Origin of the sequence: Psychrobacter sp. MES7-P7E (genome assembly GCF_002863645.1) — a bacterium.
Taxonomy (GTDB): Bacteria; Pseudomonadota; Gammaproteobacteria; order Pseudomonadales; family Moraxellaceae; genus Psychrobacter.
In genome coordinates this window covers 1-55761 of the sequence record NZ_PJBU01000112.1, presented here as the reverse complement: position 1 = coordinate 55761, position 55761 = coordinate 1, and the positions used below count along the sequence as shown (strand labels likewise).

Below are 55761 nucleotides of genomic sequence, written 5' to 3'. Positions count from 1 at the left end.
TAGCGATTGATGGCATCGGTCAAGGTTAGGTTTCTGTAGCTACCGGTTCCGAATATCAAATTCTCCATTGCCTTTATGCCGGTGGCTCGGTCTGGGAATACTGCAAATCGACCATCGGTGCCAACAGCGCCATTTCGTTTGGCAAAATCTCCATACTCGATATTACCTAAATTGTTGTTGCGAAAGTTGCGATTGCCTTTAGCTGTAATAACGCGCCCGTCTGCCAACTCATACTGCGTGTAACCCTTGCCAGCAGAAATCACACGCACAATACCACTTGCCGCATCACCGCCTGATACTATATTGGGGTTCTGACCTTGGCTAATACCTGCTTCAGCATAGCTTCTTGTTATTCCGTTTTCTGTATTTAGGTTCGCCAGCTCAATAGCGTTATCATGCCTAAGCTCGATCTCGTCTACAGTGTAGCCATGATTATATTCAGTTTTGATTTTATCAGCTTCAACATCGACGCCTTTTTTAGCAGTGTATAAAGATAGCTCGCTTTGATCTTCTTCTTGCTTCTTTTTCTTAGCGGCTGCATAAGCAGCATTGGCGGCTGCAATCTCGCTTGCGTTTTCAAGCTTGTTAAAGCTTTCTAGCAGGCCGTCTGCGGTAGTTGTGCTACTCATCATCAGCTCACCAGTATCTTTGTCGTAGACGTTCTGATAATAATAGACATTACCCTTGTCGTCTTTGCGCTCTACTGGCTTTCCAGTTTCATCGCGCTCAACATCAACCTTGAAAGGAATTTTACTATTACTATTGGTACCACTAATGATTGCATTAATCGCGCCATTGGTATCACCAACCGACCTACTATATTGATACTGATTGTAAGTCTGCTTATAGCCGCGCTCATCATCAACGTCAGCTGCGCCTTGCTGCTCGTTTTTTAACTTGATTTGTGCGCTGGCTTTTTCTATATCAAACCGCTCTTGAGCACGAAGGTCTGTAACCTTTTCGCGCCCACGCTGATACTGCTTTTCTTCTTCAGCCGCTTTTTTATTGTCTATCTTTTCTTTGTTAGCCATATAGCTATTAGTCATGCTCAGGCCAAATTGAGCCAATCCATCAAGTGCTGACATTACATCATACCTCCAGTAAATGCGGATAACCCAATACCTGCAATCTTGCCTGCCATATCATAACCGGCTTGGGATTTTTGACTATAAGCGGCAGCTTGCTGGGTTCGTGTATCAGCCATGTTGTTTTGCGCGGATGTTAAGGTGTTTTGCGTGCCGTTCATTTTGTTTGAACCTAACGTCATAGTATTGTATAGGCGCTCCCAACCTGTATTATCAGCGCGGTTGCGCTCTTGTGTTCTAGCACTATTGATGCCGCCAACCAATGCCATTGTTCGCGATAGCGACAACTGCCTGTCCATTGCATCAGCTCTACCACTATTAGGATTCACACCCATGCGCTGCATGTTTCTAATACGAGCACCTTCGGCACCAGCAAACTGTGTGTTAATATCGCCTATCGCATTACTCGTAACTTCATCATATCGCGGTTTATTACTATCCATTGCCATTGAAACAAGTAATTTTTCAACAGGGCTATAGGTGGTATCTGCTTGCTCAAACCTATCTTTTGCAAAGTCCAGCTGTTCTTTTTGGATTTGAAAAGACTGGTCACTAGCTTTCTTTGCATTCTTAGCGTTCTTGTTACCTGACAGCACGCCTGTGATAATTCCACCAATACCAAACATGGCTCTCTCCTTTTATGAAATTAATTTAATATTGATAAATTTTAGACACGACAAAAACCCAACCATCTATTGATGACTAGGTATCTGTTTGTTGTGAGGTGGCAAAGACTGCCTAAAGACTACAAGTAATGCAAATTTTACTATATGAGTATAGCAAACTATGGCGCAGGTGGTGGATGTTGCGCTGCTATTTTTGCATCAATAAGCGCTTCTATCTCAACCATAAGGCTATTGTTGTTGTCTGATATCTTTTGGTCTACTGTTAGTAGTATCGCATCAGTCGAAGTGATGTTGTTGGCTGTAATAGCGTCACTTATTTCTTGGGTAATCTGCGACTTTGCCTCAGTTAGATTGTTAGCGGTCTTGGCTTCTGATATTTGTATGCTATTAACAATACTGTTTTCGAGCTTATTATCCAGTGTCACCAAAACATCGTTAATCTGATCAATGATGTTTTTGCGACTCTTGCTGTTCAGTCGTAATGAATAATCACGCGAGTCTGCATCCACACCATTCCTGCCAGCATTGCCGGACAAATCGGTTATCGCACGCTTCATCGCCTCCAAAAACATAACCATATCTCGATCTATGTTTTTGGGTATGCCCGGTAAACCGGTTACTTGACGGCTCATAATAATCCCTATTCAATCATATCGCGCATGGTTTCGCCTAGCGCCACCTCACGTACTGGCACACTGGATTCAATCTCGATAGACACGTCGCGCTTGGCGCTGTGGTTTGCTACTCTAAATGGTCTGGCGTCTTTAACAACTGCCTCATGAATAAGCACGCCATTACCATACACTCTAAATATAACAGCGTCATTAGTGTAGGTGTCTGCCACAACCTGTCCTGCTAGAAAGCGCTTAGGCGTATCGAGATTAAATTCTTTTGAGCGCCACACAAAGGTTTTATTGTTTCGATTCTGCCCGTAATCCGGGTTAAATTCACGATAGACTGAATGTTCAACACTAGCATCGACCTGTCTAGCAATTAGTTGAACCAAGCCCTCATCTTTAAAGGTATTGATAGCATAGTCATCGAACCACACCACACCCTTGTTTGGTGCATTAAGGTCTATGTAGCCACAGCCTTTCTTAACCCCATCATCCCAAAAGAACAGATAGCCACCTTTGTATGAGCAGGCATGTATGCTTGATGGGTTTATCGCTTGCCAGTCTTCCGCTGTAAACAGCCCATCAGTTAGCAGCTTAGCGCTACTTGATGTCACTAGCACCAGTCCATTATTACTGGCATACATGCAGCCATGCGTTAGATTAACCATGCTTCTAGTAGAGATACAGCCTTCGTATAAGGGCAAGCTGATAACGCCCATCGATTCAGGACTAAGCCCGTTTAAAAGTATAGGATTGCCCGTGGTGACAATCACAATAGTATTGTCATAGTGCCCCATACCCATAATCTTATGTTGTGAGCTGATTTCATAATAGCGGGGCCACGCATATAAAATGTACGGCTCAGACAAGCAGACAGTCTTATCAATGTAAGCATAGCCTACCCCGTAATCGGTCACGCCCAAGCCTTTCAAGTTATCTCTAGGCGGGTCAAAGTTAATCGTAGGTATGGTTTCGCCTACCAGTAACGAATCTTTTGGCAAATCGTCAATGATGACAAGCTTGCCAGCCGTTAAAGCAAAAGGTACTTCTTTAACAAACAACATGGTCGAGCGACCTAATGAGTCGGTCAGCGAGCGATAAACCCGCACTCTATCGACGCCATAACTAGCTATCAGTAGTGATGATTGACTTGGGGTGTAAGATAGCGTTAACACGGGCTTGTCACCCTTTTTAATATACAGTATCTCATCATGCACACTTGGCGCTGATTCATCACCGAACTTGTTGACGTAGGTTAAGGCGTACACTCTCGCCTCTTCATCTTCAGCAACGTTTAATAGCTCGTCAGTGATTGTATCTTTAACGTCCTTGTCGTTCTTGGTTGGCTTGCTGTTGGTAGTTACCACATAACGCTTCTCGAACAAGCCGTAAAACTTCTTCCTTTTTAGCACCGCGGTGACTTCATCATCAGGCGTCGGCTCTACGGGCGGGTCGGGAACTGGATCAGGACTAGGCGCTGGCGCGGGGATAATGCCCGTTACTTCTATGCTGTCGGTATCTGGTGGCGGCATACCAGCGATATAGGCAATGCCATCTGTTGTCAATGTGTTGATACCCGGCACAATATCCCAATCCATAAACATCATTGGCGCGTCAGCATCCTCAGTCGTCCAGTACAAGCGATAAGCATCGTTGACTGGCGAAAATGAAAATCGGGTAATGGCGTTGCTGTAATGTCGATACGTGCCTGTGTTGTGCTTAAAAAATATAGCGCTCTTAAAATCTGCATAGCCATCCGCTTGGTTGGACATGTCAGCCATGCTGCTTGGTGATAATATGTCGCGCTCAATGAAGACGTTTAAGCAGGACTGCGCGGCATACTCCGGCAACTTCGTCGGGTGTAAGCGCGGGAACATGCCAGCAAAATCATTAATCCGTATGTGCATTGCAGTCTGCCTTATTTGTTATGCGTACTTGTTATAAGCCTGTCTTAGTTTTTCGTCATAGTTGTTCTTGGCGTACCCTTTGCCGTTATAGCCTCTAGCAAAACCTGCCCAGTCACCACGCTGCAATTCATCGACTAGGTTGTTCACCTTGATATAACGAATCATTGCTTCAAGCTGGCGTGCTTCGCTGTGATACATATCATTGATGAATGATTGTAGCGAGGGATAACCCAATGCCTCCCAGTGATACCCCATAACCTGACCGATACCCCAGCTTGCTGATTGCAAAGCAATGTCACGGTTATAGCTTGCTGCAATTCGTAGCTTATCGTGCTGCTCGCTATAGCGACCATAGCCACCAGCAAACTTGTTGCAAATGCGTGGGTGTTTTGCCATGATCTTTAGGCGCATGGTGAACCAGTGAATATCGCCCAACTGCTCCCAAAACTTATGGCGCTCAAACAATATGGCTGGCTCGCCTGTACTGAAGAATCCACTACTCCTAGCTTCAACCTCAATGACCGCTTTTAATGCCGCATAAGGTACCTCAATTTCTACTGCTGCATCCTTGATTTGCTGCTCCGTCAATACCTTGCTCATACTTTTCTCCAGTCGTAAAAAAACCCCGTATTAACGAGGCGTTGTTTGTTTGCGTTTACGCTTACCGCATGATCGATATTTCTGTCGGTACTGACCTGCCAGCATACACCAACTGACTAGCATAAATATCCGCGCCACATCGACCTCACTGTCAATCGACATGGTGTAGAAGGTATAGGCCGCGCTTGTCCATGCCAGCACGCCCATAATAATAGGGAAGGCATACTTGATCTCGGTTGCCACGTCGCGTCTAATCACCTTTAAATGCTTAATCAATACATACATGCCATACGCTGCGCCCACGGCACACAAAACCGAACTAATCGTCATTGCTGCCATTGGTAGGCTCCTTGGTATCTACTGTCACGATCTTAAACTTAAATGGATTGACGCTATTTAAAAAGCCCGCTTGGTTTTTAGGGATGGTCACAACGGCTATTGCTGCCTGCAATATAGGTGCGGATAGCAAGGCAGCACCAAGCGCGTAAGCAGTCAAGGCGATCTGTGGCGGCTCGCTGCCATCTGATACGAGTAAGCACAATGCAATACCTCCGAACAAGCCCAAGAACGGCTTAGCAATCATCAGATATCGAAAATGTTTGTCAATCTCAGGTATCTTGATAAAGTTAGCACCGATACCACCTGCCAGCGCAAATATCCATACTGGCAACCAGCTCATTAAGAAAGGGGCGCTCATACCGTACTTGTTGACCACTACCACCGTTTCGGCTGTGATATAAGTAGGAGTCTCTGCCGCCATAGCGGTTGTCATGATTGCGAGTATTAGAGCGAACACCCATAGGACGCGCTGCTTAATATAAATACAATGGTTAAGTCTGAGCATAGCAGCTCCTTTTTTTGTTAAAAAGACAGCCACATATGCGGATGTGTTAGTGTGCTGGCAGGTTAGCGCCAGTAGAATAAAAATCTATTATTTCGTCCCATGCCTATTCGCCACAAGATACGCCGTTTACTATTGGTCGCCAGTACGCGCTCAAGACTAAATCGCTCACGCTGGACGCGATAACAAAGCGTATCACCTTTTTGGTACGCAAAGATAATATCGCTGTTTGCTACGTTGAATCTACGTTTGTCATCGAGTGATACACGCGGATTTCTGATGTCTGGGTATTCATCAATGACCTGCTTAGCTTGCTGCGTATCGTACCAATACAGCTTACTAATGCCGTTCGCCACGTATGCGATACATGGCCGCATGTTTTGGTCAAACGTCAAATCAATCTCAGTGATATTGCTATCCATGAGTACCACATGATAAGTATCTAAATCATCACGCTTGACTGTGATTGTCGTGCCATCTGTCCATGCGTACCAAGTATATTTAAGTAAATCCTCGCTAGGGTCAGACAGTGCTACACCCCCATTATCCCAACTCTCTGTTAACGGATAAGACTTTGAGCGAGGGTATAAAAAAGGCGTGGTGACTGTATCATCTATTAATAACGGCTTAGGGAGAGGTAGGCTCATATCGCCCCCAACTAAACTCAACAGGAATGGTTAATACTTTTTGATTGGTTTTAGCTAATGCTGTACCATCAGATACTTTTGTAAATTCAATCTGATAAGTGCCCATTGTCGTTGATAAAAGCACCTTTCTAATACCACCTGTTATGTTTCCTGCACTTAAACCTACCTTAATATTTACTATCCTCTTAAATGTATTAGCTGCATAAGCGGCTATATCAGTGTTTGCATTTCCGGTAGTGTACGTTATATACCCTGATTCAGAAGCATTGATTTCTGATAACCCTGTATTATACAAGTAAATACTTGTTTCCTTAAAACCCAAAGATAAGCCAACTACGTATTTATAACCAATGGCAGACCCTGCTAAACCAAGACGAACCGTAGCATCGTATAATTCAGCATTGCCATTTTTATCTAGTACGCTGATACGATAAGTAGTGTCAGCCTTGCTAAATACTTGAGTTAGAGTGTAATAAATCTCTAGCACTTCACCTGTTAAAATTGTAATTGTTGTGGGGTTGCCTGCACTATCTTTAATAAGTGCTCTAGTAGCTAAATGTGGCTCACCGGAGTTATTTCTTTTTAAACCTAACTCGGTTATATTTTTGTTACTCAATCCAGTGAAAGCATACTTAGTGGTCTCAGACACTCTGTAATCTAAATCGGATGGTGTGTAATCATAAGAGTACGTAGTGGACGTTTTGTTTTTTTCGCCAATAAAAGCGACTAAGCTAGTTTGGCTCTCACTAGGTGCAGTATTACCACTACCTATCTGACATATATCCATTATAGAGCCGCTACCACTGCCCAAAAGGTTCAATCCTGAATCTAGTATCATGTTATCGAACTCAAAAGTCTCTAGTTCAACGCCATCTTGTGCTTTTTTGACGCACTTAACACGCCCTAATACTCCAATATTCATACTACCTCCAATGTTATATTTTTGACTACAGGTGTTATTGTGTAGGCTTCTAAGTCGTATTTATTATGAGTTATTACTACACTTAATAAGCTGACGTTTAAGGGTTTGGCAAACAGTTGGTAATAATCAGGCTCTAAGTTATCTAAAGTAACAATAGGCTCTTTCAATGTTATGTTTAAGGGTTTGGCAAACAGTTGGTAATAATCAGGCTCTAAGTTATCTAAAGTAACAATAGGCTCTTTCAATGTTATGTTTAAGGGTTTGGCGATAGATTGGTACTGTTCTGAATCATACGCAACGCTCAACACCTCTTTAAGTGTTATAGATAAAGGCGCAGCAGTTGAGCTGTAACTGCTCTCGACATCGAAAGGATAAGGGTGACTCGCATACTTACTCGGCGGCTTTTGATGAGGTACGGCGAGTGGCATTTCTTCTCTAAGAAGCTTCGAGTAGTCCATTACGGTAGCTCGCCGTACAAGTCCCACGTATCAAGCTCAGCATATATCAGCGTAACCGTACTGCCTATGCGCCTTAGTATTGCCCCGTCTGCTGGCGAGACTATCGCACCTAAGCCAGCGACCGTTACGATAACGTCATTCACATTGCGTATGGTTAAGCTACGTCCGGTAAAATCAGGAGGCGCAACACCACCGGGTATTGTGATGGTGCAAGGCGTATCACTTGCTACGCGCACGATAGTTTTACCGTCGCAATCCTCCGGCGTTATCTGATAATTGCCATACACTGTTATCATGCGATACTTTAAGTTAGAGAATACCTCGCGCCAAAACCAAGAGTTTGGCATCTTCGGTGGGTATGCTGAATAAAACTCCAGCTCAGACAGTAGCTTGTCAGATGGCGGCATCATAAAGTAAGCATCAAGCATGACCTCACCGCGACTCATCAGCACCACTTGATAGATACTGCCGGGCGTTGTCGCAATCATATCGACCACTGCCAACTGATCAACCAGTGTGACAAACTTATCAATGGGTGCCGTGATACTCATGCTGTCATTAATATCTACATACTGGTTGACGATACGCGCATGAGTGATCGGCTTTTGCAAATTAAGGCTCGCCGCATCTAGCGTTAGCTTAAAAGTCTGATTACTCATAATCTATCCAAAGTTAGCGGGTATTGAAGTGGGCGCTTGGCGCTTCTTGAAACCTTTGTCAACGGCGCGACGTGCCAGCGCAATGGCTTGCATAAATTTATATTGATGATTTTCTGCAAAGTTTGGCATCGCCCATTCACGATTTGGCATGGCTTGCAAGTAGGCGATAATGCCTGACAAGATACCGTCATAGTATTGATGAAATATATAATCAGGACATTCAAGCGCGTGCTGGGTTATTGATAGTGAGACAATAAGGTTGCTTGATTCAGCATCTTTCCTATACAGATTTACCACATTAGGAAAATCGTATATCACGTCTAATTCATCATCAGGCTGGCACGCACAGTCGGACAACTGCCATACCTTGATGATGTGAGTATTGCGTGGTAGTGACAATCTGCATTGCTGCTCAAGTCGGCTCATATAAATACTGGTCGATGTCGGCTGACGTTCAGTGTTCTTATCATCAGTCGGATCAAAAGCATTAACAATGTATGACAAACTCTCGTCACAAAACTGCTTCACGACCTGCCTTGCTGCAAACACAATCGCTATTCTCGGTACGGACGACGTGCCAGCATTGCCTAAATGGATACTCACGCCATCGACGAACTCATCAAGCTGTATCATTGTCTATCCTTTTATGTTGAAGTGCGTCGTGCTGACGATACGCGCTCATCGGCGATATCTTTAACGCCTAGCAACTCCATCGCGACGCGCAAGTGATCTGTACCGCTACTCCCGTTGGTTGCATCACCTGATAGCAGCTTGTATAGCATCAGCTCTTGTAGTGGCTGAGAGAATATCTCTGATACCGGCATTGCGCTTGCGATATTCAGCTCATTGACCAGTGGCACATGACTGCTGTATTCGATTTCTATTTTTTGACCAGGCGTTACTGACGGGTAGATATAAAAGTATTTTGGTGTACGCGCATCAAACATATATTCTTTGACAAGGTAGCCTTGCGTGGTGTGCCAGCTTGGTGACATGCTGTCCATATCCTCTTGCTGCACCAAGCGCACAGCTTGCCCAATCGTGTCATCAGCATTGATATTGCGCACCACTCGCAATAGACGTATGCCGTCATCAGGAATGAATTGGCGCGAGCCTTCTAATGCAATAATAGTGGCAAACTTTGAACTAACATCAGGACGTACCAACACCAACATACGTAATGCTTCGTTCAGCGCTACGATGAGCGTTGAATCAGGCCATGTCGTCGCATCGGGGTCATTTAGCTGCGTCATGCGCACGCCATTCAATAAATCTTGACTACTAAACATAGCGGTATCATCCTAATGTGAGTGGTATTTAGTAGCCCTGCTACTTATCTTTGCTGGCTTGATCGTTAGCGGCACGCTCTTCCTCTTGCATCGCTTTACCGATTTTGCGTAGCAGCTCATTCATGTTGTCGCCTTTCTTCTCTTCAACATCGAGACTGGCGGCTTTCTCACGAATCTTAGCGCTGTGTGACGGGGTGAGGTCTAACGCTTCTTTCGCCCAGTCCTTCACGGTATCGTTTTCAGCGGTTTCAAAGTCGATAGACAAAATGTCATCAAAGCGATTAGTGAACGCGCTCTCATCAATAGCCGCGCCTTTGGTGACTTCAATCTTATCGACATAACTTGCATCGCCACGATATAGGCGATATGACTCACGGATTGATAGCAGTCGATCTGCGTGCTCTTCATCGCCCACGTTACAGACATGCGGTGAATTTTCGTCGTCGCTGTCTAGTGGCTTGAAGTGATAAGTCTTTTGGTTCACAAGGTTGTGACCGAATGTGACTTTAGTGCCGCCCTTACGACGCAGTAGGCACTGAATAGGTGTTGATTGCTGCTCAACACTCTCTTGAGTGTCGTCGTTCTTTTTATCGTCAGCCATGACATGGCTCCTTTTTTAATAAGTAGATGAAATGGAAAAGCCCACAGCGACTCGCGTTGTGGGCTTTAATGACTTACCAGCAGTTGCTTACTCGTCGTTGTTGGCGTGACGGTAATGCGGTGTGACGTGAATGAACGAGCCTTTTGGAATCGTGCCAGCGCCTTTTAACTTAATGGCGATAGTCGTTGGGCGGTTGTGAATCTTCGCCAGGCGGCCTTCAATTACATTGTCATTGATCTTAATCCACTTCTGTGCGGCAAGGTTGCCATCAGCAATGAACTTAGCATCGATATCAGTTTCATCAGCATCCATAGTGCCAATATCAGCGGTGATGCCAGCGCCCAATGCACTACATACCACTTCAATACCTAGAATCGCTGAGCGTTCAGGTAGTTTGCACATCAGGATAAAGTCACCAACGGCAACCGTGGTGTCTGCTAGAAATTTGTGAGTGATGGTTGGTGAGTTAGTCACACCGCTAATCATTGAGCTTTGAATCTGCGTGTTATGCAAATAGCGCTCAGACTGGAACTTGGCCATAGTCTTGTGTCCTTTATAGAGATACTAAATAGAAAAATAGATAATAAAAGAGCAAGCTGGCATGACCAACTTGCTTTTAAGGTAAATCCGTTAGATTAAGTGCGTGACTTGCTCACTGCGGTATAAGCTGCCATTGAGTTGACAACTTTACCGTCAAACGCTGGTAGCTTCGTGCCGTACACCATGCCAGCGGAGATACCAACTTGGTTGCCATAATCTTTTTCTTTCTCTTCCCAGTTGGCGCGCATGTTCTTATCGCTTGCACTACCAAAGGCGACCACAGCAGCCTGACGGCCCATGAATACGCCTGTATGCGCTTTCACGTTGTTACCAGCACCAAAGTCGTTGTACGTTACAACACTATTCACTTCTTTAATGTGAACCTTGTTGTACTCACCAGCCGAGCCTTTAAAGATATGGTTTTGATAGCCATTCGCAGCAGCAGCAGCTTTTTGGATATCAAGCCAGCCACCAGTGCCAGTATCTTTGCGCAAGTCGTGAATCTGCTCAGGCGATAGCGTCAGCATGTAGTATTCTTCTGCCGACTCTTCTAGTGGCTCCATACGGAACTCACCATCAGCTTTACCACCGCGCTTAGACTTCAGGACTAACTCATCAATCATATCAAGCGACATGGTATCAGCAGTGGTTATGCTTGCCTTAGACGTCGCTGAACCACCATAGACAACACTGTCTGCATCGTACTGTTGGTAGTCCATCGTGCCACGGATAGGCGCAGTTGCACCTAGCGGAATATACAAGTCTTTGGCATGACCACGGCCACCGCCCAAGGTTGTCATCACAACATCATCAAAGTGGTTCGCGTGCCAGCGCTCAAGCTTGACCTTAGCGATTGCACGCAAGTCATTGATAGTGCGCTTCTGGTTCATCTTGCCACCAGGCGTCACACCATGACGAACTTGGTTGATCTTAACTTCGTCCGTGAACGCAGTTAAATCTTCTTCGTTACCTTCTAAAACGTCATCACCATAAGTACCACGGCCTTTAAGCTGAACAAACATATCGAATGATACGTTGTCACCTGCACCGCTTTCTAAATCGTTGATAACACCAATAGGCGCGTTTGCCATTTGACCAGCTTTACCGACAAGCTTGGTTGAGGCCATCAGCTTGCTGCCGTAAAAAGACTTTACGAAAGCGGCACCGAATAACGCACCTGCCCATTTTTTGACAGCTTGGCTGTCGTTGATTTTAGTCTGTGCCATGATATTAGTCTCCTTTAGTCAGACTATTTTTGGTATCACAGCACGTATGCGCTTGTTCACCTGTTAAAAAACTCACGTCGCTACCTTGATCGGTTATCACTTTGAGTCTTGGCGAGCGACCACTCTTGCTTTCAACAACAATGGTACACGGGCCTGTGACTTCGATAACATCGCCTATGCTGCAATCTCGATAGCGTATTTTGTTCATAAAGTAGTTTTAACCTATTGGTTTAGTAGGTATTCGTTTTGCTGCGCTTCGCTCATATCAGCGATTGCACGCTCTAGCGCTGGCCCATCAAGCTTGTCTAGGTGAGCAAACTTGCCGTTATCATTGCTGTTAGCAACGACTGCTGGCATGTTTGAGATACTAGGCATTGTCTCGGGGTCTGGCTTAACCGACTTATCGGTAGGCTTGCTCTCTTTCTTGCCAGCTTCCGGCAAAGTCATATAAGACGATACTGCGGTACGCGCCTTATCTAGTAGTACATCAAACGGTGTGCCGGGCGGCATACTTTGAGCAATGACGCCTAGCTGTTGGTCAAGCGCGGCAAACTCAGGACTGCCCTCAACAAATGATTTGTTTTCAGGACGTGCCATAAACTCAGTAACGGCATTAGTAAAGTCATTCTGAAACTGCTCTTGCTTGCTTGTCTCACGCTCGGCAATCTCATCTTCTTTAGCGACCAGCTCAGACTCGCGTGCTTCAATACGTTTTAAATCACGCTCAATGCGAACCTTGGCGGTATTGTAGGCACCATCTAAGATGTCACCGTTATCGTACTGCTCACCCAATGCGGCAAGCTCAGCGTGTTTAGCGTCGAACTCTGCATCAATAGAAGCGCGCTTATCTGCTACCGTGGCGGCTTCTTGTGTGAAGTCGTCTTGATCAGTAGTATCAGCGTCATCAGTGCTGTCAGTCTCAGCGTTGTCGGCTGCAACATCATCGCCAGCATCGCCAGCATCACCATCGTCATCTTGGTCATTGTCGTCGTCATCACTCTCAGGGCTATTGATAGCGTCAATCTCAGCTTGGGTTAAACCGTCGTAGCTCAGGCCAAAACCTTCATCAAGGTCATCGTCAGCACCTACTTCATCGGCTGGCAAGTTGTCTAGCTCTGTGGTGTCGATTTCAAAATCGTCGTTCATGTCATCTTCGTGCATCGTGGTTATCCTTATGGATTAGGTTTGTTTTGTTTTGCTTGATGGTCAAGCACCCATTGGGGAGGCTTAAATTCACCTGTAACACCTTTAATAACTTCGGCTGTCTCACTGTATTGGTGCCACTTGCCATCAATCTCGATAGCAAATAAACCCCTACTAACATGCTGAACATCAAACGGACCTATTGAATCTCTCATAATTGCTCACTCGGCGGCATACCTTGCCCCATCTTTTGCTCCATCATCGCGGCTTCTTCCGGCGACATTGGCGGTTGCCCGTCCTCGCCAGCGGGTATTCCACCTTCAGGTATGACGGGTTGTTCTTGGGTTGGCATCGGTGGTTGTTCTTGCGGTGCTGGCACGTCTGTCTGCATCGGTACTGGTGCTTGCTCTACTGGCTGGCCCTGTACTGGTTGCTCACTACTTGGTAAGGTGCCGTTCATAATATTGTCCATATTGCCAATAAGATCATCAGCAATAGCAGTAAGCTCAGCGTTTTGTACGACCACGCCAGCCGCTTCAAGGTACTTAACCATTGCTTCAGCTTGAGCACGACGAGCATTGGCTTTCTCGCGCTCGCCTTCGCGGTTGTATTGGTTGGCCCGTGAGTTGTCGAGGTTGATTGCTGACTCTTTCTTTGCAATCTCAAGTTTAAGCGCCTGCTCCTGCATTGCCTTTTGTTCCGCTTGCTCTTGCGCCTGTGCTTCTTCACGCGCTTGTTTCTGCTCATCGTTTTCATCAATGGGTGGCAGTCCTGTAGCTTCGCGGATTTTGCTGAGTAAGCGCTCTTTGTTTGGTAGGTCTTGTAAATCAACCGCCATTTCAATAAAGGCAATCGCCAGCATTGGGTTGCCCGTGGCTTGCGTAATCTGTGCTGAGACGTTGATTAGCTGCTCAGACAGCGCCTGGCGCATTGTCTGACGATAATCACGCTCTGATATAACAAAGTCTGCCTGTGTCGCAGTGATGTCTGTCTCCGGTGACTCGTTGAGCACCACAAAGTCTTTCTTGCCGGGGTTCTTAATATCACTTGTGACGCGGAACTGCATCTCGCGGTTGATGTACTGCTCGCACAATGACAATACAATCTCGCCCTCGATTTGATGGGCCAGTTGGTGATTGTCGATGATAGGTGTGGTGATGACAGTGCCTTGCTCTTGCAATGACTGAATAGCGATACCGGACATAGCATTTTGATTCATGCCACGGTTCTCACTGGTCACACCGCTTATCTGCTTTAAGTAAGCGCTGTCCATTTCAGCAAACTGCACATGAGGACCTGCCAGCGATTGATTGTCGCGTATCTCAAAGCGTCTGCCTTTCTTAACTTCGATATAACCATTAACCTTAGCCACCTCTTTGATAGCTTCGTCTTTATCGTCTACTGCATCTTCCTCAGCAATCACTTGACGTGTGGCCATGAGGTATAGCGCATAGTTGCGTCGCTGGTTTAAATCTGATTGCGGATCGACAATCTGACGTACCACGCCATAAGGCGACTTGGTTGTCTTGTCGATGAATGCCAAGCGACGGACAAACGGATAGCGGTTATGCTTATAAATTGACTTGCCATGAAACAGTACAGTCGTCGCAGTATAGATAGCCATATACATCTGCTCGCGTACTGTCTCGCGTTTTTTGGCACCTGCTTTGAGCGCTGCTTGATGCTCTTGCTTATTGCTGTCGAATATCTGACCTGTTAGGCCGCCTGCGTTAGCCAGTAGCGTGACTCGTTCGGTTTTGCGATACCACATTTCCCACACGCGCACTGCACGACGGGTTGATGAGTAATAGCCGCCCGTGATACTCATTGAGCCTGAGCGCACCACATTGATAGCATTGTCACCGCAGCCACGCGCACGATAGCCATTGTTATACAAGTCGTTGCCATCATCGCCTGTTTGGTCAGACTTCAAGTCATCCTCAAGCTCTTGATACTCGCCAGCGTCCAGCTCAAGCTCGCTTTCTTTATCTGGGAACCACGCCTGCAAGGTTTCTAAATCAACAATCTTAGATACCCACATATAGCGTGAGTCAGACATATCAGCTTTGACCGACTGACCATCGACCAGTACGTTTTGCCAGTTCTCATAGTTAAGCTGAATCATCAGCTCACCATCTTCGTTTGGCTCTACGCTGATACGGGTCCAGCCTTCACCAGTCTTGACGCAATCCTCAAACGCGGTACTACGCTGCCACTTAGCTTTGTTGATGTCGTCAATGTACTTAATAAGCTTGGTCTTTAATTGGGCTGGCTCGACATCATCTTGTGTGCGCGGTAGTACGTTCCAGTCACTACGTGCGCGGCGCTCACTACCGATAATCCAATCAACGGCTGGCTTGATCTCGTTGTACGTGCGCGGTTTTTGATTGCGCTCTGCATAGACCTGCTTTTCTTCGTCGCTGAATTGATGACCATCATAAAAGCGCTCATCGCGTGCGCGCAGTGCTCGGCCTTCTGCTTGTGCTTCGCGCTCGTACTCATACATATCGTGCGCCCACACAAGAAACTTGCCGTCCTTTGTTAGCTTAAAGTCGTCGGCAAGGCCGTGGGTCGCTTGATTACTCATGAGTTAGCAATATCCATTAATCCGTGGGTGAATGTCTCTTCACCTTCAAAATATTTATCAAGCGCTTTACGGTTCAAATCCTCACCTTCAGGCTTGTGCATGACCAACTGATCAATGTTTTCAAGCAAGCAATCCATGACGATATGCTTCTCACGGTCTGTTGCATGACCATTCCACAAGTATTGAGCACAGTCCTCTGCGGTGTCTGCTAAGAACGCACCGTCTTTATCGCGCAACTGGTACGCCTGATTGCGACGCACAGCGATATAAGACTTGCCAAGTCCAAACGCACGACGGCACAGTATCAATGCAGCATCGTTGGCAGTTGCGCCTTCGTCTGCTTCAAAGAATACGTTTGAGACAAACGCCACCAGTCCATAGCCTTTACGTACTGCTGCTGGGGCTGGCACGCCATATCGTATCGTTAGTGACATTACTTGCCTGCCTGTTTTGTTTTGTCTGCAAAGCGCCACTTGTTCATAAGATAGAACTTATGCGTAACCACGCCAGCGACGAACCCAAGCAAATAGGGTTCAGCCTGAACAAGCGTGATAGCTGGAATAAAGTTATCCATAGTCTTCGACCTTTAAGTTGGTGAGTATTTTTTGCCCAAAAAAAACCACCTTCGATGAGGTGGCTTTTAATGTTTGGTTGTTTAGGCTAGCTGCCAATCTTCGGCAAGCACATCGGTCTGACTTGCCAGCCAAGGCACGACATTGTCTTGTGCGGTTTTCATTGCGATATACGCACCGTATGGCACCATATCATCAGGGAAGATACCGCCCATCGTCTCCAAGCTGTTACGCTGCATTGGATAACTTGCTGCTGGCACGTAGTACAAGAACATACCTTTGCCGTTCCAGCCAGCGCGCATGACCTTTTTACCTGATTTCAAGGCGTGGATCGCTAATCCAAAGTCAAATTTATCAGCTAGATTGATGCCTCCCACTTGAGTCGCGCTACCACCTACCACAAAATAATTATACTCGCATGGCGCAACACAGTTATTAGTGCATGGCTCAGACTTCTTTTGCTTAGCACGATAACGATCATTAGCGAGTAAGTAGCCTTCAAGCTCCCACAGCTTCTTAACCGCGTTCTCAAGTGCGTAAGTCTCACCAAGTTCTTTGTTAAAATTACTTGCATCAACACAAGACGCTTCACCAGTTACTTTAAAGTTGGTAGGTAGGGTAATAACCGCCACCGTGAGCTTCTTTCCAAATACTGCATACTCAACTTTGCTCTGAGCAACCAATTCATCCAATTGCTCTTTAGTTACTTTGTTTCGTAGGTCTGTCATATCTTATCCCTTATTAGTAGTTAAAGCTTTATCCAGCGCCATGAATCCACGCTCAAAATCTGTATTAGCCATAGCGATAAGACGATGATCAAGTCCAGTGCGTTTTGCCTTCTCAATCAAGCCAGCCATTATCTTTTCTTGTTCGCGTAAGTCGCTGTACACGCTGTCAATCTCTGTCGGCTGGCGAGTTGTATGTGCGTCATTAGGCTGCACTCTTAAATTAGCTGAAACCTTATCACCACTCATACCAACTCCTAGATAACCGTTCTATTGTTATTGGCCTTCTTGCCGCCAGCTCTAGGCTTAACCTGAGCATATCTAAGCATCATCACTGCGTATCGCGTGGCATCCATCAAGTCATCGTATAGCTTCTTGATCTTGCCCTTGTCTCGATGATACGTTCTGCGCTCGTCCTGCCATTCGGTACAATCACGGAAGACAAACAATCTGCCTGTTTCCATGCGCTGTAGTATTTCCATCAAGCCTGCTTCGACGCCATTACTACCATCATCATGCGTGGCATTTTCATCGAGCATGTTCACGCCTTCATCGCGGTACTGCTCAGCGAGTGTTAAGCCGCTGCCTTTGTCGTGCTGATAACCATCGTGTGGCCAAGCAACTGGCTGCCATGAACCATTGTCGTTAAAGTGTGGCGCGTGTTCGCGCGGTGTTCTCTCGCGTGCTGCATACTCGTTTGTGACATAAACAATGTCGTTGTCGCGGTCCCATGCCAGCGTGACGCATGTTGTTGGGTGATCCCAACCAAAATCCATACCCTTGATTTGCGGCCAGTGTGCTGGTATATCAAAACGATCAATGATGATTTCATCTTCATCAACCGGATAAATCAGACCGCTACCTGCGTATGGTATACCCTGCATACGTGCTTTATGCTCGTGCTTGGGGAATAACGCTAAATAATTAGCTTTGTCGTCCTCGCTTAAATGCGGTGCGTCATCCCAAGTTGCGCGAGTAACGCTGTTAATGCCTTCATCAGCTTTCTCAATAAAGCCTTTGACCATCGGTGTCACGCCCATTAGTGGCGTAAACGTGATGTAGATCAGACCGCGTGTTGTCGCTGTGCGTGTTAGACACTCGGTATAAACCTCTTCAGGCGGCTCTTCATCCAGATGGATGTAGTGCATTGCCGTACCTTCAAAGCTCCCTCGGCCTTGTTGGTATGACTTCAAGCCAATGTACGACCAGCCACCGCTGGCATGTTTAACCTTGACTGTATCGATTAAGTCAGCGACACCAGACTTCCACCTGATAGACTTTTGATCAATCAAGTGAATCGGTATGATGCCGCTACCATCTATGGTCTTTTTCTTGCCGCCATCTTTGTAGATGACGTTGCCAAACAACTCCGCTTGCAGAATATCGCGTGTCGTCTCATTGGTCTTGCCAGCAATCCAGCCTTTCGTTGGATGATCAAAGCGCTTACCCACCCACCATTCAGGATAAAGGCCGGTTGCGTGCAAAGTATCTTCATACGTGCCAGCGATTGTCTTACCAACCCGGTTGCCTGCCATAAATAGGCGCGAACCGTAGAACTTGCCGTCTGCAAAGAATGATAGATGTTTAGTATAGCCATGCCTAGCAAATGGCCCGTCATCGGGGAAGAAGCTATACAGCTTGTAGTTCTTACGCTTCTCACGCTCTTTGATGACCGCAATAAGCGCCCGTTTATTAGCAGCATTAAGACCTGGTAATAAAGCTTTAAGACTTTCCGCTGAGCAATCCAAGAGCATACTCGTCTAACTCCTCGTCTGTCATGCTCTCTAAGTCTTTTGTCTTAGCGCCGCCTACTGGATTTCTCTCAAGCTCCTTCTTGCGTGTTTCAAGCTCTAGTATTACTGCTGCTTGCTTAGGTATCTGGTATTCAAGCTTGGCGATTAGATTAATCAGCCTTGCTTCTTCGCTCGCCCAATCGCGTGTCTTATAAACGCGGGTACGTTTTAACGGCTCTGACTCTTGCCCGCCGTAGTCGTCCTCGTCCGGATCATAATACTCACCGCAGCGCTGAGCGTCTCTTGCCCGCGCCTTCTTGACCGTTTCTTCATCTTCTTCATCAGCCAATGTCTCGTCTTTAATCTCATCGAGCTGTGGCGTGTCGCCTTGAATCTTACGATGAGTCAACAAGTTAGCGAGCTGTATTCGCGCTATAGCAAGCTCACGACTCACATCGCCCTGCATAGCAATCGCGTCATCTAACTGGCTGTCATCAAAGATACGGCTGTAGATGCCGTGTTTTAAGTTGTTCTTGTTGCCCTTGGGCGCGCCTGGTGATAAACCACCGTGCAAACGGCAGCGCTTCTTGCCAGCGATTGGCTTGTTTTGGCAAGGCTTGCCTGAGCGAGTCTTAGCACCGCAAATAGTTTTATCTGCCATGCTGACTCCTGAGCGTTACCTCGCATGTAAAAAAGGCTCACAACAAGCAGATACTTATGAGCCAAAAGGACATAAAAAAAGCCCACACCAATTAAGGCATGAGCTTTTTAGAATATATTTAGTGTGGCTAGGTGTGGCAGTTGCTATACACAACCTCTTATCCATCAACCTACCCGTTCACGATAACACAAACTTACCCTAAGTCGTGCCAATAATCAAGGTGTTTTAGCGCTGTGATGAAAATTAACGATAAAACACTTGATGTTTGTTTACATGGGGTTGAATTGCTGGCTGGCCTGTGGGCTTGACTGCGTATATTAAGTGACACATAAAGAAAAAACAGAATTATACATATCTTAAATACTCCTTAATCTCTATAACAACGCGGTCTATTGACTCTTGCATGATAAAAAAGTAGGCCATTTGACTTTGCTTCTTATATCGCGTCGTGCTTAGCCAGCACTCACGCTCATCATCCTCAGTCTGATAGCCGCTATTGTTAAGTTGGCGCTCAATCTCTGCGATTTTACGCTTAAACGCAATATAGTCTTGATAATGTCTACCCATCAACTCAACTCCAATATAGCCTCGTAAATATGTCGCTCAGCATTCGCTAAATGCCGTTGCACCTTGCGCACATGCGTCTGTACCGTCGTACCCTCGCCATGTTCGTACTCACTCACTACCGACTTACTTAGGCGCGTATAAGACATGCCATACAGATAGTAGCGACGTATCAAGCTTGCCCACATCATAAGCTCTTTATCACCTGACTGCTTCATGCCAGCCAGTTCTCGGTCTATGAGTGTATAGTACGCCTGATCGTCCATATTCCACATCACCGGGCGAACGCTTGCGCTCTGCTGCTCTACATTATCACGCATTATGATCGCACAAGGCGATTGATAGCCCAAGTGACCGCCCACTGTACCTCGATTGCAAAAATCACCCCATCCAGTTAGCCAACTTTGCACCTCTAATAAATCAATTACGTCAGTTTTATCAATCGTATCACTCATCAGCTATCCCCAAAATAATGTATAATGATTTTGCGAATAACATTGCTCTGTTACTTGCCAGCTATAGCACTTACGTCTGCAAACGTGAGTGCTTTTTATTATCTGTTAGTAGTCACCACCGTTTGCTGACCACACAACCGCTAAAAACGCGATAGCCAATACGATTGCAGTCACAATCCCAACAAGGCCCATTAAAATAATTAGATCAATCACAATACTCTCCTTGCTTGTCGGTAATTAATAACTCGCCTGCCATGTATCTTTTGATGGTCTGGGTAGTGTCTTGAAAGCCTTTACACACCTCTGCGTAGTACCCTTCATCAATCAATGCTGCAATACGCTGTTTTTGGTTGTCTCGCGTGACGCTGCCTTTCGGTTTCTTGAGCTCAATACGCAATCCGTGATAGCCGCCTTTAGGTATATCTAGTATCAAGTCCGGATAACCTGCCTGCACGCCCATGCGTTTAAGCTTGGCACCCTCTCTCCCTTTTCGATAACCACCGTTTGGAACGTGGACAATGTAGTAGTCCAATGTCCTACCCTTGTATTTCTGCAACACCGCCCATTTAATGATTGAGATTTGAATATCATCCTCAGACTTGGCTGGCATGACGATACTTTTCTTACCATCTTTATCTGTTACCACTCTTGCCTTCTTAAACCTAGCTAATCGTGCCAATTTACCGCCCTCCTGCCCTTCAAATCGTCCTGACCGATGTATGTACCGAGTCAACATTCAGGTCACTTAAATCGTCATCTATTGCTTTACCGCTTTTATCCCATCGACACGGATTGTTATAGCGAATCCCATTAATTTCTATCGCGCTACATGAGTAACGCTGATAGTCATTACTAAACGATAAACCGATTACAAAATCACCTGCCAGCGTCACAGCTGAGTTTTTGAGATAGTTCACAGCGTTTGGCTTGCCAGCTTTGACCGCTTTCTTTAATTCAGTGTATTTGCGCTCGCCTGGGGTATAGTCGGCTGGGTCTTTTTTCACTTGCCAGTCTCAAGAGGATAGCGAGCTAAAAGGCGGTCACGCAGCTTAATAGCTTCATCATTTTTTAGGTGCGAAACTATCAAGGATGAGAAGTGTCTCGGCTCCGCCATACCATCCTTGTTGTTTACCTGGTCTTGCCTACTTTCAACAATCACACCGCGTTCGTAAAACTGAAACGATAGTGACCTATGGCTCTCATAATCACTCAAAATCACTGATTGCTTAGCTATAAACTTACTCACGCGCTTATCTCCTCAAAAAGATCTATTTGTTGCTGCTCACAGTTAGGTGATATCCAAAGCACTTCAGTACGCTTGCCGCTACCGTTATGACTACTGATAGCTGTCTGTCTTGATGATTTGGTCCAGCCAGCAAGCTTGTCGTTATAAAGCTCATTGTCATAACCGCTAATCACAAACATACCTTTTGACTTTAGAGTCAGATCGAGTAGTCGGTTATGCTCAAACTCACGCATTTCAAACTTGCCATAGCTGTCTGTATTAGTGCGCGTGTCCGTCGTATAAGGAGGATCAAGATAGAACAGCGTGTCGCTACGGTCGTGCTGCTTAATCACGTTGTACGCATCGGTATTTTCGATAACCACTTGGCGTAAGCGCTCAGTGACTTCTAACACCCTTGCTGGCAAGTCTGACCAAAGCGATTGCAGCGATATACCGCTACGTGCTGTATCTAATCTAAAGCCAGTATTACCGCGAGTCGCGCCAGCACTACCAAAACCCATTTGTGCACGTACTAATAACTTATGAGCCTCCATCACTGCTGGATAACCTGATTCAATCTTGCCGCGGCCATCACGATTGCGGCAACTTGGCTCTTTTGCCCATTCAAACTCAGTACGGCTATATGGCGTCATGTGTAGCAGTCTTAACAAATCAGGACGCATGTTGTTGCAGCGGATCACGTTAAACAGATTCACAATCTCATCATTTTTGTCGTTATAGACTTCGCGCACTGACGGTTCTTTACTAATCAGCACAGCTGCTGAGCCACCAAACGGCTCAACGTAGCAATGGTGCTGTGGAAAGTGACTGATAATCCAAGGGGCTAAGCGCCACTTGGCACCGTGGTACCGCATTAAAGGTTTATTACTCATAGTGTTCTCACTCGACCAGTCAAAACGCGATAGCTGGGCCAGACGCAAGGAATTTGTACGATGTTCTGTCTCAAGCGGTCCGATGCTCTATCACCCATATGGTCATAAAATTCTTTTTCGGTCATATTGGTGGTGATAATGGTTGGCAAGCGCAGCTGATAGCGTCTATCGATGATTGCAGACAGCTGCTCACGGTCTTTATCAGCCCATTTATCCACTGCTGACGTATCGCCTTCGCCTACCTCATCAATTATCAAAGCGGTAGAACGACTCAGACGCTCAATGTAAGTCGCTGCGCTGTCGCTGCTGGTCTTATCCCAAGTGGCTTTTATCTCGTGCTGAATCTGACCTGAGCGCTTAAATGCCACGGTCATCTGTGCGTAGTAGCGCTGACGCACAATCTCATTGACAATCAAACACGCCAGCTTCGTCTTACCTGTGCCTGTGTTGCCTGTTAGCAAGATATTGGCGTGGCCTTTGCGGTAGTTTGCTGCGTAATGCTTAGCAAAATTAATGATTTTAGCGATGCGTGCGCGTGTCTGATCATCACCGCCTACTGTCCACTGACTAAAATCAGCGTTGATGTGCTCGCTTGGTATGTCTAGGCTGGCAAGTAAGCTGCCTTTCAAGTATTGCAGCTGCTCTTGCTGCGCATCATGCTCCCACTGGCATTTTTGGCACTGCACGTTACCAGTGTTAGCAACCGCTTCTGTGACTTGCCAGCGCTGCTTGCCGTGTTTTGCACAATCCGTTGCCACTGAGACTGTGTTAAATGATGGCATGCGGCTCATGACGCTATCTAGTGCGTTACCACGACCTGCTGTATGCGTAGGCTCAAGCAGTTCAGGTCTGGGTCTTCTGAGTGAGGCGTTTTCGTATGCTGTGTTCATATCAAATCCTCTTTAGCCATTTCACAAAAAAAACTACATTCGATATCTAGTTCGTTTCTCATGTCACCGCGATTCGGGTCTAGCTCATCAAGAAATATGGGCGCTGACCCTACTGGCTCTTTCAGTATGGAGTGTCCGATATTTCGTTCGACCATTGACATGCGTACAAACACATCAGGAAAATCCTTACGAATGTTGTTCCAATAGCCCATGCCACCTTTGACGCAACCAATACAATTGTTATTCTTATAACCAAGTTCATACATAAACGGTATCTTGATACCTGCATCTTGGATAATCGCCAAACAATCTTGTTTGGCTAGATTCGCTTCAATCAAAACCCAATCAACGTCTAGCTGCTCATTTCTTTCTTCAAAATCTATTGAGCGCTGTAATTCATCAACCGTATAACCGAAAATATGAATATCATCTTCACGTTGGAACTTGGCTCGAACCTTGCGCTTTAGCTGTGTCGTACAGGGTGCGCCATAACGACCCTTTAAATAGCCTTGCTTGAAAACTTCGTAAATAGAACCGTTATACTTATCGTTTTGAACTGTTGTGATCGGAACACCAAACCATGCTTCACAGTCTTTCAAAAAACGCTGGTTGTCGGGATGTTCCTCTTTAATATGAATATTCAGCACCTCAACTCGATCTTTGCCGTACTTGTTGATTGCTAGTTTGGTTGCTACTGCGCTGGCTGCACCACAGCTGAAATGACATAAAATTCTTCTCATAATGATTTACCCGTAGTAGTTGTTATCGTTGTCTGAGGCGGTATCGCTTGGCATGGTGCTGTCTGTGCTATCTGCGAACCATGCGCGCTTCTCTTCGTCAGTCATTTCAGTTGGTACGTCGTACTTTGCGTTGACTGCAAGAGGATCAGGCGTTGTGCGTTGTCTGCTGGCTGGTGATTGAGCTGCTTGGTTGATGCGCGTTTTTGGCTGATACACATCCGTCCACATCTCGACGATTGATTTTTTTATTGACTGGTGAATATCCAAGCCAGCGTTGTGCCATTCAGTTAATCTCTCAACTAACAGTTTGCAAGCGTATTCGGTAGCTGGTTTTTTCTTGGTAACGCGCATGTCGTTGTACGCAATCCAAACTTCTTTTTGGATGAAGTCAGGAATTGGGTACTCATTAGCTGAGAAGGTAGGTTTTTTCTTTGTAGCGGTCTTGGTTTTTGATTGCGGTTTTTTCTTCGTGTCACTATCAGATTTTTTTGACTGAGAAACAGAAATATCTTTTTGCGCCTTTATCTTTTTAGTGTAGAAGTCTAGTGTAAAAGGTATAGTGTGTAGGTCAATTTGACCGGACTTGCTGGACAAAATGACCGGACTTGCAGACAAATTGACCGCATAAGAGGACAAAATGACCGGACTTGAATTGCTAGGGTCTGGACTATTTGACCGGACTTTAGCAGTCTTTTCGGCTTTTAAGTCTGCTACCAACTCGACCACTTTTTCTAAGTTAATAGAAAACTCATACATGCGACCAAAACTTGGCTTGGTATTTATGACACCCAATTCTGCCAATTTCTCGACTGCGCGCTGTATGGTTTTTTCGCTTAGACCAGTACCATATCTTTCATCATTTTTAAATTGAGAATAAGACAGCGTGTCTTTGCCTTTTAACCAGCCACCAGTCTTTGCCCAAATAAATTGTAGGCAGCCGTAAGCACTGGGATTTTTTAGCACTTGCTGCATTTGTAAGATTGGCGTGGGTACTCTGAGGTAGTCACTCATTAGAATCTCTTGCATATCTGTGTCTAACATGGTTATAATCTCCCTTGCATATCTTCATATATGTTTGTTAATTGGTAAGACGCTCATCAACTCCCATTGATGAGCGTTTTTTTTATTGCGTGCTATCACTGTTAGGCGGCATTACCCAGCCGATCAAGTCACGACCACTAATGACTGAAAAAATATCCATGCCATGACGTTCTGCTAAATTAGCCACACTTGCCGATCCAGCTTTTTTACCCTTTGTGACGTTTGACGCTTCAAAAAGCTTGCCGCTACTCAATGCTTTGATTAGCGGCTCACGGTCTGGCCCAATCAAATTTCCTGATAGCTTGACTCGTTTATGACGTGTGAGGTTGTCGATCATGAAATACGATTCCCCGGTCTGAAGGCAATTCAGACGAATCAGCGTTATGTCCATATTTCTTTTGATATAAACCAGATCAGCGCGCTGCTTTTGATAGTCTTTGTGCTCGTTATTGTTTTGAGCCTTTTCGCTCTTAGACACCATTTTTACCATCTTGCCAGCGGTTAGATCGGCTATGAGTACATCACGCCTCGCCTTAGCCAGTTGGTGCGATGCTGGTCCTTTCTTAACCGCAACGACTCTGGCTATTTTCTTAGCTGGTTTAGCTGCTTTTGGCTTGGTAACAAGTATTGGCGTGCGGTCTTTCTTCTGACGCAATACCGCAGTACCGTCTTCTAGTCTCGCCAGTGCTGCCTGGTGTTCTGCTTGCGCCTTCTCGTCAGCCTTCTTACGCTCAATACCTGCTAGCGCTTTTAACTGTGCGTCGGTGCGCGGTGTTTTGCGCTTAGGTGCGCTTGGGTCATCAAGATCGGTAGCGCCCACTTCTTCTAAGTATTTGGCAACAGTGGCTGCCCATTCAGGGTCAACAGGCTTAGGGTGACGATTCAAGTCTGCAAAATGCCCTTCTACTTTCATTACTTTCCCCAAAAATGTATCAATGTGAATAGCACTAATAACACCGCTGCGATATGCATGAACATCCAAAACATCTTACAAAACAATGTTTCGTCAGCAACGATATCTCGACGTTCCTGCTCTATTTCTTCTACAGCGCTCAGTCTGGCGATTAGCAGCGTTGGTCTGCTAGCACTTTTAGGTGCAACCAAGCTCTTGCAGGCTTCATAGAAGCTCGCTAGCAACTCAGACACGATATTTGAGCTGGTATTTATCTCTGACAAAGCATCTGTACGGCTGTAACGAGCATCAGCGCTGTCAGTCATGCCAGCGTCGTTTTGAAAGAAGTCATCTACCGCTTCTAAATTCTGGAAGTGGTACTTTGTGATGTGAAAAAGAATGTCGATTTTTTCTTTGTTGTAGTGCTTGGCATTAGCTGGCACGACTTTTAGACCGCAAAATGCCAGCATGTCGCAGAAGCGCACGAGCTGACTATCAGGCTTGCTTGAATCTAGCCAGCGACCAACGGTGCTTGAGTCAACATCAAGGCATTTTGCGACGTTGACTTGCTTGGCTTCTGCAACTGCGTGCAAGATGTCTGATTGCATGTTGCGTGACCGTTGCATTTTTTGATGTGATAATTGATTTGTGGACATGGTTATTCTCCGTAGTAGTAGAGGTTAAGCGTGTTCGATATCTTGAATATTGGTCATTTCCCCTGTCTTGAAGTCGTCCCAATTGTTTTTTTCAACGACTACAAATTGATGGAGCTTTCTGATTGATTCAACATCGCGCCATCTTGGGTTTTTGGTGGTTTCAGTAAAAAGACGAGATACTTTTGATTGGTATATATCTGCTTTCTCGGCAATCAATTCTTGCGTCATACCTGCGCCAATAAGCTCTGATATTTGCTGCGAGGCTCGCATGAGGCTTGAACTCCTTTTTTGGGTTAGTGTTTATATTATAATGCAAATCTGCATAATATCAACCCACTTATGGATAGGTCATTACATAAATATCCGTTTTTGCATAAAATATATTTAATTAATGTTTACCGGATTAAATAGGAGGGTTCTAAATGTCTTACTTAGCGCAAAATATTCAGTACCTATTAGATAAAAACAATATCAACGCTTATCAATTGCAAGAAAAATCAAACATTGCTCAATCCACGACATTTAGAATAATTAACGGTGACACAAAAAGCCCTAGCAGCACTACAGTGCAAAAGTATGCTAAATACTTTGGTGTTGAAGAGTCTGATTTAAGGTTTAAAGACTTATCGGATTCAATAAAGACGCAAGAGGACGGTGATAATTTTAAAGTGGTAGAAAAAAAGCCTGTGAGATACGTTCCTCTACTGAATTTTGTGCAAGCTGGCGAGTTTTGCGAGTACCATGACGATGCCATATCAGATGAGTTCAGACCGATCTTTGGAGAGGGTTATGGTGAGCATGTCTATTGGGTTGCCCTGGAGGGTGATAGCATGGAGCCTGACTTCAAGTCAGGAGAGCTGGTGCTGATTGATCCGGATATGCAACCAAATCCTGCCGACTATGTAGTAGCTTTACGTAAAGGTGAGAAAAAGGTGACTTTCAAAAAATGGAGACCGCGTGGATTCGATGAAAAGACTGGTAAAGAGTACTCACAGTTGATACCGTCCAATGAAAATTATCCAATAATAGACAGTCGCTTTGTGCCGTTTACTATTTGCGGTGTTGCAGTTGAGCGCAAGCAGATGCTGAGGACAATATGAGATCATACTATTATTATTGGATATGCCATTTTCTAAAGCACGCCACATTAGTTGTAGTTAAGCCTTTAGGTTGGGGTGTTTACCGTGAAGCGCTGGATTGGGATTAATTAAGGAGTAATGTTGTTGTAGAACTAGGGTTTTATAACACCGAAAGATAATAAAGCAATAATTTCACAAGCCCACCTTTTGGTGGGTTTTTTATTGCCTATTCTAAATTTTATGCAATTATGGATAATTTAATCTATCCACTCTTGCAATAATCTATGCAATATTGCATAATATGGATTATCAGCTAGCAACGACCTAGCCGAAACTATTTAAAAACACCTGAATACATAGAACCATCTTGAAGCGCGTTTGACCAGGTTGGGCGCGTGAATGGATGGCTATCGTAAGTGATGCAAAGCGCATTACTTACCATAGCCATTTAACGGTCTACGACCACTACTACGGAGATAAAAAGTATGAGTATTGAAGTAAAGAAAACAAAATCAGGCTTAGTCCTTACCAAGACAAACCAAGAGCCTTCAAACCCCAAAGGCTGGCAAGATCGTTATGACATCAACTGCCCTTACTGCTTAGAAGGTTTTGATTGTGCACCTAGTATCTTTCACATGATGGGAGCTTATGAGTTGGGAGGTGGTAGTTGTCCAAGCTGCAAAGAAATGATGGAAATTCACTTTCATCCCGAAACCAACAGTATGACGACTCATAAAGCAGTAAGAGAGTCAGTGCATTAAAACCAGTTATTACAACATAGCCGATTGCTCGCAGTCGTCTATCTCGTAACAACTAAACCAATCAAATAAGGAGTCAATCTTGGTAGACAAAACCGAACAACTGACCAAGCGCGAGCAACTAGCCGCCATTGCCATGCAAGCGCTTATCACCGCCAATACTGGTAAGTCCAGCTACGCGACGGCAGAAACCGCAGTAAACCACGCAGACGCTTTAATCAAAGCACTTAACAATCACCCATAGAAAAGCCCCAATCAGCACGAACTGAATGGGGCATAACACTCTACTACGGAGTCCGTAAATTATGACACACATCATAAAGCAAATCAACATCGAGCTGACAGCAAAGCTCGCAATATCCGCCCTACTCGCCAGCGCAGTCATCGTTACTGGTGCAAACGCTATTGATAGCGGTATCGAAGCAGAAGATCGCACGCACTTAGAGCACAAACTATGGCTTGAAGAAAATGTGAGCGACAAGTACGACGATGATCAGTACGAGTCTAGCCAGCAGGCTGAAACAGCTAGGCACGCAAACAATGTTATCGCTAAGGCGTATGGGAGAGAGTCATGAGTGAATCTAATCAAGCCGCGTGGGAATGGTCTCAAGAAGATGAGCGACGCTGGCACGCTGAGCAAGAGCTTGCAGCCACTCGCCAGCCAGCAGACGAGCAAGTCAATGAAAGGTTGCTCGCTGACTTTGACAGTATTTTTATGACGGATAAGGAGAGCAACTGATGGCTATCGTGACTTTAATTCTAGGCAATAGTGGTGAAGGCAAGTCCTATAGCCTAAAGCATTTAGACCCAAGCCAAACTGGTGTTATCAACGTCGTCAATAAACCACTACCTTTTCGTGGCGGCAAAGATTTTAAAAAACTTGCAACGGATAGCGCTGCCAAGATTTGCGACGCGCTAGTTAGAAGTAAAGCCCCTGTTATCGTTATTGATGACTTTCAATACATCATGAGCCTTGAGTACATACGTGGCAATAATCAGAAGTATGAGAAAGGCGCTGCTTTTGATCGCTACAACATTTTGTCCTACAACGCTTTTTCTGTGTTTGATACTGCTATCAATCACGTTAGCAACGACAAGCGCGTTTATATACTAGCGCACATCCAAGAAGATAATGGACGCCAGCGTATTAAGACAATGGGCAAGGTTTTAGATGACAAGATCGTACTAGAAGGCCTTGTGTCTACCGTACTTCAAACAACGCTTCGTGATGACGGTCATTTCTTTATGACAAAGAATAACGGCTTCAACACGGTTAAAAGTCCTGAAGATATGTTTCAGTCCGAACTGATACCGAATGACCTTAACGCTGTGGATGACGCTATTTGCGACTACTACGGCATTACTAAAAACCAAAATCAACAGCCAGAACAGGCTTAATTTTAAATCAGGAGCAACACCATGAACCAGCAATCACAACAAGCCTTTTGGCAACTGGACAAATCAAAGGCTGCTAAAGTCGGTCAGTCAAACTACATCACTGGTGATACTAGCGATGTTTATAAAATCCTAAGCGCAGCATGGAAAACCAACACTCGCATGAGTCCGGCTGTCCATAACTTAACGGTTCATATTATGAACGCTGATAAATCAACCGCTATGATCGAGATCCCTTACGCTGACGAATCAGGTAAAAGCTGGTCAGGCGAAAATATTATCAATGCCATGATGCTTTGTGCCAACGTCCCATCTTTATCGCAAGTACAAGGCTCGCACCAAGAATATGACTTTGATCAGCAAAAAGACGTGACCGTCAACGGTATAGTAGCGCCCGAACTGGCTGGCAAGAAGGTTGGTATGTTCTTAACTGATAGATATTACTTTCACAAAACGAAGTTTGAGGTTAAGCGTGGTGCGCCTGAGCTGTTCAACGTCTTTGATGCTGAATCACGCCAGCTACCGCACGAAAAAGCCAATAATCAGCCAGCCAATCCAGAGGCGTTTAACACCGTGACGGAAGCAATGATTAAGTACAGCGCAAAATCTAAAGAGAAGGCTGAGAACGAAGCTGCAATGAATGGACAACCGCAAAATGGTTTTAATAATCAAATGACAAACCAGGCTCCGCAGAATAACAGCGTCACTTATCAACGCGGTGCACCAATGCAACAAAGTAGCGACCCAGCAAACAGCGGTCCGACCACCACAACAAGCGCAGTATCAGACGATGATTTGCCCTTTTAGGAGATAGCAATGATCTATTGTAGATACTGCGAAACTGAGAAAGCGGAGGGTGATTTTTACCAATCATCTATCCGCAGTGACGGTAAGTCTGGCGATTGCAAAGAGTGCATACGCGCCAAGGCTAGAGCTAACAGAGCTAATAACATCGAAGCTCGCCGCGAGTTCGATAGACAGCGTGCTAACAATCCTGACCGCGTGCAAGCGCGTAAGGATTATCAGCGTACCGAACGAGGCCAACGAAAGGCAAGTGCTGCCAAACGTGCTTACGCTGAGCGAAATCCAACTATACGCCAAGCACACAATGCAGTTAATAACGCCTTGCGTGACGGCAAGATAGTCAGACCTTCTTGCTGTGAGACTTGCCAGCAAGAGGCTGAATTACACGGTCATCATTGCGACTACAACAAGCCGCTGGATGTTATGTGGCTGTGCGATCCATGTCATAAGCAGTGGCATAAAGATAACACGCCTATTTACTGTGACGAGCGCAAGCTGGCTTGACGGTCAGTTTTAACTTTTTGGAATAACGATTTGCAGCCGTAAGCTGCTATTCGTTGATGGCTGAAATACCACCGTACAGGTGGCTTAGAAATCACCAACTAGCTGATGCCAGTTGCCCAAACTTTTATCACCGCATAGGTGACTTAGCAGCAACTCTACCCCTACTACGGAATGAATACTATGAACACAAAAACAGCAACAATTATCGATATGCAGGCGACTGACACAACCAGGTACGCCCAAGCGACACAGATATCTTGGTCGCAAATCGCATTTACTGACAATACGCACTTTATTGTTGAGACAAACCCAAAGCGCAATTATGAATCTAATCATGAGTTATGTTTTGTGCACCGCGCTATATCTAGCGAGCAAAAAGGCTTAAACGGCATTCATCATAGAGATTTAGAAGGCGCTAAATACTACAAAGAAGTGCTGGCCCGAGTTATGAGTCGCGTCAATGATGACTACATTGTCTGCTTTGATGCAAAACAAACTAAACGACTGCTTGCCAGCGCTGGCGTGCCAACAGATGCTTTTAACTTCATCTGCATGTCGTCTGTGATCAAAAAACTGTACCCAAACATGGGTAGCTACACGATAGCGACTCTGGTTTATGAGTTTTGCGAGAACACAGCAATCAGCTATATGCCGCACAACTGGCATGGACGCTACGACGCGACGTTTATGCGTCACATATTTAAGCAAGTCAGTATCTTAAATGGCTTGTTCACAATGCAAGATTGGTATGAATTAACACCGGAGGTGGCACATGGCTAAGGCTAAGAACCGTGACAAGCGTAAAAAGGCAGCAGTTAAAAAGGCGAACCAGGTTAAAGCTGGCAAGCCGGAAATGTACGAAGGCTTTATGCGCATACCGCTGAACAATTCATTCACCAGCGATGAAGTTAGGATTCACACTGAGTACGAAGGCGATTGGTTGGACCGAAAGCTACGCGCCACGATTATGAATGAGCCGCGCATGTTCGTAGTCACAGCTCACGTCTTTATGATTGATGGCAAAAGATATTGCGCGACTATCGAATATCAAAGCTATGGCGGCAGAGAAACAATACCCGATGCCGCAAACATGGCAGTCGATGCAGCACGTAACGGCAGCGGCCTTATGGATATGAGCAAAACTTACATTATTGTTCGCGCTCAGAAGGATATGACCAAATTCCCGAAAGAGATTGACGTGGAAGAGTTACAGGCTAAGCAGCACAAAAAAGCGCCAATAATGGGCTTGGCACAACCTTTTGATTATAACTATCTGTTTGATGAATTTGTAAAGGAGTCAAAAGCATGACCACGCCAGCAATGATTATCGACTTTGAAGCAACGGATGTTAGCAAGGAAGCGGAAGCGACACAGCTTGGGTGGCGTAACGTATCCTTTGATGACCAAGGCGATCTAGTGGCAGAGGTTGTTTACTACAGAGACGACAACCAGCAAAGCAACGTGCGATTCTGCAAGCCAGACCGCGCAATTAGCTATGGTGCTATGGCCGTATCTCACATCATGCCAAGCGACGTAGAGCACGCATTAAGTCATAAGCTTGTGGTGCCACAATATCTGCCAGTCGGTGAAGCCTACATCATAGGGCACAATATTGATTACGATATTCAAGTCGCGGCCAACGCTAGCGTCGATGTTAGCCAGTACAAACGTATTTGCACGCAAGCGCTGGCACGTCGATTACTGCCAGAATTGGACAGTCATTCACTAGGCGCACTCACCTACGCGATTAATCCTGATCTAGCACGTCAGTATTGCCGTAATGCTCATAACGCTGGTTGGGATGTGACGTTCACGCTGTGGCTGCTAGAACACTTATGCGAGCTTGGCGACATAACGAGCATGGAACAGCTATACCTTGCCAGCGAGGAAGCGCGGATTCCTAAGATTATGCCCATCGGCAATGACCATAGAGGAAAGCTTATCGCTGATATGGCGAAAGACCCTAAAGATCGTGGCTTCTTGCAGTGGGTAGTTAAGACTATCAAGGACAAGCCTTACTTGGTTGAGGCTTGCCGACAAGCGCTAATCACTAGCATTAATCCAAATGTGTCAGGTATGGAGAGACAATCATGAATAAGCCAAAAGAACGTCCAGTGATATTCAGCACACAAGAAGTCAACGCAGTGCTGGCAGGTGATAAGACGCAGCATCGGGTTATTATCGAGAACACCAAAGATACGCAATGCTTATTTAGTGGCGATTGGCGTTATGACGGCCGTGATTTCTTAGACGACGACGGTTGCACTCCTGACCCAAAAGGCGCTCATTATGTAGAGCGATTAGAGCCATCAGAAGGTGAAGAACGTCAATATACGGAAGACTATCGATGTATTGGCCATTGCCCACTTGGCAATATCGGTGATCGATTGTGGGTACAAGAGCCAACTCTCGCTATAGAGGATGTCGGTTGGCTTGGTCCAGTATATGTCGCATCTACTGAAGGTCAGCATGCAATAGATTGGGGTTATGGTCCGTATGATGATCCAGCTCATATTCCAGCTTGCGACTTAACTTATAACAAATCTTGTGATCTCAGCTATGAAGAAAGTCGCATGCTCTTAGAAATAACTGATATTCGTATCGAGCGAATAAAAGACATTAGTGAGGCTGACGCAAAGGCAATGGGGTTAAAACCAGACTATTGCGATCACAAACATCAAACTTGCGAAGATATAGGCTGTATTGGCAAATGGGCTAGCGCTCTTTTCCTACACTTACGACATGAAAAGAAACTTGCCGTGCATTACACAGATTGGTTTTGGGTGATTGATTTTAAAGTAATAGAAGGAGTACATACGAATGGCTAAGAAGTTATGGAAAGACGTCACTGAAGACGAAAAAATGAAGATGAAGCAGTTTGTTATCAACAATCCAGATGACACACCGCTGACGCCTGAGTATGCCGCAAGCTACTTGGATGTATCAACCGCAACGCTGCAAAAAATGCGCTGCACAAACACCAAGGGTATACCCTTTTTTAAACCACGCCATAAGTGTATTGTTTACTATAAGCGCGATTTGGATAACTACCTAACCAATGAGGCATACCAGTGCACCGCGCAATATGCGTAGTGCCGACCTGCGAATCTTTCTCAGCATGCCGTTACGGTTTTCCTGCCTTTGATCGCGCTCAAGGCAGGGTTTGGTGCGGTGTCAAAACCTCGCTCATGCCAGCGAATATACTGCCAGTATACTATTGATATACTCTTGAATTATCGTTACATATTTTTATGTATTGCCATTTATTTCCAAGTCAAACGTAAGTCATTGATAATTATACTTATCTATTGCTATCTATCGTCACCTATTGCCAAGTATCGTCAAGTATTTTAACCGAATATAAGACTCATAATCCTTTGGTCGTAGGTTCAAGTCCTACTGGGCCCACCATATTTAAGTTTTAATAAAAAAGGCCTTCAAGAGATTGGAGGTCTTTTTTATTGTCTGTTGTTTTTTTAGTAAATAACAACTATGTGTATAAGCATAGATATAGGCACTTTATTCAAGCCTCTTCGCTGACAACGGATAATTATTGATAATTTTGTAGTGCTGTGTTTTTCAGACCTTTTACGAACTGCTACAGCGTAATGTACTAGTTTTAGACCCGAAAAGCCTAACTATTAATATAGATAGGCTTTTCTTAGGTAAACAGGTTTTCTACATCCAAAAGTCAGTAACAGATCTATACACGTAATGACTATCTGTTCGTAGTAGACAGTTTGTATATAATCATTGAAGATGGCTGAATAAAATCCATGCACCGATGGCAATGAGCATCACACCACCAAATATTTCAGCTCTATGACCGATTAATGAACCTAACACCTTGCCTAACATCACCCCTAGCGTGACCATTACTGTAGTGGCCAAGCCAATAAGACCTGCCGCCAGTAAAATATTGACCTTTACAAATGCTAGGCTCACACCGACAGCCATGGCATCGATGCTGGTACCAAATGCAGTTATGGCAAGTTTAAGGAAAGAGTGTCTCGACGGTGCTTCTGCCATTTCATCACTTGGCTTCAGTCCCTCATATAGCATGTGCAGACCGAGAGCTGCAAGAATGACAAACGCGACCCAATGATCCCATGCCTCAATAAAAGACGCATCTATAAAGGATGTGGCAGAGTGACCAATTAACCAACCAATAATCGGCGTGATCGCTTCAATGGTGCCAAAAATAACACCCATTCTGAAAGCTTCGATAAAACGAGGGTTTTTGAGACTTGCGCCTTTACTGATTGCCACGGAAAAGGCATCCGTAGACATAGAAAGCGCAAGTAATAGAAGTGCGATAGGATTCATGTGATTTTCTCTGGTCGAGTATAGAGTCCACGACATAGCCACACCCCCGACCTGCAGTGTAGATATATCGATGGTCTCGCCAACCGAGAGGTGTTCGCACCATGGCATGTGGCCAAGTATGTTGATACGAACGCTTTCGCAGTACGAAAGCAGGCTACTCCCCAAAGAGTGCTTAGATTAGCATTGATACGCTATAAGTCAATCATAAAATACTAAAGAAGAATTTTACACCTGATAAAGCGTGAAGTTGGAAACGCTAGCAAATACTCTTGGAGCAGATGAATGATTTAGAGAGTTATGAACATTAAAAAACCCTTCACGCTAAATTTTCATAGCATGAAGGGTTTTTTAATGCGTGACGCTTTTTAGTAATCCACGGTATAGCTCAAGCCGTAAGTTGTCCCTGAAGCAGGTAAGCGGTTTAAATCGCCAAAGGTCGTTTGATGATACACGGTCTGATAGTCTTTGTTTAAGATATTATACACGCCGTAGCCCATACGTCCGACAGGTAATTTGACTTGCCCAAGCACATCAAAGGTCGCATAGCCTGTCAATGGCTGCGCACTCGCGTCTGGGTCGTTCTGTTGGTCTTTATAAGCCTTGTCGCTACCGCCGACTGCCAGCGCTTGCAAGCGAATGTTACTGCCTTCGCTAAAGTTATACTGCGCGTATGCCGTGCCTTTGAGTGGCGTCAGGCGTACTGCATCCAGCTCCAGCCAGTCGCCGTCTTTTTTGTATTGCCCGCGGGTATAAGCAACACTGCCGCCTACTTGCCAGTCTTTGTTTAAATCATGCGTGAGCGAGGCTTCAGCGCCGTAAATACGTTCGTCCGTATCGACGACTTCGACGGTATAGTCGTTGGTAAAGCGCACGGTTTTGTCTGAGTCGTTATAAAAACCGCTAACCTTTGCGCTGGTATCACCGCGCGTACCTGTCCAGCCCAGCTCGTAGTTATTGATAGAAATGGGCTGAATATTGTCTGAGTTGACCACAAATCCAGCGCGCACGTCACGTAAGGCGCGCTGCACGTCAGCCGTGGTAAAGCCTTGCGAGAAGTTAGCAAAGACTTGGTCGTCATCGGTCAACTGATAGCTGGTACCAAGGTTAAACAGCACTTTGTCGTGCTTACTGCTACCCGCCTCAACCGCGCCTGCTTCGTAATCAATACCGTAAGCGTCAGCAATATCACTGATGCCATTGGTCGCAAAATAATCCGCCAATAGCTGTTCATAAATGGGCACAAAACGGTCGGTATCCGATTTGATGTTTTGATAGCGCACGCCAGCGCTGGTGTGCCATTTGTCGGTCATATCCACATCGGCATTGACGAACGCGCCCCATTTATCGATAGTGGTTTTTGGTCCGCCGTTATAGCTCAGACCATTACTTGTTGAAGTCAAGCCATTACTTGCAAGGAAGGTAGTCAGGTCTTGGCCATAATAGGTCTGCTCACTCTCTTCACGTTCAAAGTCCGCGCCATAGCTGAACAAGGTATTTTTACCCATAACATCGGTTTCAGTCTGCATAGCGGCGCGCAATCCCATCACCTCAATGTCCGCTTCTGATTGAGTAACCACAGCCGATGCAGCCAATAATTTTCCTAAGGTTGTTTCATCCGTCAAGCCATTATTTACCCATACCTCTTGGGCTTGTTTGTTAAAAAGCTTTCCTGACGGATAAAAGCGCGCCTTTTCGTCACGGTAATAGCCTGTCAGACTTAAGTTAGAACCCAAAAAGTCGCTGTCATTGTAGTTTAGGTTGACCGAGCTTTTGGTATTGTAGGGCTGGTTTTCGATATTGGCGCCATCGATAGCACGTAGTGACGGTATAGTACCTTTTACTAGCAGTACAGACAGATCATTGCCGTAATCGACGCCATAATCGGTATCTTGCTCGCTGTCATAATAAGTCGCCGCAAGATTCATGGTTTTGGTATCGCTAATATCAAAGCCAAGGTTGGCGTTGACGCTGATAGTATCGGTGTCTTGGTTGTCGGTTTGGTTGGCATCAGGGCTGATGCGGTCGCCATGACTGTCAAACTTGCCACCTGTGGTCTCGTAGTCTACATCGACATTACCATACACGCGCTCGCCGCCGTAGCCGATGCTTTGTCCCACATGATAGCCGAGCGAGTCGGATTTAAATTCGCGGCTGCTGTTGATGCCAAGGCGCGTCTGTCTTGTCAAGCCATAGCCTGCCGTCGATTTGGTCACAATATTAATCAGACCGCCGGCTGCCCCCGCGCCATAGATGCTGGTCGCACCTGAGAGCACTTCGACGCGCTCAATTTGCTCAGGGTCGATGCTGTTTAGCTCGCGTGACAGACTGCGCGAGCCAGATAATGGCACGCCATTTAGCAAATACTGTACAGGACGCCCGTGCATGGTCGTGCCGTAGTTACTAACCGAGCCGCTGCTCACGCCAAGGCTGGGCACGAGCTGGGCTAAGATGTCCCCAACCGTGCGGTTACCTGTCGCCTGCGCCTGAATGTCCGCCTCATAAATCACTTGCGTGACAGCAGGCATTTCACTGATTTTCTGTGCCAGCGCTGTGCCTGTTTTGGCATTGGCACTAACTGTAATAGCATCTAAAGTCACACTAGGTACATCGCTTGATGATGCATTCGGGGTCGCCGCAGCGGTGGCCTGCACACCTGATGCACTTTGCACTGAATTGGTATTAGTTTGGGCGTATAACTGCTGGCTGATACAAAGGGTAAGAAGAGATAGAGCAACATGATGGTGGCTTTTCATAATTACTTCACTTAGGTTATTTCACTTAGTTGGATAGGTGGACAGTGATACGCGTTATATTTAGCAAATAATACTGTATGTACTAACTTTGTGAATGACATTCTAAATGATAATGATTTTTATTTCTATAAGTATTTACAAATAGGTTTTTATAAGTAGCGAGTGACCATGTTGACTGACTTACTGCAATTACCGTCCGTTTCTTTGGTAAATTTGGCGAAATGGTTAGACAGTGACATAAGCGGCTTGTCTCAAAGTTTGTTCAAATAAATAGATAAAAGGGATAAGCCTTCAAGCAGATCGTCATTGACACCGGTAATCTACATGCTGCCCAACTATGAAGTTGATCGTTATGGCGCGCGGGGTAATTTGCAGGCAGAAGGAAGTGTGAACAATAGCCTCAACGCGATTATCACCAGTATTTCTTGGATAGCGCTTGCTATGCCAACATCACTACCTGCGGCTAGTAGCTGCGCGCTTCGACTATGGATATAAAGGGTTGTCAACGTGATAACGATGGTAGAGATGATACGGCGACTGATATTATTGAGTGCAGCTCCCTCAGTGACCGAGTCTTTAGGTAAGCTACTAAAACCCACTGTGGTGGTTGGCAGATACGCCAAACCCACGCCGACACCGCGCACACTCATCGTCAATATGAGTAGCCAAAGTGTGGGCTGATACAAGCACCATGCCAGCATCAAGGTAGACAGCGCACTAATCGCAATTCCTACGATGCCAATCCCTCTGGCACCTTGCTTATCTACCATCTTGCCAGCGTAATGAGTGGTGATACTGGCCACGAGCGTCGCGACCATTAGGACAACGCCTGTCCATAAGGCACTCTCACCCATCACATCTTGTATCAACACGGGTAATAACAAGAGACACAGCATCAAACCGACTGTTTGGCTAATGCTAATGATATTACTGTGCAAATAGGTCTTATTATTGAACAAGCGCACGTTCAATAACGGATGACGCTGACGACGCTCATATGCCCACCAAGCCACGGCTGACAGCAAAAATAAAATAGACAATGCGCCTAATGCCACTATTTTTAACAAATCATCGCGCCTTGAGATACCGTGAGTAAAATCTATTTTGAGGGTGCTCAGCCAAATCATCATCGCCAGTAGCCAGATGATCAAACTGACAAACCCGATGATATCGAAAGGGGTTTCTTGATCATGTGAGCGCATGTCAGGTATTAGCCGCCATACCATCGCCATGACCGCCACACTAAGTGGCAACGTAATGGCAAACAGTGTCCACCACGCAAACTGCTCAACCAAGTAAGCACCGACCAAAGGGCCAAACGCTAGCGACATCATAATAACAATGCCCCATATCGCCATTACTCTGCCGTGCTGCTGCTGCGGATAAATCTGATACAGCATACCAATAGACAGTGGGATGATCAGACCGCCACTCAGTCCTTGTATGGCTCTGGCAATGATGACAAAGCTCATACTAGACGCCAGCATCCCAATGACTGAGCCCAGCATAAATCCAAAAATTGCCGCCAAATAAACATGCTTAAAAGGAAACTTTTTGTTTAAGTAGCCGCTTAGCATCAGCCCCACACTCATGGCCAATACATAAGCATTCAGCACCCAGCCGCCCATCACGATATCGACATCAAACACCGACATAAAAACAGGAATTGCTGGGTTAAGCGCACTATTACTAAAGCTGACGACCGTACCGCCGAGTAATAGTGTCAGTAATACCTGCTGTACTTGTTTGTCGGTAAAGCCATTACCACTACTATTCGAGGCTTCGTTTATAGGCGACTCAGTTGTAGATACCTTATCTATAGGTGCTTTATTTATAGGGGCGTTGCTCATTAAGCAGTGGCACTATAAAATTGAGTGATGGTCAGCATGACTTGCTCCTAGTTATTATTTTGCTAGCTTGCCGAGCACGTCATTCAATTTCGCTGAAACTTAGCATCGTTATTCTTATCAAATGGCTGCTCAAATAAGGTTAGATAAACCTCTGCTGAATGAAGACAAAATTGCCGGCTATTCAAATTCAATGCTTGCAGACATGAGCTATCTACTTGCTGAAGCTGGCACCTTACGAATGAGCCATAAGAAGTAGCCACCACCAATAATGGCCGCAATCGTGCCCGCTGGCAGCTCATAAGGGAAAATAACATAACGGCCAATCCAATCCGCTATCACCATCACCCCTGCCCCTAAGAGTGCAGCTAGTGGCAATTGCCGTTCAAGCTTCACAGCTCCCAGTGAAGTAGCCAAATGTGGCACCATCAAACCAATAAAGCTCAATGGGCCAACGGCAAGCGTACTGGCCGTGCTAAGCGCTGCTACTAATGCCAATAACGACAAAGTCACTGGTGTAACTGCCACACCTAGATTACGTGCCACACCTGTGCCTAAACCAAGGACACGCAAAGGCTTAATCAGCAGTAGACTGAGTGCAAATAAGATAGATGCAATACCAATGAGATACCATACTGTACTGGGCTGCGTGCTATAAGTTGTCCCTGACAGCCAGCTGAGCATCGCTTCTAGACGCGGATCTCCTGAAAGCTTGACCATATGCATCACCCCATCCATCATGGCGGCAATGCCTATACCTACTAACAATAAATAACCTGAGCTGACCCTGCGTGCCAGCCAAATAATCAATAGCAGCACGGCCATCGCTCCTGACAGTCCTGAAACCAGCAACGTCCCTGCTCCCGCATATAGCCCTAAACTTGGTAATAATAAAAACCCTAAAATAACCCCCAATGCAGCACCTGAACTGACACCTAGCACCTCAGGACTGGCCATAGGGTTACGCGTTAAGGTTTGCAGTAGCACACCGGCGACTGCCAACATCAAGCCTGTTGCTGCAGCACTCAAACTGCGAGGCAAGCGGTACTGCTGCGTGAGCGCCCAGTCCGTACTGAGCCCCCAACCATTGATATCTTGTACAAAAAGACAAGCCAGCATGATGATAGCGATCACACCAACGCCCCATCGCCAAAAGGCAATAGATGTATGCTTACCCGCAAGCATCGGCGTCACTGTCTCTATCCGCGCGCGGCGCTGACGCAAAATCAGCCAAATAATCAGCGGCGCACCCAAGATACCTGTCATGGCACCAGCTGGAATCTGCATATCGAGCATTGGCTCAAGCAGTAACGCGACATTACTGGTCAACAATAACAGCAGCGCCCCCAACCCAAAGGCAGTGGCCAAACGCTTACCAATCGCGGAGATGCCCAGCGCATTGACCAAACTTGCCGCACCAAGACCAATGAAACCAATTAAACCAACTTCACTAATCACTAAAGCGGTCACAACGGCGACTACCAATACAACCAGTGCCCGAATCCCATTAATAGGCACACCCAAACGTTTGGCCTGCGTGTCATCTAGACTCATTAGCGTTAATGGTTTCAATAGTGGCAGACATACAACCGCCATCAAAATAGCAGTGATGACTAGCGCGATACTGGTATGCCAGCTGTTTTGTGCCAAAAACCCAGCCGCCCATGACAGCATGCCATTACTACGCTCAGCAAAAAACAGTACTAGAACATTGGCTACTGCGGCCAGCAAAATATTGACGACCAAACCGGCCAATATCAAAATTAATGGATTAAATCGACTGGGTGCTGATAAGGCAAACACCAGACCCATACTAATGATAGCTCCTACAAAGGCTACATAAAGTCCGCCATAAATTGCCAAGCTTGGCAAAAACAACGTGACGATAAGCATGGCCAACTGTGCACCCACGCCCACACCTAGCGTTGTATCTGATGCTAATGGGTTTTTTACCAATTGCTGTAGTAAAATACTGACCACGCCTAATAGCCCGCCAGCCAACAACGCCACTACGCTGGTTGCCACTATATGTAGCTGTATCGCCATACTGGCAATATCTAATTGCGAGCTTGGTATAAGCAAGTCACTCAGTGGGCGCGTCCATTGCTGATCTAGCAACGCCCAGCTACTCCATAATGACAAAGCCGCTAATCCGATGAGCATGACCCATAGTCGCCAAGACATACTGGCAAATAAAGAAGTTTGGGGACTGGGTTGATTCGGTGGCTGATTCAATGATGATGAATGTTTCGATGACGTTGATGAGGGTTTTGAAACCGTTGCTGCTTGAGAGGCTAATGTTATCGTGTGAGCACTGTCGTTATGAGAACTGTCGGCGTGGTTATTGATATTATTGTTTTTGTTGTGAGTGTCTGCATTGGTGCTCATAGTACGTCCCCGCCTTTTAGTGAAACTTCTGACAAGTTATCTGCTAAGCTGACCAATGATGACATCCCGCCATAAATCCATACTGGTGGTAGCTCTCCCACACAGCGGGTCTTGCCATAACCTAGGCGCTGCCAAATCAAGCTATCATCAATTTCAGCTCGAGTGATTGGGCTTAGTGGATCGATAATTAATAAACAAGTCTCATCATCTAATTGCGCCAAATCTCCCATTCGTATCGGCACAAACCCCCACTGATTACCCTTGCCCAATACCACAAGCTCTCTATCCATCTGCTCTAACGCAGGCTGAAATAAACTATTTGCCACATACATACGCATGTTATTGGCATCTGCAAACTGTACCACTGCGAATTTCTTGGCTTTTGGATAGCGCTGCTTGAATTGCTGACTGGCCAGCTGTATGTCTTTCTGACTTTGTACAATATAGTCCTCAGCCATCTTCGGGTTGTCGATCAGCATGCCAAGCTCCCGCGTCGGCTCGGTATAGTCAGCCCAAGTTGCTGTCTCTCCTTTTGCCGCAGACATCACAGATTCTGCAGGGACATCGCCGTATAAGTTACGTGCATGCTCATAAAAATAATTATCTATGACCATATCGACAGGCAGTTGGGCGATTAGCTCAGCATTGGGCTGATAACGGATTCCTAAGTCCGTGATCGATGTTGGCAGTTTGGGACTACCCACCCATCTATCCCAAACCCTGACATCACCTGTCGCAATTGGTGCATGCCCCATCGCCGTCAAAGTCGCTGCATTACCCCAGTCAGGAGAAACGATATTCATTCTATCGCTGTGACTGTTTTCTGCTTCTGAGGTAGCAGTTGTTTGCGTGGATGTCTGACTATTACAGGCCGTCAATACCAAGCACAATGCGAGGGCGAACCATTTCAATGTTGTCATTACTGATACTGACGTAACTATTGGAAGTTTCGATAATTTATCTATATAAAAAACGGGAGGCATAGAAGCGTATCTTTGTAGGCGAATTAAAAAGAAAGAAGGAGCAGAAACCAAACGTTAAGCGACTGCGACAGGCTGTCCAGTAATAGGATGACTGAGCAACTGCATATCGACATTAAAGATATCGTGTAGCACGGTAGGTTGCATGGTACTGGCGATATCGCCATTGTGACATATTTGGCCATTTTTCAGCGCGATGACTCGATCGGCATATTGCGCTGCCAAATTAATATCATGGATAATAATTACCACGCTCAAGCCTTGCTCATCCACCAAACGACGAATTAGCTGAATGACCTCGATTTGATAATGCATATCAAGCGCAGCAAGTGGCTCATCGAGCAATAGGTAACGGGTATCTTGTGCCAGACACATCGCAAGCCACGCACGAGCGCGCTCACCACCTGATAGTGTGGCAGTAATTCGATCAGCAAACGCTTCGGTTTGAGTCACTTTTAATGCTTGCGCGACTTTGTCTTTATCTATTTGAGTTGGCTTTTGCAGCCATTTTTGATGGGGATAGCGCCCTAGCATGACTAGCTCACGCACCGTGAATCCAGCAGCTTCTGGCAATTGCTGCGGCAAATATGCCATTTGCCGCGCTAACTCCTTACTGCCGTAGTCATTGATACTGTGCTCATCTAAAGTGACATTGCCGCTACTACTTGCCATCTCACCCGCTAGCGCCTTGATCAAAGTCGACTTGCCAGACCCATTATGCCCAACCAAAGCCACCAGTTGATTGGTATCAATCTCACAAGTCACGTTGTCTAATAGAGTATTTCCTTGACGGCTGATAGTCAGCTGGTTTGCACGTAGCATATAAGCACTCATTGTTGATAAAAATAATATGTCATAAAAATGATGGTTCATCGGCCATCGGTTGTAGACCAATTTTTGACGATCAAACCACAATAAAAATTGATTTTACTCGTAAATGATAACAAAAACAATTATCATTAACTATAAACTCATTCACTTTAATTTCAACGCTCTGTTGATTGCGAGTATTTATATGACCAACCTTCTTTTAGCTACTACAGAAAACACTGATAACCAAAACAGCCAATACACTTCTCTAAACGATCCTGAAATAGCAAGTGTGGTCGCTCATATTAATGAAGAGCACCTCGACGAACTGCTTGGATTTTTGAGTGCATTTACCTCATTATCTACCGCCGAATCGGATCTGGTCGATGCCCAAATAACTGATATTTATGCTGAAGGTATTGCCATACAGACTTGTCCAAAAGGCGTAGAGAATCAATCAACTGACGCTCAAAATAACTCGCTTCATAACCAGACTTTCTTTATCGCTTTTGCTGCACCTATCTCCCAGCTTGATGATTTGCAAGCCCAATATATCTTGCTAAAACAAAGAGCAGATAAAAAGCTAGGCAAAAAAACAATCAAACTGACCAAGCAAGTATTTGATGTGCAAAGTAGTTATAGAGTCAGCAAAAATATGCTGCGCCTTGAATTGAGCATGCCGTCATTAAATAGTGATACGCCATTAAATAATACCGCTCAGTTAAGTAATGCTAAGGGCGTCACAAGCTCGACGTCAGTACCTACCAACGAAGCGGGTTACGCTTACTTGTTTGATTTAGAGCACAATGCAATGACCGATGCATTGATGACTGACAGCACTGATGGCAATAAAGCTAGTGACTATAAAACTAATGATAGCAATAAGGAAAACGTACGCCCTGCTCGTCCTCACTGCTATTACACTTTGAGAAAAGCATGGCAAGCTGATAATGGAATACGAGCATGGGTCGATGTTTTTTTGCATGGAGATACACCAGGTGGCAACTGGGCAGCAGCACTACAAGCGGGCGAGACCGTCGTTACAAAACGAGAGTTTCCAGAAAAGGTAGAGCACTTACGAAACGGTCAAGCGGTACTGATTGTCGATGAGACCTCGATGCCAACGGCAGCACGACTGCTGGAGCTATGGAACAACCCTACGCCACCATTGGTCGTTTGTGTGACGCAAGATGCAGGCGATCAAAGCTATTTTGATACTGTAAAAATGCGCAGTGGCATTGATTGCGATACTGAAAACAATGGTAACGACCACTTTACCATATTGCCTATAGTGACCAATCAGGTTAACTCAGGGGCAGATTTAGCCACGCTAATCGACAGAGAGTTAGGCGACTATTTGACTAATAACCCTCTACAAATTGATAAAATTTGGGGAGCACTAGAAGCAAATACTGCCAAAGCATTGCGCCCATTACTGAAAGACCTACTTGGACTAAGTCGTACCGATGTCGTGGTAAAGGTCTACTGGCGTCACGATTAGTTTAGCCTTATAAAATGAAACTCAAAACCTACCCTTATCAAAACTTATCCTATATATAGTGGATGCTACTGACGCATCCACTATTAATGTTTGCAGCAACGAATGCATGTAGGGTATAGTTTTCATTTTGAACGTTTAATCAATATAAACTATAGGCAGATAGCCTTATCGCTAGGATTACCAGTGATAGTCGAGTAGCACTAAGAGACCCACCTTTAATAGATTGTCTAACACCAGTGCCAGAATGCACTGTTATTTTTCTAAACCAAGGATGATATATGAAAAAACTCAGGACGCCTGATTCGTATTTTGCTAACTTGCAAGATTACGATTTTGAACCGAATTATTTGATGGTCGATGATACAGAGGGTGGCGAGCTGCGCGTACACTACCTTGATGAAGGCCCAAGCGATGCCGACCCTATCTTGTTATTACATGGCGAACCTTCTTGGGCGTATCTGTATCGTAAAGTCATTCCAATACTAACAGCAGCAGGACACCGCGTTATCGCGCCAGACCTTCCTGGTTTTGGACGTTCAGACAAACCTGCATCGCGTACTGATTACACTTATCAGCGCCATGTCGATTGGATGCAATCGGTACTTGATCAATTAGATTTAAAAAATATCACACTGTTTTGTCAAGATTGGGGCGGTTTAATCGGCCTACGCTTAGTAGCAGCGCATCCTGATAAATTCGATCGCGTCGCAGCAGGCAACACGATGCTACCGACTGGAGATCATGATCCTGGCGAAGGTTTTCGCAAGTGGCAGAAGTTCTCTCAGGAGACGCCGCAGTTCAATGTAGCAGGCACCATCAAAAGCGGCACCACAACGACATTGTCTCAAGCCGTACTGGATGCTTACGATGCACCCTTCCCTGATGAGTCCTATAAAGAAGGTGCTAGACAGTTTCCTATCCTAGTGCCCACGACACCAGATGATCCTGCTTCAGAAAACAACCGTGCAGCTTGGGTCGTGCTAAGCAAATGGAGCAAGCCATTTATTACACTGTTTAGTGATTCCGACCCTGTAACTGGGGGCGGCGATCGCATCATGCAAAAGCTAATTCCTGGTACCAAAGGCCAAAATCATACGACTATCACTAACGGTGGTCATTTCCTACAAGAAGACCAAGGTGAAACGTTGGCTGAGCTTCTACTGAAATTCATCAATGACAATCCGAAAGCACAGTAATAGATAACAAAAACCCTGATTGCTAATGTACTAGCAATCAGGGTTTTTAGTAATACTATGATGATTGGTCAACGACAAAATATACGAGCTGTCATAATCAGATTATACAACTTTGCTATACGATATTTTTAAAAATATCATCGATATATTTTTCTACTGCATCATTGTCGTTAGTGACTTGCGCATAAGTCCTGAGACCTATAATTTGAATTTGGAAATAACGCGCCAGCTCAACGGGATCTTTTTCTGCGCTAATCTCACCGCTATCAATGGCTTGTCCAAAGAGCACAGCAAACGATGCCTCTATACCTTCTAAGATATTCGTTGCATGTGCGAGCAAATCTGGACTATCATTTTGAGTAAGCTCAGCGACTGTCTTGACGATCATGCACATACCGCTAGGCGCAGTAGCACTATTACAGACAATCACCGTATGGATAAAATGTTTTAAGCCATCTAGCACTGTGTCTTTTTGCTCAATACAGTCGGCCAATCTCTTGGCACCATCTGCAGCATAGCGATTCAGTGACTCTGTAAATAGTTTATCTTTACTACCGAAAGCTGCATAAATACTACCTGGATGCATATTCACCACATCTTGCAAATTGCGCATTGATGTCGCGTGATAGCCTTTTTCCCAATAGAGGTTTTTTGCTTTTTCGATCACATCCTCACGATTGAACTTTATCGGAGCACTCATAATTTTCACCTTAATAACTTTGCCATGAACTATCCACTACCTTGCTTATAGGTAGAGGTTTCTTAGGTAACGCTCTTACTTAATACGCTATTCTGTATCAGCGGTTAAGCGAATTTACTAAGCTAACCCTATCGCACCGACAGTTTTTGATTGTTTAACCAATATCAATCCTTGATTTAAGATATTGATGCTGGCATTGATGTCTCGATCATGGGTCTGTAGACACCTTGGGCAGTCCCATAATCTATCGCTGAGTTTAAGGTCATCTTTGCCAAGGACATAATCACAGCCTGAGCATGTTTTAGATGACGGATACCATTGGTCTATTCTCACAAGCGCTTTGTCATACCATTCTGCTTTATAAGCAAGCATAATTGTAAAGACTGACCATGAACTATCGTTAATAGCTTTGGCAAGCTTTCTGTTTTTAACCATCCCTTTAATGTTCAAGTCCTCTATAGCAATGACATCGTGGTTTTTGATGATATTGAATGAGAGTTTATGTAGAAAATCAAGACGCTGGTTGGTTATTTTTTCGTAAATCTTCGCGACTTTAACTTTTTGCTTTTGATAATTACGACTGTCTGACAGCTTACGCTGCTGAGCTTTAGCAACCTCTCTACGTTTGGCTAAAATCTTTTGCTCACGCGCAAGCTTGTCTTTCAGCTTCGATAGAAACCTAGGATTAGCAACTTTAGTACTGTCTGATAAGACAATAAAGTTGGTCAATCCTAAATCAATGCCTATATTAGAATAAGTCTTTGGTAGCGGCTCCACTACTGTTTCAACCAATAGGCTGACAAAGTACTTACCAGATGGAGTTGCGCTGATAGTGGCACTTTTAATAAGCCCATTAATGCGGCGATGTATTTTTGCTTTGATATGACCAATTTTAGGGAGTTTGACACTGTTATATGTGAGTGCAACCGTCCCTTTTTGGTTGTTAGTGGTGTAGCTGTCTTTGATACCTTTTTTCTTGAATTTAGGGAAGCCTGTGCCTTGTTCGAAAAACTTTTTATAGGCGCTGCGAAGGTTCTGCTGCACGTTAGCTAACGCTAAGCTATCTACTTCTTTGAGCCATTCAAACTCTTTTTTATACTGAGCAGGGGTGTTGTTTAGAATCGTTTTATTTGCTTTATAATGATTAACCTTATCAGACAACATCTTATTCCAAATAAAGCGGGTACATCCAAATGATTTAGCAAAGAATACTTGCTGTTCGTCATTTGGATATAATCTCACTTTATAAGCTTTTAAGATTTGTTTGGGCATAAGGTATGATAACATCTTAAGCTATACTAAAAAATAATGATATACTCATCCCTCTACTTTAAAGGTAGAGGAATTCTGCACATAGTCATTAAAATCTATTTTAAGGCAAAGTTTGTAGAATCAACCTTAGTTACTGGTTTTAATCACTTTTTATATTATAAGACTTATTGAGTCTCTTTGCTTCGATTAACTATTTTTATCAAAGTTTTGCGGATAAAGCGCGCGTGCAGCAACGTCGTCAAACTCAGTTTTGAAATCAATACCTTTAGGAATGTCACGGGCTTTTTGTACCGCTGGACGAGCATTAATGCTATCAAACCAGCGCTTTAGATTCGGATAATTATCCAAGCCGCCTTCGCTTAGTACAACTGTCGCCTTATCAATCCAGCCCCAAGTAGAAATATCAGCGATTGAGTAGCTATCACCAACCATATATTCACGGCCTTCTAGGTGCGTATCTAGCACTTCATAATGACGCTCAGCCTCACGAAGGTAGCGATTAATGGCATATGGGATTTTTTCTGGCGCTTTATGTCTAAAGTGAACAGATTGACCAGAAAAAGGGCCCAATCCAGATGCTACAAACATTAGCCACGATAGCATCTCGCTACGATCTTCTGGCTGTCCTGCCAGCTTGCCTGTTTTTTCAGAAAGATACATCAAGATAGCCGTAGAATCAAACACGCGTTTGCCATCATCTTCTAGGGCAGGTGTTTTGCCGTTTGGGTTGATAGCACGGTACTCAGGTGTATGCTGCTCACCTTTTAGCGTATCTACTGCAACAAGTTCATAAGGCAGCCCAGTTTCTTCAAGAAACAATGCTACTTTCATTGGGTTTGGCGTTTGATGAAAATAAAATTTAAGCATAACTTTATCCTATTATATGAAGACAGTCGTTTGATGACTATCAAATCTAGTGACTATACTAATGACTATAAAAGCTGTAATGAGAGAACAAAAATAGACGTCGAAGTTTGAAGCACATTTTTATTGTCTGATATACACTATAACCACAAATGAACGGTCGTTCAAGTAATGTTATATATTGATATAATAAACACAGTGTCGATATAACTCTGTTCGCATATAGACTCTTTTGCCAACAGCCATCCTCACAACTTGTCTAACCATCCCACCAACTCAAAGGATTAGAAATGACTACATTAACCGTCATCGCCCATATAACAGCAAAGGACGATAGCATCGCTCTCGTAAAAGCTGAGCTCGAAAAACTCATACCAGCTACTCGCAGCGAAGAAGGCTGTATTCGTTATGATTTGTTCCAAGATAATGAGAAACCCACTCACTTTATGTTTCATGAAAGCTGGGCTACGCGCGAGCTATGGCAAATCCATATGGAAAACCAACACTTAAAAGACTTCTCTGCCTCAACAGAAGGCGCAGTTGAATCATTCGTGCTACATGAGATGACAGAAGTTCATTAATCTCGATTCACTCAATCATTTCAATAAGCTTTGTCGTAATACTAGAGAAAATAATGTTATTAACACTAACAATCGCTTTATTACTATTATTTCTGCCTCACTACTTACACAGTGTTGCCTTCTTAAGCTACTGATATTAATAGAATAATATGAATTACGCAGAGGAATGTAATTGATCCATTACAATTTACTTGAACGATTACTCAAATAATTATTGAGCGACTGCTCAATATCATTTATAGTAGTCTCTATTGACTCGCTTGCTAAACAAAGTTGCTAATTTTGAGTAATTACTCAAGCCAATAATTAAATGTAAATCAGCGACTGCTTTGAAGCGGGCATGAAAACTCTAAAACACACTAAATCTTAAACCTATTATCAGGAATTATATTATGACCGAATTTACTCTACACGATAAAGACACAGCCCCAGCAGAAAGCAAAGACTTACTTGATTCTTCTATCAAAGCATTTGGTATGGTACCTAACCTACACGCCGTGATGGCTGAAGCACCTGGCTTGCTCGAAGGCTACCAACAGCTACATCAACTGTTTTTAGACAGTAGCTTTGATGACGAAGAAACCACTGTGGTATGGCAAACTATCAACGTTGAGCATGCTTGCCATTACTGTGTGCCTGCGCATACTGGTATTGCTAAGAGCATGAAAGTAGATGACGCTATCACTGATGCATTACGTGATGAAACGCCACTACCAACTGAAAAATTGGAAGCATTGCGTACCTTCACACTATCTGTAGTCCGTAATCGTGGTAACGTTGATGACAGCGCGGTTCAAGCGTTTTTAGATGCAGGCTACACCAAGCGTCAAATTCTTGAAGTTATTCTTGGTGCTGCTCAAAAGGTCATGAGCAACTATACGAACCACCTAGCTAACACACCAGTCGACAAACCATTTCAGAAATTTGAATGGCATAAAGCTGACTAATACGTTTTTCGGCTAACGCTGACACAGTCCATTTGATGTTTTCATACTGTTGTTCGAAACATCTTCGGGCAGCAGTTTTTCATTTTAATTTATCGCTAATGAGAGATCCTATGGAACAGGCAAAAAAACCCTTACAAATAGACATCGTGTCAGACGTTGTATGCCCTTGGTGCGCTATCGGTTATAGCCAATTGGCCGAGGCATTAAAACAAACCAACACGCCGCACGAGATTCATTGGCATCCATTTGAACTAAATCCTAATACGCCGCACGGAGGACGAAACTATCGTGAGCATATTATGGAGAAGTACGGTACAACTGCTGAAGACGTTAAAGAGAGCCGAGCTAGAATGACAGCAGCAGGTGCAGAAGCTGGATTTAATTTTCAGTTTACCGATGATTTCCGTACCTACAATACTTTTAATGCGCATCAGTTGCTGCATTGGGCTGATCAGCAAGGACGTATGCACGACCTAAAACAAGCATTATTCGTTGCACACTTCGTTGATAATAAAAACGTGGCTGACAGTACCGTACTGGCAGATGTCGCAGCAGATATTGGACTAGATCGTAATGAAGCACTCGCCGTTATCGCAGATCAACGCTTTGCCAATGTGATACGTGAAGCCGTACAGCATTCAAAGCAGCAAGGTGTTCAAAGCGTACCATCCGTTATCTTCAACGGTCGGCATCTGGTGAGCGGCGCGCAAGGTGTAGACAACTACAAAAACATCTTAAAGCAACTAGCAGACATGCCAGAATAAAAACAATAAACTGGATCTGATTTACCAATTACACCCTACTGAGCACAGTATATAAAAAGGTATCATCATTATGTCAAACTCTAATCATTACGAGCCACCCAGCGTCTGGACATGGGATGCAGAAAGCGGCGGTAAGTGGGCAAGTGTCAACCGCCCTATCGCTGGCCCAACGCATGAAGCAGAACTACCTCGCGGCAAACATCCGTTGCAGATTTACTCAATGGGTACCCCTAACGGTCAAAAAGTCACCATTATGGTCGAAGAGTTATTGGCGTTGGGTGTGACAGAAGCTGAGTACGACGCGCACCTGATTCAAATTGGTGAAGGCGGACAGTTCTCATCAGGTTTCGTTGCGCTAAATCCAAACTCAAAAATTCCTGTACTTTTGGATACAGAAACTGGTAGCCGTGTGTTTGAGAGTGGCGCTATTTTGTTTTATCTTGCCGAAAAATTCGGAAAACTACTGCCTAAAGATGCAGCAGCACGCACTGAAGTCATGAATTGGCTCTTCTGGTTACAAGGCTCTGCTCCTTACTTGGGCGGCGGTTTTGGACATTTCTACTTTTATGCACCAGAAAAATTTGAGTACCCTATCAATCGATTTACGATGGAAGTAAAACGCCAATTAGATGTACTAGAACGAGAGCTTGCAGAAAATCGCTATCTAGGCGGCGATGAGTATACGATTGCAGATATCGCCACTTGGCCTTGGTATGGCAATCTAATACTAGGTGAAGCATACAATGCAGGAGAGTTCCTACAAGTTGAGAGCTATCCAAATGTACGCCGCTGGGCAACTGAGATTTTAGAGCGTCCTGCTGTGCAACGTGGTCGAAAGGTAAACCGCACTTGGGGTGAACCTGCTGAGCAATTACACGAACGTCATGACGCCTCAGATTTTGAGCTAAAAACTCAAGATAAATTAGACGCTCAGACAACTGAAGAAGCGAAAAAGTAGACGCTTTGTCTATGACTTACTAGGGCGTGTCATCATTTAGATTGTGAGGCTCAAAATGAGAAAAATTGCAGTCAAACAAGGAAGAACTCGCCGCAAATATGAACATATTGACAAGATTTCTGACGATGTTTGACAAAATTTAGCCATTTTAAGACCACTAAATGTTTCAATGTGCTAATTGATGATATGCCCTAGCCTACTTAAGTAGTCTTATTGAGCAATTTTAAAGGTAATGTTAACTTTTCCTATTACTACTTGGAACTACTGTAAACATCCAATACTTTTGCACTTAAGACTGCTACTGTAAGGCTGTTAAATACCAACTAACCACAAAAATACTATCAAAAAGGATAAAAACTATGTCAACAGATTATGCTCAAAAAATTCAGGCCGGTACTACGTTTCCTGAAATGGAAGTACAAGTATTAAATGGTGAAATGACTTCATTAGGCAAACCTGAAAACGGTCATGATTGGAAACTGGTCGTTGTATACCGCGGTAAGCATTGCCCAATTTGCACAAAATATCTAAATACCTTAGAGACAGTAAAACAGTCTTTCTATGACGTTGGTGTCGATATCATCGCAGTATCTGCAGACAGCAAAGAGCAGTTAGAAGGTCATCTAGATCAAATAGATGTTAGCTTCCCTATGGCTTATGGTCTGACTATCGAACAGATGAATACGCTAGGTCTATATATCTCTGACCCACGTTCAGAAAAAGAAACTGATCATCCTTTCGCTGAACCTGCTGTATTCGTTATCAATGCTGAAGGAAAAGTACATATCGTTGATATCTCGAACGCACCGTTCTCTAGACCAGATCTTGAAGCCTTGGCAAATGGTTTGGCTTTTGTTAGAAACCCAGAAAACAACTACCCTATCCGTGGTATGCACGGCTAATTGATATAGTAAATATAGAGTGTTGATTCACTCGATTATTTGGCTGATTAATATCTAACCAGTTAAATTGCAAAGGGCGTATTGAGATAATTCTTGATACGCCCTTTTTTTATTTATTGATAACCTATCTGCTATCAAACGTAGTCGCTTCATATCTAACTTCCTTAGTATTTGCTCAGTACTAATGTGCGAGTAGCACTGTGAATCTATAAAAAGAGGTTCTGTACAAAATTCATAGACTAGCCAGCATATAAGGGCTATATTTGAACTCAAAATATCATCTACAAACATTTTACCTTTGAGCAAGCTATATTTCTTTTTTCATCGGTTAGTTTTTATAAATAAAACAGACTGTGTTTATGGTCTGGTTCGTATTTCGCTTTGGCAAAATCTTGATATAATTGTACGTTCTAATTCACCAATGCTGTTTATTATTTGTTGTTAACACTCGTACACTGAGATTAATTTCTGCTAAAATCATGCAGCAACATTATCAATATCTCATCATAGGTATGAGTAAAAGGATTCGATATGCGATTGAAATCAATCGTTCAAAAATTACATGAACGCGCTCCAAAATTGGGCAAAGCTGCCTCACTGACGACAGCAACCAGCGTTATCACTTTTAATAGTATGTTAGCTGGTTTACCTGTCTGGGTAATGGGTGCTACCAAGGCTATCACCGGTGCTGCCATCGCTGACAAAGCCGTTATCGACGTGACGAACTATTGGATCAATAGCAATAACGCATTGATCGACAACGTATTACCACGCAAAGATTGGCGCATTAACTTACCTGATGATGTGCATACCAACGGTAAGTATCTACTGGTTAGCAATCATCAGTCTTGGGTTGATACCAGTATCGTGCAATATATCAGCGAAAAACGCTTGCCATTGACGCGCTTTTTTACCAAGTTTGAGCTCATATATATTCCTGTCATTGGTCAAGCTTTCTACTTTCTCGACTTTCCTATGATGCGTCGACACTCTAAAGAAGCCATCGCCAAAAACCCTGCTCTAAAGGGTAAGGATATCGAAGAAGCGAAACGAGCATGTGCATTGCTCAAGGACAAGCCTTTTACACTATTGAACTATCTAGAAGGGACTCGCTTCACTCCTAGCAAACATGATAAACAAAAATCCCCATATACGCATTTACTTAAGCCACGCGCTGGCGGGTTATCACTGGCTATGAGTGCATTAGGGGAAGAGATTGATGGGATTTTGGACATGACGATTGTCTACCCTGACGGTGTTCCCACTTATAGTGATCTATGGAAAGGCAATATCAAGCGTTTAGGTGTCGATGTACGACATATTGAGATACCCAAAGACCTGTTTACGGCGATCAAAAACGGTGGCTATGAAACAGATGAAGCGATAAAAGCACAGATGTTTGATTGGGTAGAACAGATATGGCATCAAAAAGATCAACTAATCACAGAAATGTTGGCTGACTTTGAGAGCAAAGATGCTATCAAAACAAGTGATCTTTGATATTTTTACCTAAAGATACTCATATATAGATAAGAGTTTTTCATAGTGTAGTAAGTTCTAATACAGATAATTTGGTACGTCATGATTAAGAACTAGAAGTACCAAATTATTTTTATATTTTGTCTATATAATTAATA

General features: G+C 44.6%; 68 protein-coding genes and 1 riboswitch (1 of these 69 only partly in view). Of the genes, 21 read left to right on the top strand and 47 right to left on the bottom strand.

Translation table 11 applies throughout. The annotated features are described in order from the left end of the window. The 38 genes from CXF62_RS11690 to CXF62_RS11505 all read right to left on the bottom strand — a co-directional run. A protein-coding gene (locus CXF62_RS11690; protein ID WP_102094498.1) for a hypothetical protein crosses the window boundary here: on the bottom strand, positions 1-1085 show its 5' portion. It extends 805 nt beyond the left edge of the window; 1085 of the gene's 1890 nt are visible here — the first part of the coding sequence; its start codon is at positions 1083-1085; its stop codon lies off the left edge, out of view. Further along, on the bottom strand, positions 1085-1711 hold the full coding sequence (locus CXF62_RS11685; RefSeq protein ID WP_102094497.1) for a hypothetical protein: 627 nt from the start codon (positions 1709-1711) through the stop codon (positions 1085-1087). Before CXF62_RS11685 ends, CXF62_RS11690 begins: the two co-directional genes overlap by 1 nt. A gap of 158 nt (positions 1712-1869) precedes the next feature. Next, positions 1870-2343: a hypothetical protein gene (locus CXF62_RS11680; protein ID WP_102094496.1), complete on the bottom strand. Its 474-nt coding sequence runs from the start codon at positions 2341-2343 to the stop codon at positions 1870-1872. 8 nt (positions 2344-2351) lie between these two features. After that, complete coding sequence (locus CXF62_RS11675) at positions 2352-4235, bottom strand: hypothetical protein (RefSeq protein WP_102094495.1); 1884 nt, start codon at positions 4233-4235, stop codon at positions 2352-2354. Between the two features lie 18 nt (positions 4236-4253). Next, the gene (locus tag CXF62_RS11670) at positions 4254-4835 is read right to left on the bottom strand and encodes an N-acetylmuramidase family protein (protein ID WP_102094494.1); all 582 of its coding nucleotides are present in this window, start codon (positions 4833-4835) and stop codon (positions 4254-4256) included. A 30-nt stretch (positions 4836-4865) separates the two neighbouring features. Beyond that, on the bottom strand, positions 4866-5174 hold the full coding sequence (locus CXF62_RS11665; protein ID WP_102094493.1) for a hypothetical protein: 309 nt from the start codon (positions 5172-5174) through the stop codon (positions 4866-4868). After that, positions 5155-5679: a hypothetical protein gene (locus CXF62_RS11660; RefSeq protein ID WP_102094492.1), complete on the bottom strand. Its 525-nt coding sequence runs from the start codon at positions 5677-5679 to the stop codon at positions 5155-5157. Before CXF62_RS11660 ends, CXF62_RS11665 begins: the two co-directional genes overlap by 20 nt. 62 nt (positions 5680-5741) lie before the next feature. Next, positions 5742-6323: a hypothetical protein gene (locus CXF62_RS11655; RefSeq protein WP_102094491.1), complete on the bottom strand. Its 582-nt coding sequence runs from the start codon at positions 6321-6323 to the stop codon at positions 5742-5744. After that, a complete protein-coding gene (locus tag CXF62_RS11650; RefSeq protein ID WP_102094490.1) occupies positions 6304-7245 on the bottom strand; it encodes a hypothetical protein in 942 nt (313 codons plus the stop codon). Before CXF62_RS11650 ends, CXF62_RS11655 begins: the two co-directional genes overlap by 20 nt. Further along, positions 7242-7703, bottom strand: a complete 462-nt coding sequence (locus CXF62_RS11645; protein ID WP_102094489.1) for a hypothetical protein — start codon at positions 7701-7703, stop codon at positions 7242-7244. The genes CXF62_RS11650 and CXF62_RS11645 overlap by 4 nt, the downstream gene beginning before the upstream one ends. Next, positions 7703-8362: a hypothetical protein gene (locus CXF62_RS11640; protein WP_102094488.1), complete on the bottom strand. Its 660-nt coding sequence runs from the start codon at positions 8360-8362 to the stop codon at positions 7703-7705. Before CXF62_RS11640 ends, CXF62_RS11645 begins: the two co-directional genes overlap by 1 nt. Positions 8363-8365: 3 nt before the next feature. Continuing rightward, complete coding sequence (locus tag CXF62_RS11635; protein ID WP_102094487.1) at positions 8366-8995, bottom strand: hypothetical protein; 630 nt, start codon at positions 8993-8995, stop codon at positions 8366-8368. Positions 8996-9006: 11 nt separating this feature from the next. Further along, a complete protein-coding gene (locus CXF62_RS11630; protein ID WP_102094486.1) occupies positions 9007-9651 on the bottom strand; it encodes a phage adaptor protein in 645 nt (214 codons plus the stop codon). Positions 9652-9691: 40 nt separating this feature from the next. Continuing rightward, positions 9692-10252 carry a hypothetical protein gene (locus CXF62_RS11625; protein ID WP_102094485.1) on the bottom strand — a complete coding sequence of 187 codons (561 nt, stop codon included), beginning with the start codon at positions 10250-10252 and terminating at the stop codon, positions 9692-9694. Positions 10253-10339: 87 nt separating this feature from the next. Next, positions 10340-10792 carry a hypothetical protein gene (locus CXF62_RS11620; protein ID WP_102094484.1) on the bottom strand — a complete coding sequence of 151 codons (453 nt, stop codon included), beginning with the start codon at positions 10790-10792 and terminating at the stop codon, positions 10340-10342. 95 nt (positions 10793-10887) lie between these two features. After that, on the bottom strand, positions 10888-12018 hold the full coding sequence (locus CXF62_RS11615) for a N4-gp56 family major capsid protein (RefSeq protein ID WP_102094483.1): 1131 nt from the start codon (positions 12016-12018) through the stop codon (positions 10888-10890). 4 nt (positions 12019-12022) lie between these two features. Next, the gene (locus CXF62_RS11610) at positions 12023-12226 is read right to left on the bottom strand and encodes a hypothetical protein (protein ID WP_075106028.1); all 204 of its coding nucleotides are present in this window, start codon (positions 12224-12226) and stop codon (positions 12023-12025) included. A 14-nt stretch (positions 12227-12240) separates the two neighbouring features. Continuing rightward, the gene (locus CXF62_RS11605; protein ID WP_102094482.1) at positions 12241-13179 is read right to left on the bottom strand and encodes a hypothetical protein; all 939 of its coding nucleotides are present in this window, start codon (positions 13177-13179) and stop codon (positions 12241-12243) included. Between the two features lie 11 nt (positions 13180-13190). Beyond that, positions 13191-13376 (bottom strand): hypothetical protein, encoded by a 186-nt coding sequence (locus tag CXF62_RS11600; protein ID WP_102094481.1) that lies wholly within the window; start codon positions 13374-13376, stop codon positions 13191-13193. Next, positions 13373-15748 carry a portal protein gene (locus tag CXF62_RS11595; RefSeq protein ID WP_102094480.1) on the bottom strand — a complete coding sequence of 792 codons (2376 nt, stop codon included), beginning with the start codon at positions 15746-15748 and terminating at the stop codon, positions 13373-13375. The genes CXF62_RS11600 and CXF62_RS11595 overlap by 4 nt, the downstream gene beginning before the upstream one ends. Further along, a complete protein-coding gene (locus CXF62_RS11590; protein ID WP_102094479.1) occupies positions 15745-16182 on the bottom strand; it encodes a hypothetical protein in 438 nt (145 codons plus the stop codon). The genes CXF62_RS11595 and CXF62_RS11590 overlap by 4 nt, the downstream gene beginning before the upstream one ends. Continuing rightward, entirely contained in the window at positions 16182-16322 is a 141-nt protein-coding gene (locus CXF62_RS14770; protein ID WP_185156653.1) for a hypothetical protein, read from the bottom strand. Before CXF62_RS14770 ends, CXF62_RS11590 begins: the two co-directional genes overlap by 1 nt. Before the next feature lie 81 nt (positions 16323-16403). Further along, the gene (locus CXF62_RS14790) at positions 16404-17048 is read right to left on the bottom strand and encodes a Gp49 family protein (protein ID WP_197707715.1); all 645 of its coding nucleotides are present in this window, start codon (positions 17046-17048) and stop codon (positions 16404-16406) included. Between the two features lie 3 nt (positions 17049-17051). Beyond that, positions 17052-17294, bottom strand: a complete 243-nt coding sequence (locus CXF62_RS11575; RefSeq protein WP_102094478.1) for a hypothetical protein — start codon at positions 17292-17294, stop codon at positions 17052-17054. Positions 17295-17302: 8 nt separating this feature from the next. After that, entirely contained in the window at positions 17303-18799 is a 1497-nt protein-coding gene (locus CXF62_RS11570) for a terminase large subunit domain-containing protein (protein ID WP_102094477.1), read from the bottom strand. Next, positions 18768-19439: an HGGxSTG domain-containing protein gene (locus CXF62_RS11565; protein ID WP_102094476.1), complete on the bottom strand. Its 672-nt coding sequence runs from the start codon at positions 19437-19439 to the stop codon at positions 18768-18770. The genes CXF62_RS11570 and CXF62_RS11565 overlap by 32 nt, the downstream gene beginning before the upstream one ends. 345 nt (positions 19440-19784) lie before the next feature. Then, entirely contained in the window at positions 19785-20006 is a 222-nt protein-coding gene (locus tag CXF62_RS11560; RefSeq protein ID WP_102094475.1) for a hypothetical protein, read from the bottom strand. Continuing rightward, positions 20006-20458: a hypothetical protein gene (locus CXF62_RS11555; RefSeq protein ID WP_102094474.1), complete on the bottom strand. Its 453-nt coding sequence runs from the start codon at positions 20456-20458 to the stop codon at positions 20006-20008. Before CXF62_RS11555 ends, CXF62_RS11560 begins: the two co-directional genes overlap by 1 nt. Positions 20459-20663: 205 nt before the next feature. Next, the gene (locus CXF62_RS11550; RefSeq protein WP_228153229.1) at positions 20664-21194 is read right to left on the bottom strand and encodes a VRR-NUC domain-containing protein; all 531 of its coding nucleotides are present in this window, start codon (positions 21192-21194) and stop codon (positions 20664-20666) included. Next, a complete protein-coding gene (locus tag CXF62_RS11545) occupies positions 21157-21462 on the bottom strand; it encodes a hypothetical protein (protein WP_102094473.1) in 306 nt (101 codons plus the stop codon). The genes CXF62_RS11550 and CXF62_RS11545 overlap by 38 nt, the downstream gene beginning before the upstream one ends. Then, positions 21459-21704, bottom strand: coding sequence for a hypothetical protein (locus tag CXF62_RS11540; protein WP_102094472.1), 246 nt, complete (start codon positions 21702-21704; stop codon positions 21459-21461). The genes CXF62_RS11545 and CXF62_RS11540 overlap by 4 nt, the downstream gene beginning before the upstream one ends. After that, the gene (locus CXF62_RS11535) at positions 21701-22576 is read right to left on the bottom strand and encodes a DNA adenine methylase (RefSeq protein WP_102094471.1); all 876 of its coding nucleotides are present in this window, start codon (positions 22574-22576) and stop codon (positions 21701-21703) included. The genes CXF62_RS11540 and CXF62_RS11535 overlap by 4 nt, the downstream gene beginning before the upstream one ends. Beyond that, the gene (locus tag CXF62_RS11530) at positions 22573-23466 is read right to left on the bottom strand and encodes an ATP-binding protein (RefSeq protein ID WP_102094470.1); all 894 of its coding nucleotides are present in this window, start codon (positions 23464-23466) and stop codon (positions 22573-22575) included. Before CXF62_RS11530 ends, CXF62_RS11535 begins: the two co-directional genes overlap by 4 nt. Next, positions 23463-24206, bottom strand: coding sequence for a hypothetical protein (locus tag CXF62_RS11525; RefSeq protein ID WP_102094469.1), 744 nt, complete (start codon positions 24204-24206; stop codon positions 23463-23465). The genes CXF62_RS11530 and CXF62_RS11525 overlap by 4 nt, the downstream gene beginning before the upstream one ends. Before the next feature lie 6 nt (positions 24207-24212). Then, the gene (locus tag CXF62_RS11520; protein WP_102094468.1) at positions 24213-25247 is read right to left on the bottom strand and encodes a hypothetical protein; all 1035 of its coding nucleotides are present in this window, start codon (positions 25245-25247) and stop codon (positions 24213-24215) included. Between the two features lie 82 nt (positions 25248-25329). Then, positions 25330-26160: a hypothetical protein gene (locus CXF62_RS11515; protein WP_102094467.1), complete on the bottom strand. Its 831-nt coding sequence runs from the start codon at positions 26158-26160 to the stop codon at positions 25330-25332. After that, entirely contained in the window at positions 26160-26795 is a 636-nt protein-coding gene (locus CXF62_RS11510) for a hypothetical protein (protein WP_102094466.1), read from the bottom strand. Before CXF62_RS11510 ends, CXF62_RS11515 begins: the two co-directional genes overlap by 1 nt. 24 nt (positions 26796-26819) lie before the next feature. Next, a complete protein-coding gene (locus CXF62_RS11505) occupies positions 26820-27065 on the bottom strand; it encodes a helix-turn-helix domain-containing protein (RefSeq protein WP_102094465.1) in 246 nt (81 codons plus the stop codon). A 152-nt stretch (positions 27066-27217) separates the two neighbouring features. Here CXF62_RS11505 and CXF62_RS11500 point away from each other — a divergent pair, with 152 nt between their 5' ends. The 13 genes from CXF62_RS11500 (at position 27218) to CXF62_RS11450 (ending at position 34428) form a co-directional block, all read left to right on the top strand. Further along, positions 27218-27895: a LexA family transcriptional regulator gene (locus CXF62_RS11500; protein ID WP_228153228.1), complete on the top strand. Its 678-nt coding sequence runs from the start codon at positions 27218-27220 to the stop codon at positions 27893-27895. A 464-nt stretch (positions 27896-28359) separates the two neighbouring features. After that, positions 28360-28635 (top strand): hypothetical protein, encoded by a 276-nt coding sequence (locus tag CXF62_RS11495; RefSeq protein WP_102094464.1) that lies wholly within the window; start codon positions 28360-28362, stop codon positions 28633-28635. 79 nt (positions 28636-28714) lie between these two features. After that, positions 28715-28876, top strand: a complete 162-nt coding sequence (locus CXF62_RS14765; RefSeq protein ID WP_185156652.1) for a hypothetical protein — start codon at positions 28715-28717, stop codon at positions 28874-28876. Between the two features lie 61 nt (positions 28877-28937). Beyond that, on the top strand, positions 28938-29207 hold the full coding sequence (locus tag CXF62_RS11490) for a hypothetical protein (RefSeq protein WP_102094463.1): 270 nt from the start codon (positions 28938-28940) through the stop codon (positions 29205-29207). Beyond that, a complete protein-coding gene (locus CXF62_RS14760; RefSeq protein WP_185156651.1) occupies positions 29204-29371 on the top strand; it encodes a hypothetical protein in 168 nt (55 codons plus the stop codon). The genes CXF62_RS11490 and CXF62_RS14760 overlap by 4 nt, the downstream gene beginning before the upstream one ends. After that, on the top strand, positions 29371-30030 hold the full coding sequence (locus CXF62_RS11485; protein WP_102094462.1) for an ATP-binding protein: 660 nt from the start codon (positions 29371-29373) through the stop codon (positions 30028-30030). The genes CXF62_RS14760 and CXF62_RS11485 overlap by 1 nt, the downstream gene beginning before the upstream one ends. A gap of 21 nt (positions 30031-30051) precedes the next feature. Further along, complete coding sequence (locus CXF62_RS11480; protein ID WP_102094461.1) at positions 30052-30834, top strand: hypothetical protein; 783 nt, start codon at positions 30052-30054, stop codon at positions 30832-30834. 9 nt (positions 30835-30843) lie between these two features. Then, positions 30844-31335 (top strand): hypothetical protein, encoded by a 492-nt coding sequence (locus tag CXF62_RS11475; RefSeq protein WP_102094460.1) that lies wholly within the window; start codon positions 30844-30846, stop codon positions 31333-31335. A 180-nt stretch (positions 31336-31515) separates the two neighbouring features. After that, positions 31516-32115 (top strand): 3'-5' exonuclease family protein, encoded by a 600-nt coding sequence (locus CXF62_RS11470; protein WP_102094459.1) that lies wholly within the window; start codon positions 31516-31518, stop codon positions 32113-32115. Next, the gene (locus CXF62_RS11465) at positions 32108-32644 is read left to right on the top strand and encodes a hypothetical protein (RefSeq protein WP_102094458.1); all 537 of its coding nucleotides are present in this window, start codon (positions 32108-32110) and stop codon (positions 32642-32644) included. The genes CXF62_RS11470 and CXF62_RS11465 overlap by 8 nt, the downstream gene beginning before the upstream one ends. Further along, a complete protein-coding gene (locus CXF62_RS11460) occupies positions 32641-33429 on the top strand; it encodes a 3'-5' exonuclease (protein ID WP_102094457.1) in 789 nt (262 codons plus the stop codon). The genes CXF62_RS11465 and CXF62_RS11460 overlap by 4 nt, the downstream gene beginning before the upstream one ends. Beyond that, positions 33426-34163, top strand: a complete 738-nt coding sequence (locus CXF62_RS11455) for a hypothetical protein (protein ID WP_102094456.1) — start codon at positions 33426-33428, stop codon at positions 34161-34163. The genes CXF62_RS11460 and CXF62_RS11455 overlap by 4 nt, the downstream gene beginning before the upstream one ends. Next, on the top strand, positions 34156-34428 hold the full coding sequence (locus CXF62_RS11450) for a helix-turn-helix domain-containing protein (RefSeq protein ID WP_102094455.1): 273 nt from the start codon (positions 34156-34158) through the stop codon (positions 34426-34428). The genes CXF62_RS11455 and CXF62_RS11450 overlap by 8 nt, the downstream gene beginning before the upstream one ends. A 657-nt stretch (positions 34429-35085) precedes the next feature. Here CXF62_RS11450 and CXF62_RS11445 read toward each other — a convergent pair. From CXF62_RS11445 to CXF62_RS11420, 6 genes are all read right to left on the bottom strand, one after another. After that, the gene (locus CXF62_RS11445) at positions 35086-35697 is read right to left on the bottom strand and encodes a manganese efflux pump MntP (protein ID WP_228153227.1); all 612 of its coding nucleotides are present in this window, start codon (positions 35695-35697) and stop codon (positions 35086-35088) included. Further along, positions 35669-35836, bottom strand: a riboswitch (yybP-ykoY riboswitch). It overlaps the preceding gene by 29 nt. Before the next feature lie 190 nt (positions 35837-36026). Next, complete coding sequence (locus CXF62_RS11440; RefSeq protein ID WP_102091428.1) at positions 36027-38414, bottom strand: TonB-dependent receptor; 2388 nt, start codon at positions 38412-38414, stop codon at positions 36027-36029. 350 nt (positions 38415-38764) lie between these two features. After that, on the bottom strand, positions 38765-40264 hold the full coding sequence (locus CXF62_RS11435) for a DHA2 family efflux MFS transporter permease subunit (protein ID WP_102094453.1): 1500 nt from the start codon (positions 40262-40264) through the stop codon (positions 38765-38767). A gap of 207 nt (positions 40265-40471) precedes the next feature. Next, complete coding sequence (gene fhuB / locus CXF62_RS11430; RefSeq protein ID WP_102094452.1) at positions 40472-42649, bottom strand: Fe(3+)-hydroxamate ABC transporter permease FhuB; 2178 nt, start codon at positions 42647-42649, stop codon at positions 40472-40474. Then, complete coding sequence (locus CXF62_RS11425) at positions 42646-43569, bottom strand: ABC transporter substrate-binding protein (RefSeq protein ID WP_227673300.1); 924 nt, start codon at positions 43567-43569, stop codon at positions 42646-42648. The genes fhuB and CXF62_RS11425 overlap by 4 nt, the downstream gene beginning before the upstream one ends. Positions 43570-43686: 117 nt before the next feature. Further along, a complete protein-coding gene (locus CXF62_RS11420) occupies positions 43687-44451 on the bottom strand; it encodes an ABC transporter ATP-binding protein (protein WP_101205244.1) in 765 nt (254 codons plus the stop codon). A 193-nt stretch (positions 44452-44644) separates the two neighbouring features. Here CXF62_RS11420 and CXF62_RS11415 point away from each other — a divergent pair, with 193 nt between their 5' ends. Then, on the top strand, positions 44645-45940 hold the full coding sequence (locus CXF62_RS11415; RefSeq protein ID WP_185156650.1) for a siderophore-interacting protein: 1296 nt from the start codon (positions 44645-44647) through the stop codon (positions 45938-45940). A gap of 278 nt (positions 45941-46218) precedes the next feature. Next, on the top strand, positions 46219-47136 hold the full coding sequence (locus tag CXF62_RS11410; protein WP_102094449.1) for a haloalkane dehalogenase: 918 nt from the start codon (positions 46219-46221) through the stop codon (positions 47134-47136). Between the two features lie 115 nt (positions 47137-47251). Here CXF62_RS11410 and CXF62_RS11405 read toward each other — a convergent pair whose 3' ends face one another. The 3 genes from CXF62_RS11405 to CXF62_RS11395 all read right to left on the bottom strand — a co-directional run bounded on the left by CXF62_RS11405 (position 47252) and on the right by CXF62_RS11395 (position 49975). Further along, a complete protein-coding gene (locus CXF62_RS11405; protein ID WP_101205246.1) occupies positions 47252-47836 on the bottom strand; it encodes a TetR/AcrR family transcriptional regulator in 585 nt (194 codons plus the stop codon). 117 nt (positions 47837-47953) lie between these two features. Next, positions 47954-49108, bottom strand: a complete 1155-nt coding sequence (tnpB, locus tag CXF62_RS11400; RefSeq protein WP_102094448.1) for an IS200/IS605 family element RNA-guided endonuclease TnpB — start codon at positions 49106-49108, stop codon at positions 47954-47956. Between the two features lie 186 nt (positions 49109-49294). Further along, positions 49295-49975, bottom strand: a complete 681-nt coding sequence (locus tag CXF62_RS11395) for a glutathione S-transferase family protein (protein ID WP_101205248.1) — start codon at positions 49973-49975, stop codon at positions 49295-49297. Positions 49976-50262: 287 nt separating this feature from the next. Between CXF62_RS11395 and CXF62_RS11390 the strand changes: the two genes are divergently transcribed. The 6 genes from CXF62_RS11390 (at position 50263) to CXF62_RS11365 (ending at position 55624) form a co-directional block, all read left to right on the top strand. Next, the gene (locus CXF62_RS11390; protein WP_102094447.1) at positions 50263-50553 is read left to right on the top strand and encodes a putative quinol monooxygenase; all 291 of its coding nucleotides are present in this window, start codon (positions 50263-50265) and stop codon (positions 50551-50553) included. Between the two features lie 392 nt (positions 50554-50945). After that, entirely contained in the window at positions 50946-51500 is a 555-nt protein-coding gene (locus CXF62_RS11385) for a carboxymuconolactone decarboxylase family protein (protein WP_101205249.1), read from the top strand. A gap of 110 nt (positions 51501-51610) precedes the next feature. Beyond that, on the top strand, positions 51611-52264 hold the full coding sequence (locus tag CXF62_RS11380) for a DsbA family oxidoreductase (protein WP_102094446.1): 654 nt from the start codon (positions 51611-51613) through the stop codon (positions 52262-52264). Positions 52265-52334: 70 nt separating this feature from the next. Continuing rightward, a complete protein-coding gene (gene yghU / locus CXF62_RS11375) occupies positions 52335-53222 on the top strand; it encodes a glutathione-dependent disulfide-bond oxidoreductase (RefSeq protein WP_102094445.1) in 888 nt (295 codons plus the stop codon). 359 nt (positions 53223-53581) lie between these two features. Further along, positions 53582-54124 carry a peroxiredoxin-like family protein gene (locus CXF62_RS11370; RefSeq protein WP_101205252.1) on the top strand — a complete coding sequence of 181 codons (543 nt, stop codon included), beginning with the start codon at positions 53582-53584 and terminating at the stop codon, positions 54122-54124. 531 nt (positions 54125-54655) lie between these two features. Then, the gene (locus tag CXF62_RS11365) at positions 54656-55624 is read left to right on the top strand and encodes an acyltransferase (protein WP_102094444.1); all 969 of its coding nucleotides are present in this window, start codon (positions 54656-54658) and stop codon (positions 55622-55624) included. The last annotated feature ends 137 nt before the right edge of the window (positions 55625-55761 follow it).

Excerpts from the sequence above, each read along its gene's own strand:
- CXF62_RS11650 (WP_102094490.1), bottom strand. The coding sequence starts at position 7,245 with ATGAATATTGGAGTATTAGGGCGTGTTAAGTGCGTCAAAAAAGCACAA.
- CXF62_RS11610 (WP_075106028.1), bottom strand. The coding sequence starts at position 12,226 with ATGAACAAAATACGCTATCGAGATTGCAGCATAGGCGATGTTATCGAA.
- CXF62_RS11390 (WP_102094447.1), top strand. The coding sequence starts at position 50,263 with ATGACTACATTAACCGTCATCGCCCATATAACAGCAAAGGACGATAGC.
- CXF62_RS11385 (WP_101205249.1), top strand. The coding sequence starts at position 50,946 with ATGACCGAATTTACTCTACACGATAAAGACACAGCCCCAGCAGAAAGC.
- CXF62_RS11595 (WP_102094480.1), bottom strand. The coding sequence starts at position 15,748 with ATGAGTAATCAAGCGACCCACGGCCTTGCCGACGACTTTAAGCTAACA.
- CXF62_RS11535 (WP_102094471.1), bottom strand. The coding sequence starts at position 22,576 with ATGAGTAATAAACCTTTAATGCGGTACCACGGTGCCAAGTGGCGCTTA.
- CXF62_RS11570 (WP_102094477.1), bottom strand. The coding sequence starts at position 18,799 with ATGCTCTTGGATTGCTCAGCGGAAAGTCTTAAAGCTTTATTACCAGGT.
- CXF62_RS11665 (WP_102094493.1), bottom strand. The coding sequence starts at position 5,174 with ATGGCAGCAATGACGATTAGTTCGGTTTTGTGTGCCGTGGGCGCAGCG.
- CXF62_RS11450 (WP_102094455.1), top strand. The coding sequence starts at position 34,156 with ATGGCTAAGAAGTTATGGAAAGACGTCACTGAAGACGAAAAAATGAAG.
- CXF62_RS11485 (WP_102094462.1), top strand. The coding sequence starts at position 29,371 with ATGGCTATCGTGACTTTAATTCTAGGCAATAGTGGTGAAGGCAAGTCC.
- CXF62_RS11525 (WP_102094469.1), bottom strand. The coding sequence starts at position 24,206 with ATGAGAAGAATTTTATGTCATTTCAGCTGTGGTGCAGCCAGCGCAGTA.
- CXF62_RS11590 (WP_102094479.1), bottom strand. The coding sequence starts at position 16,182 with ATGTCACTAACGATACGATATGGCGTGCCAGCCCCAGCAGCAGTACGT.
- CXF62_RS11415 (WP_185156650.1), top strand. The coding sequence starts at position 44,645 with ATGACCAACCTTCTTTTAGCTACTACAGAAAACACTGATAACCAAAAC.
- CXF62_RS11680 (WP_102094496.1), bottom strand. The coding sequence starts at position 2,343 with ATGAGCCGTCAAGTAACCGGTTTACCGGGCATACCCAAAAACATAGAT.
- CXF62_RS11530 (WP_102094470.1), bottom strand. The coding sequence starts at position 23,466 with ATGAACACAGCATACGAAAACGCCTCACTCAGAAGACCCAGACCTGAA.
- CXF62_RS11365 (WP_102094444.1), top strand. The coding sequence starts at position 54,656 with ATGCGATTGAAATCAATCGTTCAAAAATTACATGAACGCGCTCCAAAA.
- CXF62_RS11645 (WP_102094489.1), bottom strand. The coding sequence starts at position 7,703 with ATGGACTACTCGAAGCTTCTTAGAGAAGAAATGCCACTCGCCGTACCT.
- CXF62_RS11420 (WP_101205244.1), bottom strand. The coding sequence starts at position 44,451 with ATGCTACGTGCAAACCAGCTGACTATCAGCCGTCAAGGAAATACTCTA.
- CXF62_RS11635 (WP_102094487.1), bottom strand. The coding sequence starts at position 8,995 with ATGATACAGCTTGATGAGTTCGTCGATGGCGTGAGTATCCATTTAGGC.
- CXF62_RS11515 (WP_102094467.1), bottom strand. The coding sequence starts at position 26,160 with ATGAAAGTAGAAGGGCATTTTGCAGACTTGAATCGTCACCCTAAGCCT.
- CXF62_RS11445 (WP_228153227.1), bottom strand. The coding sequence starts at position 35,697 with ATGTCGTGGACTCTATACTCGACCAGAGAAAATCACATGAATCCTATC.
- CXF62_RS11555 (WP_102094474.1), bottom strand. The coding sequence starts at position 20,458 with ATGAGTGATACGATTGATAAAACTGACGTAATTGATTTATTAGAGGTG.
- CXF62_RS11675 (WP_102094495.1), bottom strand. The coding sequence starts at position 4,235 with ATGCACATACGGATTAATGATTTTGCTGGCATGTTCCCGCGCTTACAC.
- CXF62_RS11490 (WP_102094463.1), top strand. The coding sequence starts at position 28,938 with ATGACACACATCATAAAGCAAATCAACATCGAGCTGACAGCAAAGCTC.
- CXF62_RS11495 (WP_102094464.1), top strand. The coding sequence starts at position 28,360 with ATGAGTATTGAAGTAAAGAAAACAAAATCAGGCTTAGTCCTTACCAAG.
- CXF62_RS11630 (WP_102094486.1), bottom strand. The coding sequence starts at position 9,651 with ATGTTTAGTAGTCAAGATTTATTGAATGGCGTGCGCATGACGCAGCTA.
- CXF62_RS14790 (WP_197707715.1), bottom strand. The coding sequence starts at position 17,048 with ATGACAGACCTACGAAACAAAGTAACTAAAGAGCAATTGGATGAATTG.
- CXF62_RS11475 (WP_102094460.1), top strand. The coding sequence starts at position 30,844 with ATGATCTATTGTAGATACTGCGAAACTGAGAAAGCGGAGGGTGATTTT.
- CXF62_RS11605 (WP_102094482.1), bottom strand. The coding sequence starts at position 13,179 with ATGCACGAAGATGACATGAACGACGATTTTGAAATCGACACCACAGAG.
- CXF62_RS11455 (WP_102094456.1), top strand. The coding sequence starts at position 33,426 with ATGAATAAGCCAAAAGAACGTCCAGTGATATTCAGCACACAAGAAGTC.
- CXF62_RS11615 (WP_102094483.1), bottom strand. The coding sequence starts at position 12,018 with ATGGCACAGACTAAAATCAACGACAGCCAAGCTGTCAAAAAATGGGCA.
- CXF62_RS11435 (WP_102094453.1), bottom strand. The coding sequence starts at position 40,264 with ATGAGCAACGCCCCTATAAATAAAGCACCTATAGATAAGGTATCTACA.
- CXF62_RS11500 (WP_228153228.1), top strand. The coding sequence starts at position 27,218 with ATGTCTTACTTAGCGCAAAATATTCAGTACCTATTAGATAAAAACAAT.
- CXF62_RS11405 (WP_101205246.1), bottom strand. The coding sequence starts at position 47,836 with ATGAGTGCTCCGATAAAGTTCAATCGTGAGGATGTGATCGAAAAAGCA.
- CXF62_RS14760 (WP_185156651.1), top strand. The coding sequence starts at position 29,204 with ATGAGTGAATCTAATCAAGCCGCGTGGGAATGGTCTCAAGAAGATGAG.
- CXF62_RS11370 (WP_101205252.1), top strand. The coding sequence starts at position 53,582 with ATGTCAACAGATTATGCTCAAAAAATTCAGGCCGGTACTACGTTTCCT.
- CXF62_RS11685 (WP_102094497.1), bottom strand. The coding sequence starts at position 1,711 with ATGTTTGGTATTGGTGGAATTATCACAGGCGTGCTGTCAGGTAACAAG.
- CXF62_RS11620 (WP_102094484.1), bottom strand. The coding sequence starts at position 10,792 with ATGGCCAAGTTCCAGTCTGAGCGCTATTTGCATAACACGCAGATTCAA.
- CXF62_RS11600 (WP_102094481.1), bottom strand. The coding sequence starts at position 13,376 with ATGAGAGATTCAATAGGTCCGTTTGATGTTCAGCATGTTAGTAGGGGT.
- CXF62_RS11380 (WP_102094446.1), top strand. The coding sequence starts at position 51,611 with ATGGAACAGGCAAAAAAACCCTTACAAATAGACATCGTGTCAGACGTT.
- CXF62_RS11505 (WP_102094465.1), bottom strand. The coding sequence starts at position 27,065 with ATGCGAGCCTCGCAGCAAATATCAGAGCTTATTGGCGCAGGTATGACG.
- CXF62_RS11460 (WP_102094457.1), top strand. The coding sequence starts at position 32,641 with ATGACCACGCCAGCAATGATTATCGACTTTGAAGCAACGGATGTTAGC.
- CXF62_RS11465 (WP_102094458.1), top strand. The coding sequence starts at position 32,108 with ATGGCTAAGGCTAAGAACCGTGACAAGCGTAAAAAGGCAGCAGTTAAA.
- CXF62_RS11520 (WP_102094468.1), bottom strand. The coding sequence starts at position 25,247 with ATGTTAGACACAGATATGCAAGAGATTCTAATGAGTGACTACCTCAGA.
- CXF62_RS11575 (WP_102094478.1), bottom strand. The coding sequence starts at position 17,294 with ATGAGTGGTGATAAGGTTTCAGCTAATTTAAGAGTGCAGCCTAATGAC.
- CXF62_RS11625 (WP_102094485.1), bottom strand. The coding sequence starts at position 10,252 with ATGGCTGACGATAAAAAGAACGACGACACTCAAGAGAGTGTTGAGCAG.
- CXF62_RS11425 (WP_227673300.1), bottom strand. The coding sequence starts at position 43,569 with ATGACAACATTGAAATGGTTCGCCCTCGCATTGTGCTTGGTATTGACG.
- CXF62_RS11660 (WP_102094492.1), bottom strand. The coding sequence starts at position 5,679 with ATGCTCAGACTTAACCATTGTATTTATATTAAGCAGCGCGTCCTATGG.
- CXF62_RS11560 (WP_102094475.1), bottom strand. The coding sequence starts at position 20,006 with ATGGGTAGACATTATCAAGACTATATTGCGTTTAAGCGTAAAATCGCA.
- CXF62_RS11550 (WP_228153229.1), bottom strand. The coding sequence starts at position 21,194 with ATGTTGACTCGGTACATACATCGGTCAGGACGATTTGAAGGGCAGGAG.
- CXF62_RS11410 (WP_102094449.1), top strand. The coding sequence starts at position 46,219 with ATGAAAAAACTCAGGACGCCTGATTCGTATTTTGCTAACTTGCAAGAT.
- CXF62_RS14770 (WP_185156653.1), bottom strand. The coding sequence starts at position 16,322 with ATGGATAACTTTATTCCAGCTATCACGCTTGTTCAGGCTGAACCCTAT.
- CXF62_RS11565 (WP_102094476.1), bottom strand. The coding sequence starts at position 19,439 with ATGGCAGATAAAACTATTTGCGGTGCTAAGACTCGCTCAGGCAAGCCT.
- fhuB (WP_102094452.1), bottom strand. The coding sequence starts at position 42,649 with ATGAGCACCAATGCAGACACTCACAACAAAAACAATAATATCAATAAC.
- CXF62_RS11440 (WP_102091428.1), bottom strand. The coding sequence starts at position 38,414 with ATGAAAAGCCACCATCATGTTGCTCTATCTCTTCTTACCCTTTGTATC.
- CXF62_RS11640 (WP_102094488.1), bottom strand. The coding sequence starts at position 8,362 with ATGAGTAATCAGACTTTTAAGCTAACGCTAGATGCGGCGAGCCTTAAT.
- CXF62_RS11670 (WP_102094494.1), bottom strand. The coding sequence starts at position 4,835 with ATGAGCAAGGTATTGACGGAGCAGCAAATCAAGGATGCAGCAGTAGAA.
- CXF62_RS11395 (WP_101205248.1), bottom strand. The coding sequence starts at position 49,975 with ATGCTTAAATTTTATTTTCATCAAACGCCAAACCCAATGAAAGTAGCA.
- CXF62_RS11655 (WP_102094491.1), bottom strand. The coding sequence starts at position 6,323 with ATGAGCCTACCTCTCCCTAAGCCGTTATTAATAGATGATACAGTCACC.
- CXF62_RS11480 (WP_102094461.1), top strand. The coding sequence starts at position 30,052 with ATGAACCAGCAATCACAACAAGCCTTTTGGCAACTGGACAAATCAAAG.
- CXF62_RS11510 (WP_102094466.1), bottom strand. The coding sequence starts at position 26,795 with ATGTCCACAAATCAATTATCACATCAAAAAATGCAACGGTCACGCAAC.
- yghU (WP_102094445.1), top strand. The coding sequence starts at position 52,335 with ATGTCAAACTCTAATCATTACGAGCCACCCAGCGTCTGGACATGGGAT.
- CXF62_RS11470 (WP_102094459.1), top strand. The coding sequence starts at position 31,516 with ATGAACACAAAAACAGCAACAATTATCGATATGCAGGCGACTGACACA.
- tnpB (WP_102094448.1), bottom strand. The coding sequence starts at position 49,108 with ATGCCCAAACAAATCTTAAAAGCTTATAAAGTGAGATTATATCCAAAT.